The organism is Aliivibrio wodanis (genome assembly GCF_052920805.1).
In genome coordinates, this window is record NZ_JBREXA010000002.1 from 115,343 (window position 1) to 173,013 (window position 57,671).

Sequence of the window (57,671 nt, forward strand, 5' to 3'; positions counted from 1 at the left end):
ATGGTTGATATATTAACTCAGCTCTCAGAGCTATTTTCTGCCATTGCAATAATCTCAGTACTTGTGATTTTTGTGTTGTTTAATCGTAAGAATATACAGTTAATGAAACAATTAACTGAGGTTCAAGCAGAATATAAACAGCTTCAAAATGAACAGATAAAGTTGAAGAAGCAGTTTGTAGAATTTCGCACTGGCTCTATTAATATAGGGCAAAAAGTGTCAGAAATAACTCAGCTAAGCCAGCATTTTGATGAACGCTTAAATGAATTAGAAAATACAGATTCTGATGGTCGTTTGTATTCAAGAGCGAATAAGCTAGTTCAATTAGGCGCTGGTATTAATGAACTAATGGAAGAGTGTGAGCTGCCAAAAGCAGAAGCAGAGTTAATGATGTCTTTACAAGCTAAAATTGCAGCAGGTAAAGGCTCTATCCCACCGTTACGATTAGAAGATGATGATTAATGTCATACTAATATAGAACTAATAAAGCTTCTCATTGCTGAGGAGCTTTTTTTTGTCTATAAAACCGTACTCTCACCCTTCTAATCGTATGGTAGGTTGTAAGTTTTTAATGGAAATACCCATTAAGGGTTACTCTTTTCTATTGAGCAAGCACTTGATACCCATATGAAATATAAGGTATTTTAAAAGTGAAACGAACAGACATACTTATTTACTTATCTATCTAAATAGATTTGTTTTATATCTAAGTTTCACCGTTTTTGCTGTGCTAGAATGCCTCTAATATTTTTCAACAATAGATACTTATGCTAGAAATTCGTAACGTTACCTGTATTCGAGATGAACGCGTTTTATTTGAACAATTGAGTTTTACCATCTCTGATGGTGAGCTTATTCAAATCGAAGGGCAAAATGGAGCAGGTAAAACCACATTACTGCGTATTATTGCAGGGTTAGGTTATGCGGATGAAGGCGATATTTATTGGAATGGCGAATCCATAAAGAAAAATCGCGAAGAATTTCATAACGATTTACTTTTCCTAGGTCATCATACAGGTGTTAAGCGTGAGTTAACGGCATTTGAGAATCTTGCATTTTATCAATCGATGCACAGCAATTATAACGAAGAAGCCATTTGGGATGCATTAGCTCGTGTGGGTTTAGCTGGACGAGAAGATGTGGCGGCAGGGCAATTATCGGCAGGTCAGCAACGTCGAGTCGCTTTAGCTCGTCTTTGGTTGAGTAACCATAAGTTATGGGTGTTAGATGAACCTTTAACGGCGATTGATAAACAAGGCGTTAAAGTGCTTGAGCAGTTGTTTATGAGCCATGCCAAACAAGGTGGGATTGTATTGCTGACTACGCATCAGGATTTGTTTACTGACAGTAATGAGCTTAAAAAAATCAGGTTAGGTGAATAGATGTTTGCTTCAATGACAACCATTATTCGACGTGAGTTATTAATCGCGTTTCGTCGTAAAGCCGATATTCTTAATCCACTTTGGTTTTTTATTATCGTGATTACGTTATTTCCATTAAGTATCGGACCTGAGCCAAATTTATTGGCACGTATTGCTGCGGGTATTGTTTGGGTTGCTGCATTATTATCGGCTTTGCTTTCTTTAGAGCGTCTTTTCCGAGATGACTTTGCTGACGGTTCTTTAGAGCAAATGATGTTAATGCCAAGTCCATTATCGGTTCTTGTTTTGGCTAAAGTGGTCGCTCATTGGCTATTAACGGGATTGCCATTGATCATTATTAGTCCGTTATTAGCGGTTCTACTATCATTAGATTTTAATACATGGTTGGCGATTGTTCTGACATTACTACTAGGTACGCCAACCTTGAGCTTTCTTGGTGCGGTTGGGGTAGCGTTAACCGTTGGTCTGCAAAAAGGAGGTGTATTATTGAGTCTTCTTATTCTTCCGTTATATATTCCAGTTCTAATCTTTGCGACATCTGCAATTGATGCTGCAAGCTTAGGTATGGCTTATAATGGTCAATTAGCGATTTTAGGGGCTCTTTTAATGGGCTCCGCAACATTGACTCCATTTGCCATTAGTTCGGCACTGCGAGTGAGTGTTCAGTAAATATAATTATAATTTTAATATTTAAGTAAGTGAGATAAACCAATGTGGAAATGGCTACATCCTTACGCTAAACCAGAAAAAGCGTATCAATTAAGTACAACACTGCTGCCATGGTTTGCGGTGATCTCTATTCTCAGTTTAACGGTTGGTACGATTTGGGGTCTTGCATTTGCCCCTTCTGATTACCAGCAAGGCGACAGTTTTAGAATTATCTATATCCATGTCCCTTCTGCTATTTTGTCGATGGGCGCTTATATGTCGATGGCGATAGCGGCATTTATTGGTTTGGTGTGGCAGTTAAAGCTTTCTGACATGGCAGCTGCTGCAATGGCTCCTGTTGGTGCAGTATTTACATTCATTGCCTTATTAACGGGTGCCGTTTGGGGCAAACCAATGTGGGGTGCATGGTGGGTATGGGATGCACGTTTAACCTCTGAGCTTATTCTTCTTTTCTTATACCTAGGTGTAATGGCGCTGTATAACGCATTTGATGATCAACGCACAGCGGCTCGTGCGGCGGGTATTCTTGCTATTGTTGGTGTGATTAACCTACCAATCATTCACTTCTCAGTAGAGTGGTGGAATACGCTTCATCAAGGTGCAAGCATCACAAAGTTTGATAAACCTTCTATTTCTGCCGATATGTTGTGGCCTCTGTTATTAAATATCATTGGTTTTGCAACTTTCTTTGGTTCAGTGACTCTTATTCGTTTTAGGAATGAAATTTTAGCTAAAGAGAGCCACCGTCCTTGGGTTAGAGCATTAGTTGAGAAAAGAGGATTATTGTAATGCATTTTGAGACATTCAGTGATTTTTTAGCCATGGGTGGATACGCTACTTATGTGTGGGGCGCATTCGGTGCCACGTTTCTTTCATTATTTTGGATTCTATTCTCTAGCTTAGGCAGACGTCGTCAATTGTTAAAAGAGATCGAACAAAAAATGGCACGAGAAGAACGAATTAAAAAAGCAAAAACTATGGAGAACACATTATGAATCCAAGACGTAAAAAACGCCTAGGATTGATCCTCGCGCTATTTTTTGGGGTCAGTGCAACAGTTGGTTTAATGATCTATGCATTGAATCAAAATATGGATTTATTCTATACCCCAACGGAACTCGTTAATGGTAAACCTGATGGTACTAAACCTGAGGTTGGTCAGCGTCTTCGTATTGGTGGCATGGTTGTCGCTGGTACAGTAAAGCGTGACAGTGAATCTTTAGAAGTTTCATTTAAAGTTGCCGATGTAGGCCCTGAAGTAACGGTTACTTATAACGGTATTCTTCCTGATTTATTCCGTGAAGGCCAAGGTATTGTAGCGCAAGGTGTTCTTGTCGATGCAACCACAGTAAAGGCTCACGAAGTATTGGCAAAACACGATGAAGAATACATGCCACCTGAAATTGCAGAAGCAATGAAGAAAACGCATGAACCACTTCAATACACTGAACAACAAAAACAAGGAACAGGTCAATGATCGCAGAACTTGGTCATTTTGCCTTAATTGCTTCTTTAGGACTTTCGATCCTATTGAGTATATTGCCTATATACGGTGTAAGCCGTGGCAATAAAGCATTAATGCAAAGTGCAAGACCACTGTCGTGGGGGATGTTTTTACTCCTAGGCTTATCATTTGGTGTCTTAATGTGGGCTTTCTACATTAATGATTTCACACTGCAATATGTCGCAAGTAACTCAAACAGCTTACTTCCTTGGTACTATCGTTTAACTGCCGTTTGGGGTGCACACGAAGGTTCTTTATTGCTTTGGGTTCTTATCCAAGCAGGTTGGACTGTGGCTGTTGCAACATTCAGTCGTGGTATGCCACAAGAATCGATTGCACGTGTTTTAGCGGTAATGGGGTGGATTAATGTCGGTTTCTTACTGTTCATTATTCTTACATCAAACCCATTCTTGCGTACACTACCATTCTTCCCAATTGATGGTCGTGACTTAAATCCGCTTCTACAAGATCCGGGCCTAATCATTCATCCACCAATGTTATACATGGGTTATGTTGGTTTCTCGGTTGCTTTCTCTTTTGCAATAGCATCATTAATGGCTGGTCGTTTAGATACGGCGTGGGCTCGTTGGTCTCGTCCTTGGACAATCGCCGCATGGTCATTCCTAACAGTAGGTATCTCTCTAGGTTCATGGTGGGCATATTATGAACTTGGCTGGGGTGGCTGGTGGTTCTGGGATCCAGTAGAAAACGCATCATTTATGCCTTGGCTTGCTGGTACGGCATTAATGCACTCATTAGCAGTAACAGAGAAACGCGGTACGTTTAAAGCGTGGACTGTATTACTGGCAATTTTAGCTTTTTCATTAAGTCTATTAGGCACATTCCTTGTACGTTCAGGCATCTTGGTATCGGTTCATGCCTTTGCTTCAGATCCAGCGCGAGGCATGTTCATTCTTGGTTTCCTTGTCATGGTGATCGGTGGTTCATTACTGCTGTTTGCACTGAGAGGGGCGTCAGTACGAGTTCGTGGTAACTTCTCACTGTTTTCTCGTGAAAATGCACTATTAGCTAACAACATTCTATTAATGACGGCATTAGTTGTTGTACTTGTTGGTACATTATTACCACTTGTACATAAACAACTTGGTTTGGGTTCTGTATCTATTGGTGCACCATTCTTCGATATGCTATTTGCATGGTTAATGATCCCATTTGCTTTCTTGATGGGTATTGGTCCTCTGATCCGTTGGAAGCGTGACAACTTAAGTCACTTAGCAAAACGCATGGTGATTACTGGTGCGATTACAATCCCACTAGCGGCAATCTTCATGGTTATCTTTGCTGATAGATTTCAATTCATGCCATACCTTGGATGGATGATGTCTATCTGGATCGTAATTTTACATGGTTTTGAATTGTACGAACGTGCTACTCACCGTCACTCATTCTCTGTTGGCTTAACTAAACTTGGCCGTAGCCATTGGGCAATGATGTTTGCTCACATTGGTTTAGCAGTTAGTATTATTGGTATTGCAATGGTGCAAAACTACAGCATCGAAAAAGATGTACGTTTAGCACCTGGTGAACATATTGAAATGAATGGTTACCAGTTCTACTTTGCTGGTGTTCGTGATACTGACGGTCCTAACTACGATGGTTACACCGCTGATTTTGATATAACGCTTGATGGTAAAGAAATAAATACGCTTCATGCTGAAAAGCGTTTCTATGAAACCGCTGGTTCAATGATGACAGAGGCAGCGATTGATCGCGGCTTTACTCGTGATTTATACATCGCAATGGGCGAGCGTTTAGATGACAACCGTTCATGGGCTGTGCGTATTTACTACAAACCATTTGTACGTTGGATCTGGGCTGGTTCATTGTTTATGGGGATTGGTGGTTTGTTAGCTTTATCTGACAAGCGATATCGTTTCCGTAAAACTGCAAAAAAACAGGAAGCTTAAATTATGAATAAGAAGTTTTTATTTGCACCTCTAGCTCTGTTTTTAATTTTAGTTGCCGTATTTGCTACTCAGTTAACACGTAATTCAAACGGTGATGATCCAACTAAGTTGGAATCAGTGTTAGTAGGTAAGCACGTACCAGAGTTCCGCTTAGAAGATTTAGCGGAAGAAGGCAAGCTGTACGATCAAAGTATCTTTAAAGGTGAGCCTTTATTGCTAAACGTATGGGCGACATGGTGTCCAACTTGTTATGCTGAGCACAAATACCTAAATACCCTGGCAACTCAAGGTGTTAAAATTATAGGTATGAACTATAAAGATGATCGTGCTGGTGCAATTCAATGGTTAAGAGAGCTTGGCAACCCTTACTTGATAACTCTGTTTGATGGTGATGGCATGTTAGGCATGGATTTAGGTGTGTATGGCGCACCTGAAACCTTCTTAATCGATAGCAATGGTATCGTTCGTTATCGTCACGTTGGTGATGTAAATGATCGCAATTGGAATGAAGTATTAAAGCCAATGTATGACCAACTTGTTGCGGAGGCTAAATAATGAATAGTAGTTTACGTAAATGGGGTCTTCGTAGTTTTGCTGCTATCGCATTGAGTTTCTTTGCGGTGCAAGCAAGTTACGCAACCATTGATCTGTATAAGTTTGATTCGCCAGAACAAAGAGCAGCAATTTAAAGAATTAGGACAAACACTTCGTTGCCCTAAATGCCAGAACAACAACATTGCTGACTCAAATGCTGAGCTTGCTCAAGATATGCGTCATAAAGTGTATGAAATGACCAAAGCGGGAAAATCAGACGAACAAATTGTCGATTACATGATTGATCGTTATGGTAATTTTGTAACTTACGATCCACCATTAACGGTAGGAACACTTATTCTATGGTTAGGTCCATTGAGTGTTCTTATATTTGGTTTTGGTTTTATTGTGCTTCGTAGTCGAAAATCAAAAGTGATCACAGAAGATAATTCAGAGAAGTGGGATAACGAGCATGAAGATCGTTTGAACGCACTATTAGATGAGAATAACAATGAAGATGGGAAGGTAAACAAATGACTTTGTTTTGGATTTCGACCTTAGCCCTAATTTTTGTTGGTGTGGTATTTATCATTCTTCCTTTATGGAAGGCAAGAGAGCAAGATGATGAAGCACGCCGAGATGAATTGAATAAAGCTTTCTATAAAGATCGCTTAGCTGAACTGAAAGAAGAAGACGCTGAAGGCCTTGTGAATAACCAAGATGAGTTAATCACAGAATTAAAGCAATCTTTACTGGATGATATTCCAGCGAAAGAGAAAGCGCAGCAAGATAACTTAAATGCACGATTATTTATTCTGCCTTCTATTATTGTTTTTATTGTGATTACTTATGGTCTATATTTTAAGTTTGGTAATTTAGATAAAGTTGAAAAGTGGCAAGAAGTTAGCACACGTTTACCAGAGTTAACGAAGCAATTACTTGATCCTGAAAGTGCCGGCCTAACTGATACTGAAACCAGAGACTTAACTCTGGCTCTACGTACTAAATTACATAATGAGCCTGAAGATTCAATGGGTTGGTTGCTACTTGGTCGTATTGGTATGATGAATCGCGATATTGATACTTCAGCAGGAGCAATGAAAAAAGCGTATGCGTTAAAACCAAATGATGTTGAAATCAAATTAGGTTATGCGCAAGCATTAATGCTTTCGGGTGATGATGCAAAAGCAGAGCGAGCGAAGAAGATGCTTAAAGAAGTACTTCGTAGTGACTCATCAAATCTTAGAGCGCTCTCTTTATTGGCTTTCAATTCCTTTGAGCGTCAAGATTATCAAGGTGCAGCATCTGCATGGAAAGCAATGCAAATGTTGATTGGTCCTGATGATTCACGCTATGAAATGTTAACTCGTAGTATTGAGCGTGCCCAATCTAAGATTAACCCTGAAGCAAGCTTAGAAAAACAAGTTTCTGTTACGGTGAATTTGGGTGGTAATGTTAAATTGCCTTCTCAAGGTGTGGTGATTGTGTCGATTCATCCTGCTGATGGTTCAGCGATGCCAGTGGCTGCTGCTCGTGTTCCACTTAGCCGTTTCCCGCTAAAAATCATGATGTCAGATGACAACAATATGATTGAGCAGCGTAAATTGTCTGAGATGCCAAACTTTATTGTTCGAGCTCGTATTGACCAAGATGGTAACGTTTCAACAAAAAATGGTGATTGGTACGGTGAAAGTGCAGTCAGTAAGTTAGATGAAAAGGTAACTTTATCTATTGATAAACAATATTAATAGAAATTAAAAAGGGACATACTTTAACGGGTGGAAGTGAATTAACTTCCACCCGTTTTTAATTATCTGACAATTTATTCAGATAGAGATCATTTAAGTTAGTATTATTTCAAATTGAAATTTTTATGATAAAAATAAAGGTGTATTGTGTTTAAAAGAATATGTATCTCTTATGTCCTTATGGTAATGGTGACTGGTTGCTCCCAAACACCACAACAGGATGAAGTAGAAACGATAAATTCAGCTGATATTGAATATGATGAGACTCATAGTGATGATCATTTTGAAGATTTCAATCGAGTTATGTGGGATCTGAATTATGATCTTTTAGACCCTTATTTAGTTCGTCCTGTTTCTATGACCTATGTAGACTATACACCAACTCCAATCCGTATGGGGATAGCAAATTTTTTAGCGAATTTAGATGAACCTGCGAGCATAATTAATAATTTAATTATGGGAAATGGAGAAGTCGCATTAGTTCACTTTAATCGATTCTGGTTAAATACAACACTAGGTTTGGTTGGATTAATTGATATAGCAAGTGCTGCAGATATTGACAAGCCTGGTGGGAAGTCTTTTAGTGATGCGTTAGGCCATTATGGTGTCGGTAATGGCGCGTATTTTATGCTACCAGGTTATGGCCCTTGGACATTGCGAGAAGCGGGTGATTTTGTGGATGGTTTATATATGCCGCTGTCTTACCTTAATTTCTGGCAAGGGTTAGGTAAATGGGGCTTAGAAGGTATGGAGTCTCGTGTTGATTTAATTTCACAAGAGCCAATGCTAGAAGCCTCTCCAGATCCCTACTTATTAACGCGTGATGTTTATCTACAACGCCAAGATTTTAAAGCAGAAATAGAACCAGAAATCGACCTAGAAGCAGAAGAAGATCTTGATGATTATTTAGATGAAATCGACGAATAGAAACAAAAAGGCCTCAATAAAGAGGCCTTAGATAATTCGATTTATTTAATCAGTCTTGATTAGAAATGGTAGTTAGCTTGAACACCAATTAACCACACATTACCAGTAGTTTCGCCTTCGAAAGTACCACCATAAGGTGCTGATGCTGTATCATCTTCAAGCATTTTTGCATCTTTAGCGAAGATGTAGGTAAAGCCTGCATCTAGAGTTAGATTTTCAGACCAAGCATAGCCTGCACCCATACTCACCCATAAACGATCAGTTTCAGGAATTGTTGCTGTACGATTTTCTTCACTTACCGCAGAAGTATCATAAGCAATACCTGAGCGTAGTGTTATTTTTTGATCAAGAGTATAAGTACCACCAAATGCTAAACGGTAATTATCCTCCCAGTTCTCTTGTTTAATCTCTTGATTTGGAACACTAAGAGATGGGATATGCGCTTCTAATTTTTCAAAGCTGCTCCAATCTGTCCAGTTAAAGCTAGCGTGAATAGCGATTTTATCATTCACCTGGTGAAAACTGGCTAACTCGGCGGTTGCCGGTAATGCTAATTCCATAGAACCAAGATACTGGCTGCTTGGTTGAGGTGCATAAGCATCAAAACCTAGACCTTTAGCATGACCAGATAAATCTAATTGAACTTCTGATTTATAGCTAAAGCCAATACGGTTTGTATCATTGATTTGCCAAGCAGTACCAACTTGCCAGCCCCATGCTTCATCTGTTCCTTCCATATATTTTAATGTAGTACCTGCGATTGGTCCTAGCTGTTTAGGAGCAATCGCACCAAAGCTACCTTCAGCAATAACATAACGGACACCACCACCGACACTGAATTTCTGGTTGATTTGGTAAGCCATGTTAACGTTGAGTTCTTTAGTAATTACACTCGCTTCGTTACCATGATTCGCACCAGAAAAATCAGAACCTAGGTCAGTTTCCATGCCATAGTTAGTACCAATAGCAAATCCTATAGAGATTTGATCGTCTACTTGGTGAGAAACATAGAGATTAGGAATAATTGCATCGTGTGCAAAGTCTTCTGATTTAGTTTGGATTTCTTGGCCTAAAAATTTCGATTGCCCTTCAACATCAATATTTGGGTTTACATAAATACCACCAACAGAAACTTGAGTGCCTTCTAAGTACGTTAGCATTGCAACGTTACGCCATTGTGCATCAGCGCCATCAGCGATAGCCGCTTCACCTGCGTATGCACGGCCAAGACCAGTCGCTGAATACTCTGCCAATTGAAAGCCTGCAGCCATAGTATTTGTGCTTGTTACTGATCCTAATAAACCAAGTGCCACTGCAATAGAAAGACGATTTTTATTGTTATTCATTGTTAATTCCAAAATCAAATTCAAGTGTTCGCTGAATTTGTGGTGATAAGTTGAGTGGATAATACGTTTTAGAGCAAAAACTTCAAATGAAAAATTGATTTATTCGTGTTTTAGATGCTTTTTTCTGTAATTAATATCACTTTTAATGAAAATATCTGTATTTATCTGGTCGGATGTGATATTTGGGCGTACAGGTGTAGGTTTGAATTGATATTTGAGGGTATATGTGTACGCTGAATGTTAGGGGGTAAGAATTAGGAAGAGCAGGGTTCAGGAGGAGGGGGATTGTACATAATTTGTTGTAACTATTGCGATCACGATATTGCTCTTATAGAGCGAAGCGTTCTAGTTAGCGCAGCGTATAGACTCTAGTTTCCAAGATGTTGTTGCTTCTGATGTACGAAGATCAAAAAAGGCCAGCGTGTGCTGACCTTTTGTATTTACATTTTTAAGAATGAATCTTAGAAGCTGTAGCTGTACTGAACACCAGCAAGAATTGCATCTGCATGCGTTGTTGCTGTTAGAGTTTGGCCAAAATCATCGCTTTCTGTAACGGAAACATCTTTACCTAATAGGTAAGTGAAACCAAAGTCAACGGTATGTTTTTGTTCAAAGTGGTAGCTAAAGCCTGCAGAGAACCATTGACGATCTGAATCTGGTACTGAAATAGATGTCTTTTCGTCTTGAGCAGCAGTATCGTACATGTAGCCTGCACGTAGTGTCCATGCCTCGTTTAGGAAGTAAGTACCACCAATCGCGTAATGCATACCGTCTTGCCACTCATAAGTATTAAGTGTTGTACCACCAGATGTGTTTAATTCATCAAAATCACTCCAACCAATCCACTGCACTGAGTAGTGAACGGCGAATTTAGTATCTTTGATTTCATGATAACCAGAGAATTCAGCCATGCTTGGAAGAGGTATTAATAATTTATCATTAGAAATGTCAGCCCCTACGTAAGACATATCGCCTTCAGCTTCAATTTCAGGACTGTAGTGATATGCAAACCCAAAGCGATTACGTTCGTCTAACTCATAAACAGCGCCAAGGTTCCATCCAAGACCAATACCATCGGCTTCTATATTAAGGGCTTCTCCTACTAAACTACCTGTGTGGCGTTTTAATGTGCCACTACCTTGAACTATATCTAAACCACCACCAACGCTGATTTGTTCATTAATTCGATATGAAGCTGTTAGCGCGTAGTTGATGCTTTGGATCTCAGTAGTACCGCCAAATTGTTTAGCTGTAGGAGGAATTCCTATATTTGAACCACCAAAGCTATCGTCAAAGTTATTTGTTGTACCAAAGTTAGAATAGATACCAGCACCAAATGCCCATTGGTCATTTAAACGGTGAACATAATAGATATTTGGTACAGGAGTACCACTTCCATTTTCTGCACCACCAATAGATTGACCATTGTATTTTGCATCACTAACTTCAATATCAGTTTTGATATAATTAACGCCACCTGAAAATTCAGAAGAATCAAAAAGAGCCATAGCGGCAGCGTTACGAGCCATTACTGATGCGTTATCAGCGATTACTGCATCACCGGCAAATGCTCGGCCTAAACCTGTTGCTGATTGTGCGTTAAGTTGAAAACCTGCAGCAGTCGCTTGCTGTGTAGCAAGAGTAATCGTTGCAGCTAGAAGTGTTTTTGAAAACAGGCGCTTCTTGTTCATCATTATGATATTCCATGTAGTGTTATTTCCTTTCAATTTCTATGAATCAAAAAGATTTATTTAGTTGAGACTTAAATCTCGATGGCGAGATAATAACGACCACAGCATAGATGACAAATCCGACCACTGCTAAAAATTCATTAAAATTCGTGATCTGGTCGTGATTTGCACTTAAATAACGATATAACAATAAAATGTAGAGTTTTAGCTCTATATATTATTATATTTTATATTATAGCGTTAATTATTAACTTGTTGATTTTGATTAAATTTATTTCTCAATGAGCTGAATTTAGAGTCTATGCTCTACTTTTGGTTCGCAGTTAATATAAATTAATGATTAATATATGATTTTCTTCGTAAATTCGGCTCTAATGTTAATGGTGTGTAATGACTGATTCGTTTTTAGGTTGGTTTTCTACGGATATATATATTTTATGAAAAAGTAGTAAAAGAACATAAAATTGATCTATTTCAATAAATGAATTGAGAATCACGTTATAGTTGATCTCGTTATCTGGTTGAGCAATCAACCCGTTGAGCAAGATAACATTTCCTTTTGAAGGCTGACTTTACTTTCTCCTTATCAGGTGAAACTGATTTTACAATTGGCTATTCGTTAATTGTTTTTTATTCTGACCACATCGATTGATGTGGTTTTTTTTTATCAAAATTGTCAACAGGTTACATTTTCATCCTTTCTTTTACTTGTTTTTAATACTATCTTTTCTTACCACTTTCATCATTGCTTACTGCTTAGAGAATAAATTTTTATTGATTAATAATTCTCCGCTCACACTTCTACAATAACGGACTTCCTATAATTAACAAGTTAGTTACAATTCAGGTCTGACCACTTATGGTGCTAGTGTTTTACGCAAGGAGATGCGATGTCAAACGCCAAACTATCAAAGACCTATCAACCACTCACGACACGACAAGGTGATCGTATTGCGGTTGTTTCAGGCATTCGAACCCCATTTGCTAAGCAATCAACTGCCTTTATCTCTACGCCTGCGGTAGATTTAGGCAAGCTTGCTGTAAAAGCCTTGATGGATAAAACCGATATCGATCCTAAGTTGATTGACCAAGTTGTCTTTGGGCAAGTAGTGCAAATGCCAGAAGCACCAAACATTGCACGTGAAATTGTATTGGGCACCGGAATGAATATTGGTACGGACGCATATAGTGTCACTCGTGCCTGTGCAACCAGCTTTCAAACGACGGCTAATGTGGTTGAAAGTATCATGGCCGGAACGATTGATATCGGAATTGCCGGTGGGGCTGATTCTTCTTCTGTCCTTCCTATTGGTGTTTCAAAGAAAATGGCGGCAACGTTACTTGCCCTCAGTAAAACCAAAACCATGAGTCAAAAACTGTCCCTTCTTCGTACTTTATCAATGAAAGATATTGCGCCTGTTCCTCCTGCGGTAGCGGAATACTCTACAGGGATCTCAATGGGACAAACTGCAGAGCAGATGGCAAAAAGTCATGGTATTACGCGTGAAGAACAAGATGCATTAGCTCATCGCTCTCATAGTTTGGCAGCTAAAGCATGGCAAGATGGATTGATTCAAGACGAAGTGATGACCGCATTTCCAGAACCGTATAAAATGTGGATAGCGCAAGATAACAATATCCGTTATGACTCTGAGCTTGCCAGTTATGCCAAACTTAGACCTGCGTTTGATCGTAAATATGGCTCAGTGACCGCTGCTAATAGTACCCCGTTAACTGATGGAGGTGCTGCGATCTTATTAATGAGTGAAAAACGTGCCAAAGAATTAGGCTATGAACCACTAGGTTATATTCGTTCTTTTGCCTTTAGTGCAATAGATGTACATCACGACATGTTGATGGGGCCATCTTACGCAACACCAATGGCACTTGATAAAGCGGGTATTTCTCTATCAGATTTAACCTTAATTGATATGCATGAAGCTTTTGCTGCTCAAACACTATCGAATGTAAAAATGTTCGCGTCAGATAAATTTGCCAAAGAATATTTAGGGCGAGATAAAGCCATTGGCGAAATAGACATGGATAAATTTAATGTACTTGGTGGCTCACTTGCTTATGGGCATCCTTTTGCAGCTACTGGGGCAAGAATGATTATTCAAACGCTGCGAGAATTAAAACGCCGTGGTGGAGGTTTTGGATTAAATACCGCGTGTGCCGCAGGTGGATTAGGTGCAGCAATGGTCTTGGAGGCAGAATAATGACGGCAGAAATTAATAATAATCGTATTGAAGCAGTAGAAAATACCAGTGCGTTTACTTGGTATAAAGATAATGCAAACATTGCTTGGCTGACGATTGACGTACCTAATGAAAAAATGAACACCTTAAAAGCGGCGTTTGCAGAGCAGGTAACTCAAGTTCTAAATGACATTGAAGCACAGCATTCAAGTATTAAAGGTTTAGTGATCCAATCAGGTAAAACCGATAACTTTATTGCGGGTGCTGATATTAGCATGATAGCTGATTGCCAAAGTGCAGCAGAGGCCCAATCACTGGCTGAAAAAGGTCAGCAACTATTTCAACGTATTGAAGATCTGCCATTTGCTACGGTTGCCGCTATTCACGGTCCTTGTCTCGGCGGTGGATTAGAGTTGGCGTTGGCGTGTGATTATCGTATTTGTAGTGATGATAATAAAACCAAATTAGGTTTACCTGAAGTGCAATTAGGTTTGCTTCCAGGCTCTGGTGGTACACAGCGATTGCCTCGATTAATCGGTTTACTTGCAAGTTTAGATATTATTCTTACGGGTAAGCAATTACGTCCTAAAAAAGCCGAGAAACTAGGGGTAGTAAATGCCTCGGTTCCTTTGTCTATTTTATCTCGTACTGCTGCTGAATTTGCGCTAAAGAAAAAATCAAAAACAAAATTAGCCGCGAAAGAGTGGGCGATATCAAGAAACCCTATTGGCCCGTAATGTGATTTTTTCTCAGGCTGAAAAACAAGCTCAGAAAAAAGCACGTGGTAACTATCCGGCGATTGCCGCGATTTTAGATAGCATCGAACACGGTTTAGATAAAGGCATTAAAAAAGGATTACAGCGAGAAGCGGAGCAATTTGGCAAGTTAGCCATGACGCCAGAATCAGCTGCATTGCGTTCACTGTTTTTTGCAATGACAGAGATGAAGAAAGAGAAAGGCAGTGAGGCAGAGCCTAAGATTATTCATCGAGTCGGCGTGCTAGGTGGTGGATTGATGGGGGGCGGTATTGCTCATGTCTCTATTGCTAAAGCTAAAAAGAACGTCACGATAAAAGACATCAGTAATGACGGGCTACTAAATGCGTACCAATACCACTATCAGCGCTTAGAAAAATTAAGAAAGCGTCGAATAATCAGTAAAGCCAGATTACAACAACAGATGCTGCAATTAACGGGCGTGACCGATTTTAATCGCTTTAAAAAATTAGATGTTGTGATTGAGGCCGTTTTTGAAGATCTCACTTTGAAAAAAGAGATGGTGAAAGCGGTACAAGAGCAAGGAAAAGAGGACGTTATTTTTGCTACTAATACCTCTTCACTGCCAATAGGTCAAATAGCCGAAGGGGCTCAAAAGCCAGAAAACATAATCGGCTTGCACTATTTTAGTCCGGTAGAAAAAATGCCTTTAGTCGAGGTTATTCCTCACGCTACTACTAGCGATGAAGCGATTTCGACCGTGGTCTCTTTAGCTAAGCAACAGGGTAAAACGCCAATCGTAGTCAAAGATTGCGCTGGATTTTATGTCAACCGTATTTTAGCGCCCTACATGAATGAAGCCGCTCGATTACTGCTTGTCGGTGAGCCGATGGAAGTGATTGATGAAGCGTTATTAGATTTTGGTTTCCCTGTTGGGCCAATATCATTATTAGACGAAGTCGGTGTGGATATTGGTGCCAAGATCATGCCGATCCTAGAAGCTGAACTGGGTGATAGATTCCGCAGCCCTGATGTGTTTCAAACCTTAATTGATGATAAGCGTCTGGGTAAGAAAACTAAACGTGGCTTCTATATCTATAAAGGTAAGAAGAAAGAACCCGATCAAGAGGTCTACAGCTTACTTAATATCAAACCAGATTCTCAGTTAAGCAAAGATGACATTGCAATGCGCTGTGTTCTTCCAATGTTAGCGGAAGCAAAACGTTGTTTGGATGAAGGGATTATTCGTTCAAAAAGAGACGGGGATATCGGTGCTATTTTCGGTATTGGTTTTCCTCCTTTCTTAGGTGGTCCATTTACTTATATGGAAAGCCTTGGTGAAGAGAAATTAGCCGCATTGATGAAGACATATGCCGATAAGTATGGCGATAGATTTTTGTAGTATGGTAATAATCCCCCTAACGTAATTTAGGGGGATTTTTACTGGGTTATTTAAGTGTGAACTTATTTACCATTTGAGACAGCTTTTGATTTTCTTGAGTTAACAATGACGTCGATTGGCTTGATTGAGAGGCATTTGTCGTTAATTCATGAATTATCTTCTGTATTTCTATCATGTTTCTGTGAATAGATTCAGACACTTGACTCTGTTGTGTTGAAGATGAAGCAATTTCTGAACTGAACTGATTAATTTCATTTATTGAACTGCCCATTTCATCTAATCCTGAATTCACTTCAAGAGTGTTATTTACCACTGTCTCACAACTGTTTGATGTATGTTCAATGGCGGTAACAACATTCGATACCCCATTTTGTAAGCGAGAAAGCATATCATTAATTTCGGTTGTACTGTTTTGAGTTCGGGCGGCAAGAGCTCGTACCTCATCAGCAACAACAGCAAAACCTCTCCCTTGTTCTCCTGCTCGCGCTGCTTCAATGGCTGCATTTAGTGCCAATAGATTGGTTTGTTCTGCAATATCTTGAATAACACTCAATACTCTTGCTATTTTCTGTGTTTCTTCATTCATTTGAGAGACGTTTTCAGACGTAGTCTCAATTTGAGTTTTTAATATTTCGACACTGTTTGTTGCAGTTAATACTGTTTTCTTTGAGTGCTCTGCGCCTTCACTTGTTTTCTGTGTAAGCATGGCTGTATTTTGAGCGCCAGCAGCGACTTGTTCAGCATTCGAGGCCATTTCAGTGATCGCTGAAATGATCTGATTGGTTTCAGTCGCGTGATTATCGGTAATGGTTTTATTGCTTTTTGCATGGCTTTCTACATCAGTAATAATGTGCGAAATACTGTGGCTTGAAGAAGACACATCTGACACCATTCCTCTTAGATATAAGATGAAGTTATTCACTTACACGCCAATAGCACCGACTTCATCATCTCGTATGATCTTAATTTGAGTGGTTAGATCGGCATTGCCTGATGAAAGGCTGTCGATATTAGCTTTTAGGTTTACTAGGTGACGAGTAAGTTGTGTGAAACCAATAAAAATAAATCCGATGATAGCAAAAGCCATTGGTAATTGTATAAAGGCTAATGTATTTAGCGTTCGTGATGAGTTTGCTTCTAGTATTGACGTTTCTAGACTGAACGCAATATACCATGGTGTGTTATTTAACTTATTGATAAATAAAGTATATGAAACGCCGTCATCTTCATATTTGAATTCGCTTTCTTGACTGTTTCGATTTGCTTGAATATTGGCTAAAAACTCAGATTGTGAGCTTAATGACGAAATATTTTTTAAAATACTGTCTTGACTAATATCTGAGGTGTTATTTAAAATTTTTCCATCATTTTCAAAAATTAATATTTTCCCTTTTAATTCTTGTTCTTTATTTTTAGCAAAGTTATCAAAAAAACCAAGCGTGACATCAATGGTAGAAACCCCATATTTTCTATTGTCTTTATAGATAGCCATTGCACAGTTAGTTCTAGCTTCAGTGCTTGCTGAATCTTTATAAGCTGGAGCCCATGCACATTGTCCTTTGGGTGCAGCTAATCCATTCTTAAACCAAACTTGATCAAAATAATTAAGAGAGCCAGCTGAATTCCAATGGGTATTTACAATTAATTGATTACTGCTATCTCGATGATAAAAGGTACTGAATTTTTCACGACCTGCTTCTCGCGCATTAGGTAAAGGCCAAATACCTCCGCCAAAGATTTGAGAGTTCCCATATTGATCAACTAAAAAAGGTTGAATACGGTCGATCTCATCACTAGATAACTGAGGAATAGTTTGAGTAATTGAGCGTTGTTGAGCTTGAACTTGGTTGAGTTCTTTAATGATTTCATCTTGGAGTTCATCCAATGAAGCATTGACGATTTGTGTTTCTGAAGAGTAAAGGACAGGAGAGACCCATCGGTTAATTCCTGTAATGGTGAGTAGGGCGATAATACCCATGAAAGCAAGAAAATAGCTGGAATAAATGGTACGAATCGACGACATGATATAATCCTTTATATTGTTGTATGCCGTATTCTAAATTATTGCAATGAACAATTACAGTTTACCATGTTGTGGTTGGTGATTTATTGAGTGAAATGTTGATTAAATGAGAGATGTGACCTGTTTCTTGAGGGGAAGTGGGCGTTATCCCAGAGAATAGCAATACACCTCTGGGATATATAACGTAAGAATTAGCCTAATTTCACATCTTTGGCTCTAAGTTGAAATTCATCAATAGAATCAATTTCTAACCCTGCATCTAAGCGATCATATTGTTGGTGCTCTGTTCCTTGACTGTGCATAATCAGTCTATTTGCAGTTCTTGGTTTTAGGATATTAACGACAAAGCGGATCATTTCAGAACGGGTTAATGCTTTTAGGTCTTCGGCAACACGTTCTTTATGGTCAAAGTTAAGATCTTTATTACCAATACAGCTCCAAAAACGTTGTGCTCTTCCACGTAAATTGGTATCACGATCGGATATTTGATCAATCAAGCCCTGTTTACTACTCTGCCATTGAGCTTCATTTAACTCTAATAGAATCATATAGAAAGCATTTAAAAATTCATCAATAGCATCTAATAATAGGGCTGGTGGTGCCATTGGTGATTGGACATATAAGATTAATCCTGGATGTTTATTTAGTGGTAAGTTACCCGTGCCAACCATATAACCTAATTGCTGTTTGGTTCTGATTTCATTAAAGAAAGAGGCTGACATTAAATGGTTTGCTAAGGTATAAAGAGCAAAACTACGAGGGTCTTCTTGTACTGATTGATAATAAATCAATAAAGCTGAATCAGAGTGATCACAAAATAATTCACGTTGAAAAGTCCCAGAACTACCAAGCATGATAAGTGGGCGGAACGACTCTTCATAAGTTTGATTTTGCATACGAAGTGCGTTTTTCAGCGATGAGCCGAGTTCAAGAGCTTGTTCTTTTGACCAATCACCATAAACAAACATTTCAACATGCAATTCAGAAAACATAGCCTCAACAAAATTGGGTAAATCATCAGCCTCAATACTTTCTAGAGCTTCCAGAAGAACAGGGTAAGGAGGGTTATTCGGTTGTAATATTCCAGATAATGCATTAAATAGCTGAGAAATAGGTCGTTCTTTAGATGCATTGCTCCAATGGCGGATTAATTGAGTTTTAATAAATTCAAAGCGTTCAGAACTGAAATCACGAGTGGCAAAACGTTGTAAAATTAGTTCAAGTAATAATGGCTGTTTTTCGCTGAATCCAGACAAAGTGAGAGTCACACCACCTTGATGGCAATAAAGGTTATAACCCATACCTGCAATTTCAGCTTGGTAGGTTTGTTCGCTGAGAGCATCCATTAGCATTTCAACGCACAAGCGGGTTTTCACAATTTTTCTTGGATCGGAGATTGAGTGTGGGCTATCAATGGCAATGTAAACCATACCTTTAGGAACTCGAAACTCATCTTCTTGCTTATGCCATAATCGAAAACCGGGTAGATCGTCAATTAGGGTTGGAAATTCATCATTGCCATGTAACTCTTGAGGTTCAAGATTGTAGCAAATATAAGGGTTTTTTTCGGGTAAATGTAATTCAGGGTGTAGTTCTTTGGTGTTCCAAGTTGCTAGTTGTTCTTGAGTTAGGGGGCGAACAGAATAAGGAGTGTAATACCATTTATCTTCACGATCGTACTTTAGACCTTGTGCAATTAAGGTAACTCGCATCTTTTCAGGCGTAAATAGAGCCAGAAGGTCATTTATCTGATGTTCATGATAACCTTCCATCATGTAATCAGCGTACATTGTATCGTCATGGTGGTAACGCTGTAGATTCATAACCAAATGGCTGACTAAATCAAGAGGCTTACTTTTTTCTTGGAATTGAAAGGCAGATTCTAAAACAGCTTTTTTCTCACTGTAGCGCCATTCTTCAAGTCCTTTTTGCTTAATTAATTCAATATATTGGAAGGTGAGTTCTATTATCTCATCCGCTTTATTGAGGCCTTTTTCTGTTAGGTTATAAGCCAGAGTAAATTCCCTGAAGTTACTACCACTAACACCACCTCCTGCTGTTAATGAGTGAATATATCCTAATCTCTTTAGGTGTAACATTAAGCTACCGTCACCTTCATAACCTAATAAGTGACCAAGGTAATTTAAAGGCTTAGTTTTGTAGAAGCGGTCTTGGTTTGGTAGGTGGAAGGCTAAGCTTAATTTCCGGACTTCTTTTAATGGCTCTATATTAATCCAACAGGCTTGCTCTTTCTCTGTAACATAAGGAACATCGATACTTTTATGACCAAAATTTTGATTTGGAATAGCCCCAAAAGATTGAGTTGCTAACAGCTCCAACTCGCATAAGGGGCGATCGCCTAATACGACAGCTGTCATTAAATCAGCAGAATAATGTTGTTGATAAAAAGCCAACATTTCATCGCGGATTGAAGAGTCTTCAGCGTCGGCTAAAGTATCAATACTTCCAACTGAAAACTTTGAGAACGGATGTGCTTGATTAACGGTTTCTTTATGAACTTGATAAACTCGACGAACATCATCTTTTAATTTTAATCGATATTCAGAATCGACAGCTAAACGTTCTTTATCGACAGCTTCTTCATTAAAGAGTGAGGCATAGAAAAATTGACCAAAACGGTCAAGACCTTCTTCGAAGGCATTATGGGATACTTCAAAAAAGAAAGTCGTATTTTCAGTACCAGTCCAAGCGTTATTTGAACCACCTTGTTGATTTATAAAAGAGTGAAAATCACCAACTTTTGGGTATTTTTCAGTACCAAGAAACAGCATGTGCTCTAAAAAATGAGCGAGCCCTGGTCTATGTTCAGGATCATCAAAGTGACCAACATTGACAGAAAGAGCAGCAGAAGAGCGAGGAGCCGTATCATCTTGAATGAGTAATACAGGCAATTTATTATCAAGTTCAATGAACCGATAGTGTTTTTGATCATTTGGGCTGATATGCACAGGGCGCTCCTGTTTTAAGACAAAAACGTCTTAAATTATTATATTTATTTTACAATTATGGCGCTGAACCCACAGACTAGCAAACTCTCTCTTTCCTCTTTTTTCAATTGCTTGCTACTATTGTGAGGTTAGTAATGATTTGAGAATGAATAAATGAAAGTATTCATAATGCGTCATGGTGAAGCGGAATCGTATGCGCCTTCTGATGAAGAGCGTAATTTAACCTCACGGGGCGAGAGCCAATCAGCAAAAATAGCACAATGGTTAATGAGCACACATCATACTAAGTTTGATTATGTTTTGGTTAGTCCATACATTCGAGCTCAACAAACTTGGAAAGTAATTAAACCTATATTGAGTGTTGCTGATGCGAAAGTTGAAATATCGGAAGAGATTACACCGTATGGTGACTCTGATGATGTGGTGGAATACGTAAAAGCGTTAGGTAGTGTAGAAGAGATTGAGAATGTGTTAATTGTTTCTCATCTACCTCTCGTTGGGTATTTAACGGCGGATTTTGTTCCTGGGATTATGCCACCTATGTTTCCAACCTCTGCAATTTCTTGCGTTGAGTTTTCTCATGCGACAGGTAAGAGTGAGTTTTTATGGCTGCAGCAACCATAATAAAAAAGATCCCTAAGTGTTTGTGCACCTAATTGGGATCTTTTGTTATTTTATCTATCGGGAATAGAGAGTAAGACTAAAATTGCTCCAGCACCACCAAATTCTAAAGGCGCTTGGTGAAAAGCCATAACGTCAGGGTGCTGAGCAAGCCATAATGGTACTTTCTTTTTTAGAATGTGCTTTCCAATACCGTGCATTACGCTCGCGCACGAAATATTTTCTTTTAGACAATAAGCGAGCATTGCGCCCAACTCACGCTTTGCTTCATCTTGTTTCATACCATGCATATCTAAAAAGACATCAGGTACATATACACCGCGTCTTAAGCGTTTCACTTCGTATTTTGATACGCCATCACGGGCATAACGGACTGGGCCTTCTTCATCTAAGAGAGGCACAAATTCATCAGAAAAGAAAAACTCTTCATTTTTCCCTTCTTTTAATGATTTTCTTTGCTTTTGTTGTTCGCTAAAGTTCTTACTCGGTTGATGGATTATGGTATCCTGTCGCAACTTTTTAGAGCCTTGTACTGCTTCACGGAACAGAGAAAGATCGTCATCTAATAGGTGGTCGTTTTTACTCATTTTAAAATTCCAATAATTAACAGCAGTATTGTACTTGTTTTGGGGGCAATTTTGGATAAGATTTTTGTAGAAGAGGCTGTTTCTGAGCTTCATACGTTACAAGATATGTTGCGTTGGACGGTAAGTCGCTTTAACGCTGCTGGCCTTTTTTATGGCCATGGTACAGATAACGCATGGGATGAAGCCGTTCAATTAGTGCTTCCGACTCTGTATTTACCTATTGATGTACCTGCACATGTACGCGAATCTCGTTTAACGTCAACAGAGCGTTTACGTATTGTTGAACGTGTGGTTCGTCGTATTAATGAACGTATACCAACGGCTTATTTAACCAATAAAGCCTGGTTTTGTGGTCTAGAGTTTTTCGTTGATGAGCGCGTACTTGTGCCTCGTTCACCAATCGCTGAATTGATTGAAACACAATTTGAACCATGGTTGAAAGAAGAGCCAACTCGCATTATGGATCTTTGTACAGGCAGTGGTTGTATCGCTATCGCGTGTGCTCATGCATTCCCAGATGCAGAAGTAGATGCGATTGATATTTCAACTGACGCACTAATGGTTGCAGAGCAAAACGTTCAAGATCACGGCATGGAGCAACAAGTGTTCCCAATGCGCTCTGATCTATTACGAGATATTCCAAAAGATCAGTATAACTTCATTGTTTCTAACCCACCGTATGTGGATGAAGAAGACATGAATAGCTTACCTGATGAGTTTGAGCATGAACCAGAATTAGGTCTAGCAGCAGGCACTGATGGTTTGAAATTAGTTCGCCGTATTCTAGCAAATGCACCTGATTACTTAACAGATGAAGGTTTCTTGATTTGTGAAGTGGGTAACTCTATGGTTCATATGATGGATCAGTACCCAGAAATCCCATTTACGTGGATTGAGTTTGCTGAAGGTGGACATGGTGTATTCATGTTAACTAAGCAACAGCTTCTAGATTGTGCTGATGAGTTCTCTCTTTACCGAGATTAATTTATTGCAGTAACAGACATGAAAAAGCCTAATGTTTACATTGGGCTTTTTTTATGCCTCTTTACTTTGTGACATCGCAAAATCAAGACGCTCACGTAGCTCTTGCTGTTTTTGAACGTTGTGACTTCTATTAAATACTTTCTTTACCAATTGAAATAGTTTCATAAATGAGACCTTTTAAATAAATGACAATTTACTAATAGCAATATCAATGCCAAGTTGAGATTGTTTAGCATTTGTCTATATTTTGTTTTATTTCTTGATATTTATATCGACAACGTCGATGAAAGCTTTAAAGGTAAATTAAATGATCTCCATTTGTTAAGTATATGCTTCAATTTTTCATTCTGCTAGTTTTCTTGAAAGTATTAAGCTGAATTTATAGAAATAGGTTTGGAAGCATGGTCACATTTTGCCGCTTTTGATTTATTTCATAACGTATTTGCCGCATGTATTGGATAAGTGTTTTTTATTCTATTAAGTAAAAACTATGTTCGTAATAAACAGCATATAGGGGTTTACTCTTTACTAGATTCAAGCCAATATGGATTTATTATGACGAATCAATAATATTTACAGAGGAAGTAATGGCTGGAAACTCTATTGGACAACATTTTCGAGTAACGACATTTGGTGAAAGCCATGGATTAGCATTAGGTTGCATTGTTGATGGATGCCCTCCTGGTTTAGCATTGACTGAGTCAGATTTACAGATTGATTTAGATCGTCGTAAACCAGGTACATCGAAATACACCACACAACGTCGTGAAGCGGACGAGGTGAAAATTTTATCGGGTGTATTTGAAGGAAAAACCACGGGAACATCAATTGGCTTATTGATTGAAAACACCGATCAACGCTCTAAAGATTATTCAGAAATCAAAGATAAGTTCCGTCCGGGACATGCAGATTACACTTACCATCAGAAATATGGACAACGTGATTACCGTGGCGGTGGTCGTTCATCTGCTCGTGAAACGGCGATGCGTGTAGCGGCTGGTGCTGTAGCAAAGAAATACTTAAAACAAGAGTTTGGTATTGAGATCCGCGCTTACTTATCACAAATGGGTAATGTTGCCATTGATTCTGTTGATTGGAATGAAATCGAAAATAATGCGTTTTTCTGCCCTGATGCAAGCAAAGTAGAAGCCTTTGATGAGCTTATTCGTAGGCTAAAGAAAGAGGGTGACTCTATTGGCGCTAAAATCACCGTGGTTGCACAAGGTGTACCGGTTGGTTTAGGCGAACCTGTTTTTGATCGTTTAGATGCAGATGTTGCTCACGCTTTGATGGGAATTAACGCGGTTAAAGGCGTTGAAATCGGCGATGGTTTTGAAGTAGTGCAACAACGTGGTTCAGAGCACCGTGATCCATTAACACCAGAAGGATTTAGTTCAAACCATGCTGGCGGTATTTTAGGTGGTATTTCATCTGGCCAAGATATTGTGGCTCATATTGCATTGAAACCAACTTCCAGTATTACTGTTCCGGGTGAAACGATTACTCGTAGCGGTGAGAAAACAGAGCTGATCACTAAAGGTCGTCATGATCCTTGTGTTGGTATCCGTGCCGTTCCTATTGCAGAAGCGATGTTAGCGATTGTGGTTATGGATCATTTAGTTCGTCACCGTGGACAAAACTTCGGTGTGCAAACGGAAACACCTAAGATTTAGGTGAGAACGACCTTGTAATCCTATCTAAAATTAGAAATAGAAAGAGCCAGATTGAAGTTATATCCGATCTGGCTCTTTTTGATCTTAGCAGTCACTAATTTTTTAAATTTATCTCTTCTCAACTGTTTCTGGTTGTTCTTCTGTAATATCCAAATGAAATACAGGTAAACACCAACCAAACTTCACTGCTGCCATACGAGCGGAGAAGCCAATAACAATAGTGACAACGGTGGTTATTAACTCATCAACCCCAAAGTGCAATAAACCTATGTATAACACAGCAGATAGGAGTGAAATTGATGCATACAGCTCTTTATGTAACACCATAGGCATTTGACGACAGAAAAGATCACGTAATAAACCACCAAATACGCCAGTGACAATGGCAGAAACAATACAGATCAGTGGGTGAAGCCCCATATCTAATGCGACTTGTGAGCCGATAATGCTAAACACAATTAAACCAATAGCATCTAAAAAGACAAAAAATCGATGGTTTTTAGCAACCCATGGGCCAATCCATGTCGTCAATACACCAGCAATGCAGGTAATAACTAAGAACTGTGGATTTTTCACCCAACCAATAGGGTAGTGACCTAATAAAATATCACGTACTGTACCACCACCAATAGCAGTTGCACTTGCTACTAGCATTACACCAAACCAATCCATTTTTTTCTTGCCTGCCGCCAATGCGCCAGTCATGGCTTCAGCGGTGATCCCTATAATATAAAGAATTGTTAATAACATTTACTAATACCAAAAAATGCCATGTAGGCGAAAATTAGAGAAGGATTTTATGAAATGTTAACGCCTATTACGAATGAAAAAAACTATTCTGAAAATCTTTTCATTAGATAAACTTATCCGAAGTATCGATAAATTAGAAGAGAAAGACAAAATAGAGAACAAAGGGTAGAATAGCCATCAATTTTATATGGTTATACGGCACAGCATCTATGAATCATCAGTACCAAGATTTAATTTCTGTCTTTAATTCAACATTTTCTCATTCGTTTAATACTAGGCTTGAATTAGGTGGGGATGAACCAATTTATTTACCTGCAGATGATAAGGTTAATTACCATAGAATTGTTTTTGCTCGTGGCTTTTATCAATCAGGCATGCATGAGATTGCCCATTGGTGCGTCGCTGGCCCTGAACGTCGTCTATTGGAAGATTTTGGCTATTGGTATGAACCAGATGGTAGAACAGAGCAAGTTCAATCTGAGTTCGAAAAAGTAGAGATTCGCCCCTCAAGCGTATGAATGGATCCTTTCACTAAGTGCAGGATTAAAATTTAACGTGAGTTGTGACAACTTAAATGGCGATTTTGAACCAGATCGTTTAGCATTCATGGCTACAGTACATAATGAAGTGATGGGAATTTTAGATGATGGATTACCTCCGCGTGTAGAAGCTTTATCAAATGCGTTGCGTAAGTTTTATCAAGTCACTCCACTAACTAAAAAACAATTTATTGTCCAATAGGAAAAAGATGATCATTGAATTTGAAGAAAAAATGCTTGAACTGATTGATGCTCGAATTGAAACAGCATCGGATGATGAGTTATTTGCAGGTGGCTATTTACGTGGACATATTTCGCTATCAGTTGCTAAATGTGAAGAGCAAGGCGTAAGTGATACTGAAGTATTAAAAGCACACATCAATGACAGTCTTGACGCTGCAAAATCAGAATTAGCACCCGCTGATCGCATTATTGTTGCCGATCTATGGGATGAGCTTCAAAGCGTATAATCGTGTACATAAATTAAAATAAAAAGAAAGGCAGATCTAAATAGGTCTGCCTTTTTATTATCTCATTCTTTATTATTGTTTAAACCCTAGTAGCGTACTTAATTTTTCACGAAGCTTTTCAATTAAATAAAGTAAATCTGATTGCTCTCTTATCACTCCATTAGTGTTGCCCCATACCGGTCCTGGCCACGCACAATCAGTTGTAAAGCGTGCAATATGATGAATATGAAGTTGAGGAACTAAGTTACCTAAAGCACCGATGTTGATCTTATCTGGCGTAAAATTATCTTCTAATAACTGTGCAACAGCGCTCGATTCTTTAATAAATTGAACTTGTTGTTCATCAGTCATATGATGAATTTCTTTCAAATCTGCAATTCTTGGGACTAAAATTAACCAAGGTCCAATATCTTCTTTAATCATTAATACTTGGCATAAAGGAAGGTTTCCTAGAACGATACAATCTTGCTTTAGGCGTGGGTGTAACTGAAAAGTCATTCTTATTTCCTTGGTTTCTATCAGTAATGCTTTGTTATATCATACGGCTCTCCAAGTTACTTGGGTATACAATTCATAATAACGAATTAAGTGAATCTATTAATGAGTGAAACTGTCGATAAAAATATTTATAACCCAACTTTTCAATGGGTGTTTCTTCATCCTAAATACTGGCCAACTTGGTTAGGGATTGGTTTTGCTATTATTTTGGCTTATATTCCTTTTAGATTAAGGGATAAATTGGCAGCGAAAATTGTTAAGTTAATACTTAAAAGGCCAAGTGGTGCTATTAATCGTGCAAAGTTAAATATTTCACTTTGTTTTCCTGAAAAATCAGAGCAAGAACAGCAGAAATTATTAGAAAAAACCTATGTGACAGCTGCTCAAGTTATGTTGGGTTTTTCTGAATTATTAGTACGTAGCCGTCGTTATAATGAAGGTAGAGGTGTGTTTGTTGGAGGGGATAATTTATTTCCTCTTCTTGAGCAGAAAGAAAATGTTATTGCGTTGGTTCCTCATGCTTGGGCTGTTGATTTTCCCGCTATTTTATTAGCATCGCGTGGTCATCGTGTGACTAATATGATGAAGCCCCAAAAAAATCCGATTACAGATTGGTTAATGCACGTTCAGCGTATGCAGTATGGTGGTAAGATTTACCCTCGTAGTGCTGGTATTAAACCATTAATTAAGGCAATTAAAGCAGGTTATTTAGGGTACTACTTACCCGATGAAGATCATGGCGCGAAGAATAGTGTTTTTGTGCCTTTTTTTGAAACTGAAAAAGCTACCCTTAAAGGGGTTGGTAAATTAGCTCGTATATCAAAAGCGAAAGTAGTTCCAATGCTTCCATCTTATAATGCTGAAATAGGAAAATTTGAGATTATTGTCTTACCTGTTATTGAAAATTTCCCCTCAGGTGATGATGAGACTGATGCTCGAGCAATGAATCATGCAATAGAGCAATTGATAGCAGATCGACCCGAGCAATATATGTGGGTATTGAATTTATTGCGTACTCGCTCCGATGGAAGTCGCCGCTACTAGAATGCTATATTTATAAACCTATTTAATGTTTTGATTAAATAGGTTTTTTTTCGACTGTCATTTATCCCGTTATACCAATCACAGTAAGTAAGTGAGCAAAAATCGCGAAGGAAAAATGCTTGAGAACAAGGTGAATTTTTTTGATAAGTAGTTATTCTACAATCAAAAATTTCAACGCAGTCATCGAGTATTTTAACTAGCTAGGATGATCAGTTATTTACTACGATTGGTATTAGATGTTCGGAAAGTCGATCTTGGTCATTTAATCAATCTAAGTTTGTACAAATGGTTAGGGTCTATCTGAAGCTCAAGCGTATAATTATTTGTGATCTTTATTCCGATAACGTTAATCATGCTATTTAGTGCTAAGTTGATCCAATAAATGCCAAAATCACCCAATTTTCGTTTTTTCCAAGGTGGGATGCTAAAACATCGTACTACACCTAAGTTCTTAACATCACAAGCTGATTACTATGCTTTATTATTCTTATCTGCTTTAGTCGGAGGGATTGCAGGCTCTGTCGTTGCTTTATTTGAAGCGTCGATTCGATTAATTACTGAGCAGCGCTTGCATTTCATTAACTCTCTTCCTTATTCTGAATATTTAGCACCGATTGGTGCTGTATTTGCTGGTGCGGCAATGGCAGCATTCGGTTTTTGGCTGACGTTTAGATTTGCCCCTGAAGTTGCAGGTAGCGGTATTCCTCATATTGAAGGTGCACTTGATGGTACGCATGATATTCGTTGGGCTCGTGTGTTACCTGTTAAGTTTATTGCAGGAACATTAACCATTGGTTCTGGCATGGTGCTTGGACGTGAGGGACCATCAATACAAATTGGCGGTGCAGTAGGTCGAATGGTTGCAAGTAAAGGAAAACGTTTTAATCATGCCTCTCACATCTTAACTGCAGCGGGTGCAGCTGCGGGTCTTGCTGCCGCATTTAATGCTCCTTTAGCGGGTATTCTTTTTGTTATTGAAGAAATGCGGCCTCAGTTTCGGTATAACATAACTTCAATTAAATGTGTAACGTTGGCGACAGCTGTCGCTACTATCGTTATGCGATCATTGCATGGTCAAGAAGCTTTTTTAACTATTCCGAGCTTTGATGTTCCACCACTTCGTTCATTGTTTTTATTTGCGCTCCTAGGTATTTTATTTGGCATTATTGGTGTTAATTTCAATAAGTGGATTTTAAAAGGTACTAGCAAAGTAAAACAAATACATCAAAATAAATTATCTCGCCTTGTTATGCTAGGTGCCGTATTTGGGGGAACATTTGCTTTATTGCACTTGGTGATCCCTAAATTATCAGGCAGTGGTATGGAAATTATCACAGAGATGTTTTATAGCCCGATGGCATGGATGGTCATGGTTGGTTTCTTTATTTTGCGAGTTATTGTTACCATTGCTTGTTTTTCTTCTGGTGCTCCCGGTGGGGTATTTGCCCCTATGCTCGCATTAGGTACATTATTAGGCCTATCTTTTGGTGTTGTAATGGCTGCTTGGTTCCCTGATTGGGTTTCTGAGCCAGGTGTGTATGCTATCGCAGGAATGGGAGCGTTATTTGCCGCGACAGTTCGAGCACCAGTTACTGGGATTATTCTTGTAGTAGAAATGACTAATAATTATCAGCTTATTCTTCCATTATTAGTGACTTGTTTAGGGGCAACATTTATTGCTCAGGCATTAGGTGGGCAGCCTTTATATGCGGCGTTGCTAAAACAATCACTACTTAAAGATAAAGAACTCAGAGCAGGAGATAGTGGGCTACAAAAGGTTGATCAAAATATCGCAAATGCCAATGCTCATTCTGAAAAGTAAATGATAAAATGACCACCATCTGAAGATATTATTTAAGATCTTTGATGGTGGTAATAGTAGGTATAGTTATATGAATATTAAGATTTTTTATAAACTCTAATCATAAAGTCGGCTTTACAATCAAATGCAGTTTTCTCTTTCAATTCGCCCTTAAATTCTGCTGTCGCTTTCCATGCAAAAGGCGTCATATCCAATAAATGCAGAGCTTCTAGACCATTTAGGTGCATATCGTAAGTTAATTTTTTCTCTTCAATAAGATCAAATCCGGCAATCTCTTCCGCTTCTTCATCATGTAGACGAACATCACCATAAACACCTTCACGAAGTTCATATAGATGATGACTTGCAGGCGTTACGGTAATTAGGTATCCGTTATCTTTAATTGTACGGTGCAGTTCTTCTGCTTTGCATGGTGCATAAATACGTACAATGCCATCTAAACTTAGATCAGAAAAAGGCAAACGGTGGCTTGAAGCAACGCTAAATTGGCAATTTAGATAACGTTTTGCAGCATACTTAATAGCAACTTTTGAAATATCGAGTCCAAAGACATTTGTATTTTCACCATCAAGCTGCTCAGCAATTTTTGAAGTGTAATAGCCTTCACCACAACCAATATCAAGCAGGCTTGCAGAATCATCCGTTATATATTGCTGACATAAATTAGCAACGTGTTGCTGCATCGGTTGATAATGTCCCGCCTCTAGAAAAGCACGCCTTGCTTGCATCATCTCTTTATTATCACCAGGATTCTTAGAGCGCTTATGATGAGCAGGCATTAGGTTAACGTAACCTTCTTTTGCATTGTCAAATTGGTGGTTGTTTTCACAACGGTATTGATTGTTGGCAAAATGCAATGCGTGTTGGCATAAAGGGCATTGATAAGACATGGTTACACCTAAAGTTAGATTAAGGCAGCAGTTTACTTCTTCATTTCTAGAATAAAAAGACCCCCTAATAAAAAATATCTACGTCTATTTAATTTTAGCCTCAAAATTAATAATGTGACTTACTTCAAATACAGCCCCTAATAGAAGCTAACAAGACCTTTTTTGTTCTCAAAATAGAGAGATCGTGATCACTCTAACTGTTAATTATCGCTATGAAAAATGTGATCTTACCATTGGTATTTGACATTTAATCTAAATTATAAAACCAATATTTCAATATATCTACTTGTTTAATATCGTTTTATATATTTTTACGTAGACTATTTTTGAAGTGGATCAAACAATGAATAGGATTAATTTTGCATCGCGAATTAATAGGGCATTATTGATCTCAATGGATTCAGAGCAACACGAATGGACAACGAAATTTTAGAGTTTGATTTTAATATATTGATGGTTTCAATTAGAAGAATCAAACCAGTAGTTTATATAGGGTATATCACATGAAAAAATCAACATTAGCACTTATCGTTCCTGCGATTCTTCTTTCTAGTGCAGCAATGGCTGACTCAACTTATGTAACAGGTAACGTACAAGCACATGATAGTGATCTTCATGGTTCAAGCATGACATCGACGCTAGAAGCGGGTCATACGTTTGATAATGCATTTGGTGGTCTAACACTATTAACAGAGTTCGATGGTATTCAACTAGGCACACTAAAAAATGATGATGGTGTTAAATCAAACTCTCCAGCATACGTAACATTAGGTGCAGAGCAATCATTCTCTATTAACGAAAATTTATGGATGGCTGTAGGTTACCATCACCTAATGGCGAACGGTAAAGAAGTGCAATATCGCCCATTAGTGAAAATTGGCTACAACTTCGATAATGGTATCTCTATCTCTAACCGTACTCGTGCTCACATTGATGCAACTGATGGCGATGCTAAAACAGATTACCGCATGGATAACCGCGTAGCATATACACTGCTTGAATCTGAACTAACGTTAAGCTACAACAATGTATATATGATTGAAGGTGAATCTATGGACCACGAGCTTCGTGCAACATGGAATAAGAAAGAAGGTGTTCAACCATACGTTGAGTACCGTAACCAAGCTGACAACTACAACAACGCATTCGTAGTTGGTGCTTCTTATAGTTGGTAAACCTAGTTTCTAAATGATGATTATGCTGATGATCCTATTTAAGGGGGGGTTGTTAATTATAATCAGGTTAGAAAGTCTAAATTCTCACTGATCCGTCAGTGAGGATTTTTTCGTTTCAGTGATAACAATAAATGATAGGCATAAAAAATCCCCGCCAGTGCGAGGATTTTAATCGGTTACTTATGCTTACTCTTATTTATATAGAAATTAAGCGTTAAAGATTTGCGCCATTTCTGTTGAACATAAGTGGTATTGACGTGGGCAGTTGCGCCATGTTGTTAGCATACGACGATATTTATCAGTCATTGTCATTTGGCTATTGAAGTGGTGATCCGCTTTATCAAACTGAGGGTATAAACCTTCAGAAGTTGTTAGGAAACGAACGTAGTTCACTTGCTGTGCTTCTGTTGCAATATCAAAGCCTAAAAATTGAAGACGACGCGCGTCTACTTTTGCTTGGCACTCAGGAACCAACATATTGTAAGACTCTTGCATTGCATGGTACATCTCCATGAAGTCGATGATCTCACGACATTCTGCTTCTGTAATGCAACCAAAGTCTTTATCTAATTCACGGATTTGCAGTTCATAACCACGTTCAACGATCAGCTGTTGGCGTTGGTATTTTTCTGCATTTGCAGGATCCATCTGTGACATCAAATAATACTGGTTTGAAAGAATTAAGCGTTGAGCATTTGTCATATCCATCAGGATAACCTCAAAAATTATAAGTAAATTTGTATAAAAAGTTGAAGCTAGATTAACAGTAAATGTAGCACATAGAATATGATCTATATTAAGTTATGTGATCTTAGCTAAGTCCAGTTATGTTTCCATCTGTATCAATATCTAAATTCATAAATGCTGGCTTTTCTGGTAAACCCGGCATGGTCATGACATTGCCGCACAGTGCATAAATAAAGCCTGCACCTGCACACAGTTTTAATTCACGAATAGGGACAATGAAATCTGTTGGTGCACCTTTGATATTACCATCTGTTGAAATAGAGGCTGGTGTCTTTGCCATACAGACAGAGAGAGATTGGTAACCTAATTTTTCAAACTGTTTCTAGCTGTTGCTGTGCTTTTTCTGATAGCTCAATACGCTCAGCACCATAACCTTTAATTGCAACCGCATTTAGCTTATCAAATAAACTCATATCACTGGTGTATAACGGCGTGAATTGAGTCGTTTTTTTACAAGCGGTAACCACTTTTGAAGCCAGTTCTTTTGCGCCTTCACCACCTTTTACGAATGCTTCACTGATAGAAACATCGACATTCGTTTCAGAGGATAATGCAGAAACCCACTGTTGTAAGAAATCCAACTCCTCTTGAGTATCTTCAGGGAAACGGTTAATAGCCACAACAACAGGTAAACCATATTTAGCACAGTTATTAATGTGCCACTGTAAGTTATCTAAACCTGCATCTAAGGCTTCTTGATTTGGAGTGAAGATTTCTTTTGGTAAGGCTTGACCTGGAGATAGTGGGAATAAACCAGAGTTTGCTTTAATACCACGTAAAGTTGCAACAAGTACTGCACAATCTGGCGCTTTACCTGATAATGTGGCCTTAATATTACACGCTTTTTCTAACCCCATATCAGAGCCAAAACCGCCTTCTGTTACCGTATAATCAGTCAGTTTTAACGCGATATTGTCTGCAATAATAGAAGAGTTACCATGAGCGATATTGGCAAAAGGACCGGAGTGAACAAAAGTCGGTACGCCTTCTAGCGTTTGCATCAAGGTTGGGTTGATAGCAAATTTCATTGTTACCGTCATTGCACCAGCAACTTGAAGATCTTCAGTGGTTACGGGCTCGCCATCAAGATTATAAGCAACCACAATACGACCAATGCGTTGGCGTAAATCTTGAAGATCGGTCGCCAGTGCCAGAATTGCCATCAATTCAGAAGCGGCGGTAATATCAAAACCATCTTCACGTTGATAACCGTTAATGGTTTTTCCCTCTTCGTTTTTACCAATAGTGACCATGCGAAGGGCACGATCGTTATGGTCCATTACTCGTTTCCAAACCACTCGGTTAGAATCAATTCGTAATGCGGGAAGATCGTTCTTTTCAGAGAACAGTTCATAACCTAGACGTTGCTCATGATAAATACGAGCATCAATGGCCGCTGAGGCTAAGTTATGTGCCGCGGTAATAGCATGAATATCGCCTGTTAAATGAAGATTTAGTTCTTCCATCGGAGCTACTTGGCTATAACCACCACCTGCAGCACCGCCTTTTACCCCAAACACAGGTCCCATTGAAGGTTGGCGAATACAAGCACTAACGGATTCACCTAATTTTGCTAGACCTTGAGCTAGGCCAATTGTCGTTACTGTTTTACCTTCACCGAGTGGCGTTGGTGTGATAGCGCTGACTAAAATTAACTTACCATTTGGTTTATCTTCAAGGTGTTTTAAGGCGTCAATATTGACCTTTGCTTTATAGCGACCTTGTGGCGTAATGTCATCATCATGCAGCCCTAAGTTTGACGCAATCGTTTTCATTCTTGTAAGTGTCGCAGTTTGGCAGATCTCAATATCGCTTTTCATAGTAACGGAAACCTTTTAGGAAAGAGTTAAAAATGCTGAAAAGAAGCGCGCTTTTTATACCACATAAGTAGGGTGATACTGAATTAATTCCCTGACTTTACTATGGAATTGATGAAAATATTTATAAGGTGTGATCAAGAGTATGAACAAGGTTTAAGAATAGGTTAATGGGTTGTGATATTCTTTGTTTTGGCATAGTTAAAAGAGAAGAATGAATGTCTTGGCGTGATTTGAATTTTAGACGTCGATTATTAACAGTAATGACCATTTCAGGTGTAGGTAAGCTGTTAATTTTATCTGTGTGTGCATTCTTATATATCAAGCATTGGGAATCGCAAGACAGTGGAGATAAAGCGTTAGGCATCGCTCGATTTCTTGCTCAGTCGCCATTAGTGATGATGGCGATTGAGAAAAATGCTCCCTCGTTAATTGAAGAAAAAATAGAACGATTACGCTCATCTATCGGCGCTGCTTTTATTGTGGTTGGTAATAAAGAAGGGATCCGAATAGCCCATCCGATTAAAGAACGTATTGGAAAGCCGATGCAGGGGGGAGATAACCAACAAGCACTAGATTTAGGGCAGTCCTATATATCATACGCCAAAGGCTCATTAGGTCACTCTGTACGTGGTAAAACGCCAATAATTAATGAGTATGGTGAGATTGTTGGAGTGGTCTCTGTCGGTTATTTATTAACAACCATCGACAGTAAAGTCTCTCACTTCCTCAGTTTTTTCCTTGGAATGGCCGTTTTAGTTATTTTAGCGAATACACTTATTGCTAACTTTGTCGCTAGGCGTTTTCAAAAAGCTATTTTTGGTTTTGAACCAGAAGCATTTGGGCGTTTATATAAAGAACAACAAGTCACACTCTCAACGCTGCGTGAAGGGGTGTTAAGTATTGACGCTAATGGCAAGCTTAGATCTATTAATAAAAGTGCCTGTGACATATTAGGTATAGACCCTAAGCAAGCCTTGAATCGATTATTTATTGAAGTGTTACCTGATAGTGATTTGACGAAGCTTTTGGTTACACAACAATCAGAGCATGATATTGAGTTACTACTGAATGGCCAAGCCGTTATTGCTAACCGAGAATTGATTAAAATGGACGGAGAAGTGATTGGAGCCGTATCCAGTTTTCGACGTAAAGATGAAATCAGTGAATTGACGACTCAACTTTCTCAAGTCAAACAATATGCTGATTTATTACGCTCCCAAACTCATGAGCATCGTAACAAATTAAATACCATTAGTGGCTTGATTCAATTAGGTAAGATTGAAGAAGTACAGCAGATCATTGGACAAGAAAGTCTGCGCTATCAAAAGTTAATTGAATTTTTAAGAGAAAGCATATCTGAGCCGATGATAGCTGGTGTATTGCTTGGTAAAAGCGAGAGAGCCAGAGAGCTAGGTTTAGTTTTGGAGATTGAAGAAGGAACGCAATTAACGCATCTACCTGAGCATATTCGTGCTGAAGATATGGTGACGATTATCGGAAACTTAGTCGACAATGCGTTTGATGCAACCTTAAGTCAATTAAAAGGCAATGTTGAGCCAATAGTTGTCAGTGTGACTGATTTCGGTCAAGAAGTGATTATCGAAGTAGAAGACAGAGGATGTGGCCTACCGCAGGCGTTTAGCTTTAAACAGCTAACCCAAAGAGGAATATCTACAAAATCGGAACAAGGGCGTGGCGTTGGTTTACATCTTATTCAGCAATTAGTAGACCATTATCGTGGAGAGTTTACGGTCAGAAGTGAAGCGGGAAAAGGAACGTTAATGACCATTTATTTACCAAAAGAGTTGCATTCATAAAGCAACCAATTTTATAAAGAATAAACAAAAGGATATTGTGTGAGCAGTAAAATCAAGATCGTTATCGTAGAAGATGATATTGGCATAGCAGAGATACATCGTCGCAATCTGGATAAAATAGATTATGTCGAAGTTATAGGAATTGCAGCCAGCAAGGAAGAAGCGACGACGTTACTGGATGTGTTGAACCCAGACTTAGTGCTATTGGATATTTATCTTCCTGACGGTAATGGACTTGATATCTTGCGGGAGTTGCGCCAAAAAGAGTTATCGCCTGATGTCATATTAATTACAGCCGACAGAGATGTGAATACACTGCAAGAAGCGATGCGTGGTGGTGTGGTAGATTATCTGCTAAAGCCTGTTATATTTAGTCGGTTAGAAGAAGCAATTAATAAATACCTGAGCCAAAAGCAGCAATTTACTAATCGAGTTGATATTGATCAAACCATGGTTGACGCCATGCTGCATTCTAGCACGACAACGCCCGTGGCAAGATTACCCAAAGGTATTGATGGCGTAACATTAGAAAAAGTACGCCAACTGTTTGTTAATGAAAAACAATTAACAGCAGATCAAGCCGGAGAGTTAATTGGCGCGAGCCGAACGACAGCGCGTCGTTATTTAGAATATCTCATTAGCTCTGGAGAATTGAGTGCCGACCTCTCTTATGGCAGTGTTGGGCGACCAGAGCGAACGTACTTTAAGGCGTAACCCTATTTTTAAGGTATTAATAGCCATGACACCAGCAACGAAATTATTAAAGAAAGCAAAAATTGAACATCAAGTGCTTGAGTATCATCATGATCCAAAAGCTCAAGCGTATGGATTAGAAGCTGCCGAAAAACTGGGTTTACCTGATGAAGAAGTTTTTAAAACCTTAGTAGTTCAAGTGGATGAGAAAGAGCTCGTGGTTGGTATTATTCCTGTTGCTGCTCATTTAAGTATGAAATTAATTGCTAAAGCTGCTGGTGGAAAAAAAGCAAAAATGGCCGATCCTGCTTTGGTTCAAAAATCGACAGGATACGTCATGGGAGGCGTTAGTCCTCTTGGTCAAAAGAAACGATTGAAAACAGTGATTGATAATACGGCTGAACAGTTTGAAACCATCTATGTCAGTGGTGGTAAAAGAGGACTAGATATTGGGTTAGCCCCTAACGCTTTACAGCAAGTGTTAAACGCACAATTTATGGATATTAAAGCAGAGTGAGCATGGAAGGGAGAAAACCCATGAAGAAGAAAACAGTATCACTTGTTCTTGGAAGTGGTGGAGCGAGAGGTCTTGCTCATATCGGCGTGATCCGCTGGTTAGAAGAACATGATTTTGAGATTGTATCTGTCTCTGGTTGCTCTATTGGTACTGTTGTCGGAGGGGTATATGCTGCCGGAAAGCTGGATGAGTTTGAAGCTTGGATGAGGACAATTACTAAGTTTGATATTGTCTCTCTAATGGATTTTAACTGGGGTAAAGGTGGCTTAATTAAAGGGGATAAAGTGATGAATCGCCTTAGCCATATTTTGGGGGATTTACATATTGAAGATCTTTCAATTCCTTATACCGCAGTGGCCGCTGATATCAGTAATGAAAAAGAGGTGTGGTTACAAAAAGGATCACTTTTACAAGCTATTCGTGCTTCTATCTCTTTACCACTTTACTTAATGCCAATTGAGTTTAATGGTAAAACATTAATTGATGGTGGGGTGTTAAATCCAGTACCTATTGCTCCAACTTTTGCTGATCATTCTGATATCACGCTTGCTGTTAATTTAGCAGGGGAGCTTAGCCATAAGATTGATGATTTTGAAATCAATCAAGTAGATATTTCTGCAAAAGAACCAGACGAAGATATGCCGTTTCATCGAAAAGTGAGTGATTACTTTGGCTCTTTAACAGAGAAAGCATCAAGAATAGATTTAGGTATGTATGATATAGCAAACCAAGCGTTCGATGCGATGCAAAGTACCATTGCGAGACAAAAGCTTGCGGCTTACCCACCAGATATTACAGTTGAAATTGCAAGAGATGCGTGTGGTACGTTTGAGTTTGAGCGCACAGCTGAAATGATAGATTTAGGGTATGAAAGAGCAGAGCATGCTTTGAAACACCTTCTATAAATACTCTTAATTAACTCGATATAAAAACGCCCATGCTTTTCACTTCTCTTTCGAGTAAAAAGTATGGGCGTTTTTCATTAATAGTATTTTAGTAACTATTAGAATTTAGGTGCAGGTTTTCTTGTTGGCTTAAAGTTCAAAATTGAAACTGGCACGTCTTTCTTTGGTTCAAACCCTAGAATTTCTTTACGCACAATTAAGTGACCAAGACGTTTTTCAATCATGCACAAGTTTTTAAAATCATCTCGAGAAACAAATGAGATCGCCTCACCTTTAGCGCCTGCACGGCCAGTACGACCAATACGGTGAACATAATCATCAGCAGGGAAAGGTAAATCGTAGTTAACAACTCGTGTTAGTTCATCGATATCGATACCACGAGCAGCAATACCTGTAGCAACTAGGTATTGTAATTTACCTTCTTTAAAATCATTCAGTACTTTTGCACGAGCATCTTGGCTTCGGCCACTGTGGAATGCTTCTGCTCTAATACCGCGTTTTTCTAATTGGCTTACTAATTTAGCTGCACCGTGCTTAGTTTCAATAAAGATAAGCGCTTGGTCCCACTCATTTTCTTTGATTAAGTGACTAAGCAGTGCTGATTTTTTATCTTTATCTACCGTAATTAACCATTGATCAATTTGCGGTGCCGATGTTGTTTTTGGTGAAATAGTAATTTCAATTGGATTATTTACTGCTGTTTTAGCTAAAAAACGCACTTGATCAGAGAGTGTTGCAGAGAACAGCATGTTTTGACGATCTAACGGTAAACGCTCAATGATTTTATTGATATCTTCAATAAAGCCCATATCTAGCATACGGTCGGCTTCATCAAGAACTAAAATCTCAATTTCATCAAAGTGAATAGCACGTTGTGTGTACATATCAAGAAGACGACCAGGAGTGGCAACCAATACATCAACCCCTTCAATTAGGCGTTCTTTTTGGTTTTTATAGTCAACACCGCCGTACATAGCTAGTGATGAAATATCGATATGTTTGCTGTATTTTTGAATATTGTCTTCAACTTGAATCGCAAGCTCACGTGTCGGTGTCAAAATTAATGCACGAATACGTTTAGCTCGAACCTTAGTTGGATCTTCGCTGAGGATTTCTAAAATTGGTAATACAAAACTGGCTGTTTTACCTGTACCTGTTTGCGCGGCTGCAATTAGGTTTTTTCCAGTAAGCGCAACGGGAATGGCTTTTTCTTGAATTGGAGTTGGGGCTTTATAACCCAGTTCGTCGATGGCTTTTAAAATTGGATCGCTTAACCCAAGTTTGGAAAATGGCATGTGAAATCTCAGATATATGAATAGAAGGGGATTGTAGCATGAAAAAAAGAAATGGCAGCAGGGGAAATAGACACCAATACTATCCTTAGTATTGGTGTCTATATTTAGACTATTAGGTCAGACGATTATGACTTTACTGTAAACTTAGGTCGGATAACGTTATTGATAAACGTTAGTGCCATCGGAAGAATAAGTACAATTGCAGCAATCGCGGTAAAACTAAAGGTAATTGGGCGCTCCCATAAGAAACTTAACTCACCATCACTGATCATTAATGCTCGACGTAAATTCTCTTCCATCATGCCACCCAATATGAATCCGAGCAGTAAGGGGGCGAGTGGGAAATTGGCAAGCCGCAGAGCTATTGCCACCATCGCAATAAAGATCATGATGAATACATCAACGGTATTAAATGAGACTAAGTAAACCCCTGTAATTGAGAAGAATAAAACCATTGGCATCAATACCGTTCTTGGTACGGCAAGTAATTTAGAGATGTATGGAATTAAGGGTAAATTTAGGATCACTAATACGATATTACCAAAGTACATAGAGATAATAACTGACCAGAAGATATCTGGGTGGTCAACAAACAGTCTTGGACCTGGTTGAATGCCATAAGCGATTAAGGCACCAAGCATGATAGCGGTTGTTCCAGATCCAGGAATACCTAATGTAAGTAGAGGAACAAATGACCCGCTTGATGCGGCATTATTTGCAGATTCAGGAGCAACTAACCCACGAATACTTCCTTTACCAAACTCTTCTTTTTGTATCTTTTGGTGCTAGATTTCGTTCCATTCCATAACTTAAGAATGCTGCGATGGTTGCGCCAGCACCGGGTAATACGCCAGTAAAGAAACCAAGGATAGATGAACGAACAGCAACAGGGGCAACTTCTTTAAATTCTTCTTTGGTGATTTTCATGCTGCCTAGGTCAGACATTTTATTTTGTTCATCATCCCGTGTGTCTTGCTCAGGTTTTAATATACCCATCAAGGTTTCCCCTAATGCGAAGGTTGCCATTGCAAGCAGTAAGAAGCTGAATCCATCCATTAAATCAGTTAAGCCAAAGGTAAAGCGTTCAACACCAATGCCTTTATCAATGCCGACGGTTGAAAGCATTAAACCAAGAATAGTCATCATCCATGCTTTAATCACTTGCCCCTTACCTGCGAATGCAGCAACAGCAGATAAACCGACTAGCATTAGTGCGAAATAATCAGATGATTGAAAACTCAAAGACACTTTAGCAAGCGCTGGAGCTGCAATCAGTAGCATAATGGCTGAAAGCGTGCCACCAGTAAAAGAGGAGTAGGCAGCAAGAGCAAGAGCTTTACCTGCTTGACCTTTTTGTGCCATTGGGTAGCCATCAAATGCGGTTACCACGGTTGATGAACAGCCGGGGGCATTGATAAGGATTGATGAGGTAGAACCACCAAAAACGGCGCCATAATAAACACCTGCCATTAAGATCATGCCTGATGCAGGATCAAGTCCGTAGCTAATTGGGATCATTAAGGCAATGGCAGAAATAGGCCCAAGCCCCGGTAACATACCGATAAATGTACCGACAAAACAGCCGATCATTACCATCATCAAGTTGGTTGGCATAATCGCTGTTGATAAGCCTGCTAAAATTCCATCTAACATAATTAAGTCCTAGGGGTTACCAAGCAAGAAAAAGATAACCAGGTTCTAGATAGATATCCAAACCTTTGGTAAGAAGTAGCCAGAATCCTGTAACGAAAGGAAATGAAGCTCCGAATAACACCGGTTTTCTACGTTCTCCTAGTAGATAGAATCCTGCTAATAGAAATAAACTTGTTGCTAATACAAAACCAAGCCAAGTTAAGCCAATGCCATACAGCACCATTAAAACTAGAAAACCAATAAGCAATTTCCAGTTAAAGTCTAATGTTGCACCGCTTTTTTCATCGGGTTGTGCTGAGACAATAAGAAGTAATGAAAGAAAAATACCAGCAAAGGTCAGCATGTAAGGTAGAGTTCGAGCAGTGAAGGGTTCGTATTCATCACCAGGAAATAAAGGAATTAAACTGGTTTGATAGCCATAACATAAGCAAACCAGTAAAAAAATGATAGCGCCAACGCGATCTCGGCATAGTAGAGAAGAGCTAGAGTACGACATGAGTTCTCTCCATTCATCCATTTAAAAGAGTAAGAAAAAGGCTGCCTTGAACAGGTAAAGTGCAAGGAGAAATAATAGGAATATTAATGAACCATATCCGAGGGAATCATTAATTATTCAAGGCAGCTGAAATGGTAGTATTATTTTAAGAAGCCAAGTTCACGCATTAGGTTACCCATTAGCAGCTCTTGTTCTTCAAGGAAAACATAAAAGTCTTTGTCCGCTTTGTAGTTATCAATCCAACCATTACGATCTCGTACTACTGCCCATTGATCCGTTTCATACATCTTATCGAAGGCTTCTCTATACTCATCGATTTTCGCCTGCGGTGTACCTGGAGCTGCGAAGAAACCACGCCAGTTAGCAAAAACGGTTTCATTGCCATATTCAGTTAGTGTTGGGATTTCTGGCGCACTTTCTAAACGTTTTGGTGCTGTGATAGCAAGAATACGTACTTGACCACTTTTCGACATTTCAAGAACTTCACCTAACCCTGTTGAAAGTAGAGGTGTTTCACCAGAAAGAAGTGCTGCCATTGCCTTCCCGCCAGCGTCATACGCAATGTAACGTACTTTTCTTGCATCAAAGCCTTCACCTTTAAATGCTGCCGCTACCACTAGGTGATCCATACTGCCTCGAGCTGAACCGCCAGCAATTTTTACTGAGCGAGGATCTTTTTCAAAATCAGCAACCACTTGCTCCCAACTTGTATATTTAGAGTCTTTATTTACTACAATCGCACCATAATCGGCGATAGTCGCTGCAATAGGGGTTAAGTCGCGGAACGATTGTGGAAAAATCCCACTTAACGATCGGATCACGATAGGTGTTGAGTTCACCATTAAGGTATCTGGTTGGCGCTCTGCCGTTTCAATTAAATGAGCAATAGCTTTACCGCCGCCGCCACCTGAAAGGTTTTGATATGACGCTTGTTCAATGATGTCTGATTTAAGTAATACATCACCAGTACCACGAGCGGTCATATCCCAACCGCCACCAGCACCACCAGGGATAATGAAGTGAATTTTTTCAAGATCTGCTGCGATAGCTGAGCCTGAAAGAGCAAAGGTTGCTGCAATCATTGACGCGGTGACTTGTTTTTTAAATGAAGTAAGCATGAATAACATTTCCTTATGTGTCCAAGTTTCTCTGTAGTTATGGTGTGAAACTTGAGAGTAGGGGGGACTGCTTTTTCTTAGTTGTTGCGTAAATGTTATGTGCTTGAGGGGGTTTTGGCTAGATAGAAATGATAATGGCTATTTAGAACATTAAACGAATTTTGTTCATAAAGTTCATGCGGATTTGGATAAATAAAAAAGCCATGCAATAAAAATAAAGCATGGCTTAATTAAATTAGATTCTAGTTTTCAAAATCTATTGAGTTTTAAATTCACTTAATTTCTGAGTTAGTGAATGACTTTCTTTTGTTAGCTCAGCAGTGTCATTTAACGAAGTTTGCATATCAGAAAGAACTTCATCAGCGGCTTCGTTAATACTTGTGACATTGCGATTTATCTCTTCAGAGACAGAGCTTTGCTCTTCTGCGGCTGAAGCAATTTGGTTATTCATGTCATTGGCTACAAGAATTGCAGCATTAATTTCTTGTAGGTTTTTCTGTGCAATTAAGGTCTCTTCTTTAGTTTCTAATGCCTGCTTTTGACTACTTTCCATTACCGTCACAATACCTTGAGTATTTTGTTGTAATATCGCAAGCATACTATTAATTTCTTGTGTTGAGCTTTGTGTACGACTTGCTAGGTTACGAACTTCATCGGCAACAACAGCAAATCCACGTCCTTGTTCGCCAGCTCTAGCTGCTTCAATCGCAGCATTTAATGCCAATAAGTTTGTTTGTTCTGCAATACCACCGATTTCAATAAGAATTTTTTGAATATCATTGCTTGATGAAGCTAAATTAATCACTTGCTCTTGGGCTTCATTAATGAAGCGTGCCAACTCTTCAACAGAAGCTGCGGCATTATTCATTATTTTCTGTCCATCTTCACTACTTGCTTGAATTTGGCTTGCTGCTGTTGCAGCTTGTAATGCAGAAGAAGCAACTTCTTGTGCTGTTGCGCTCATTTCATTAATAGCGGTTGCTAATTGAGTAACTTCATTTACTTGATTTTGAAGTTTCAATTGTGATTTTTCAGTTTCGGCCATGGTATTCATTGAGGATTGAGAGACTAATTCTGCCGTATTTTTTGCGTTATGAAGTGTATGTTGAACTTTTTCTATAAAAGTATTGAACCAGAAAGCCAATTGACCAATTTCATCTTTAGAGTCAATACTAATGCGTTGAGTTAAATCACCATCACCTTGTGCTATGTTTTCAAAGCGAGAAGTGAGCTCAAGTAAAGACGCACCAATGCTTTTAGCTAAAATGAAAATAATAGCAATCCCAATAATTGATGAGATAAAACCACTTAATAAGCCATTTAATAATGCACCCTGACTAAGTTCAGTACTCAGCTGATTAAAATCAGTGATCTCTTTTTCAAGCACTGTTTTAGGAACTGAAACCATAACAACCCATGGTTTAGCACCTGTTTCTATTGATGAAACAGCAACTTTGTAATCACCCATATCACTTAAGAACGTAGATGTGCTTTTTAGTTTTTGTTGAATTGATGGCCAGTTTTGAGCAAATTCATCTTTGATTTTTTCTCCAACTAAGTTTTTATCTTGACTAAAAGAGAGAAATCGCCCATCCCAAGAGACAATCGAAACGATGGCATTACTAAGCCCTGTTGACTTTGCTGCTTTTTGGCTAATAGCTTGAAAGTCTTTTACTGACCAATCAAAGCCAAGTGATCCCACAATATGATCATTGTGGCGTAGCGGTAGACTTATTGTTGTTATTAATTCTTCATTACCTCTAACATTATAATAATACGGTTCCATAACAAATTGTTCGCCAGTTTCAAATGGAGCTAAGTGCCATTCGTCAATTCGTTCCCCATTTTGATTCATTTTCCTATTTTTGAAGCTATCCATTCCAATAGCTTCAAAATCAGAACCTATCGGTGAGAAAAAAGGAGATAAGAACCCATCTTTATTCGTCGCTTTCTGAGTTAACTCCGAATTATCTTGAAGGAAGTTCTTCTCTTCCCATACCATATAACCAGCAAAGACACTTTTATTTTGAATATGTAATGAAGCCATAAATTGTTGAATAAGAATGTTAGCTTCGACTTGATTACTATTAGAGAGTTCTAATACTGACTTTAATTGCTGTAAATTACTTATAACAGGGGCAAATAAACCGTTAAGTTCGGCTCTTTGCTGGTTAGCAATTGATAATAATTTATAATCAATATTATCTGTTAACTGTAATGAAACATTTTTTGTAATTTCTTTGTTTACTTTATTATAAGAGACAGTTGTAAAAAACATGGCTGTACTAAGAGTGATAAATATAGCCAATCCGGCGCTAATGGCGATGCGTGTTTTTATTGATTTGAACATAACTCTGTAAACTCCGAGTGATTTTATATAATCAAGTATCGGCTTGAGGCTCATATACATTAGAGATTATAGACTATTAAATTAAGTAAGATGGTTCAGGTTGAGTTCATATTGGTGAGTTTATACTCTTTCATTAACACTTAGACACATGCTAATTATCTTATTTGAGTGATTTTCTGTTAGTCTGTTTTGATGGTATTTGTAATTTTATAGTGAGAAAAAATGAATAAAAAACTATTGTTACCTTTGTTATTTTCTATTGTTTTAGTAGGCTGTGAAGATGCAAACGAAGCGATTGATAAAGCACAAGACGCAGCAAATAAAGCAGTGGATATAGCTCAATCAAAATTAGAATCTGTGGATTTTAGTGAATTGAACATTGAACAGTTTGGTGATGCAGCTGTATCAGCGACTGAATTTGCAGAGTCAATCGATGAAGCGTTAAATGCGGATTACAGCAACCCTGAAGCCTTAATTGAAGTGAAAGAGCATATTGCTAATGCCTATAGCTGTTTGGTTGAAGCGTCATCAGAATCCACTGCGGAAGGTCTGGTGAATAAAGTGATGGCAACTCTCTCAAATGAGCAAGCACAAAGCTTAATTGAAAAAGGGATTGAACGCGCAAAAGATATGCAAGAGTGTGTGATGTAATTAGCATCATCTCTAATAAGAAAAAACTGAATAAAAAAGCCCTGTAACAGTACGCTTTAAAGGCGTTTGATACAGGGCTTTTTAGTGCTTGTTAATCTATCTGGTTAAAAATAACCGTAAAGATTACAGCTTATCAGTTAACTCGATAGCTTGACCGATGTAGTTTGCTGGCGTCATCTCTTTTAGACGAACTTTCTCATCTGCAGGGATTTCTAAACCGTCGATGAATGCACGCATGCCTTCGCCGTCGATACGCTTACCACGAGTCAGCTCTTTTAGTTTTTCGTATGGCTTTTCGATGCCGTAACGACGCATAACTGTTTGTACAGGTTCTGCAAGAACTTCCCAGTTTTTATCTAGTTCAGCTTCAAGTGCAGCACGGTTGATTTCTAATTTGCTAATGCCTTTTAGAGTCGACGTGTATGCAATGATAGCGTAGCCACAACCAACACCTAGGTTACGAAGAACCGTTGAGTCAGTTAGATCACGCTGCCAGCGAGATACTGGTAATTTTTGTGCTAGGTGGCTAAAGATAGCGTTAGCAAGACCTAGGTTACCTTCTGAGTTTTCAAAATCGATTGGGTTAACTTTATGCGGCATAGTTGAAGAGCCGATTTCGCCAGCAATCGTTTTTTGTTTGAAGTGACCAAGAGCAATGTAGCCCCAAACATCACGGTCAAAATCAAGAAGGATAGTGTTGAAACGTGCAATCGCATCAAATAGCTCAGCAATGTAGTCATGCGGTTCAATTTGAGTTGTGTATGGATTCCAGTTAACGCCTAGAGATTCAGTGATGAACTCTTCGCTAAATGCATGCCAATCAACATCTGGGTAAGCAGAAAGGTGAGCGTTATAGTTACCTACAGCGCCGTTGATTTTTGCTAAGATCTCAACGTTTTCGATTTGCTTATATTGACGTTCCATACGGTACGCAACGTTAGCCATTTCTTTACCCATAGTAGATGGAGAAGCTGGCTGGCCGTGTGTACGAGAAAGAAGTGGAATGTCACGGTACTCGTTAGCTAATGCTTTAATTGCATCAATAACGTTACGGATTTCAGGAAGAATCACAGTATCACGTGCTTCTTTAAGCATTAGAGCGTGAGATGTGTTGTTGATGTCTTCTGAAGTACATGCAAAGTGGATGAACTCATTGATAGCGTGAAGCTCAGGAACTTCAGCAACTTTTTCTTTAAGGAAATATTCAACAGCTTTAACATCGTGGTTAGTAGTGCGTTCAATTTCTTTGATACGCATAGCGTCTTCTTCACAGAAGTTAGCTGCGATATTATCTAAGAATTGATTCGCTTCTGCGCTTAATGTAGCCACTTCCGCAATCGATTGCGTAGCTGCTAATTTTTGAAGCCAACGAACTTCAACAACAGTGCGGTACTTTAGTAAGCCGTACTCACTAAAGATGCTGCGTAGAGAAATTGTTTTACTTCCGTAGCGACCATCTACAGGTGAAACAGCAGTTAATGCTGACAATTCCATGTGAATCTCCTAGATATCTATAAAGGTTAAAGGATAAAGCCTACCTGAGATTCAAGTAGGCTTTAATTTTTTAAATTCGAGCTAAAATAATTTTTGCTTGTTCTACCATTTTCTTACGGCCAAAAATCAAATGGCGACGCTTGCCACCTGTTTGACGCCATAATACAGCTGAACGAATACCTGAAAGTAGCAGGGAACGTACTTTATGCTGTGTCATTGATTGTTGTAAGATAGATGGTGTGCCAGTAACTTGGATGCGAGGGCCCATAGGGCTGATCACATCTAAATAAATACTGGCAATGTTACTGAGCATTTGTTCATCGTGAATATCAAAATGTTCAAGTTGACGCTCAATGGTACTAATGCGTTCACCAAGCTTGCTCATACCATCACGATGGCCTGCAAGTTTGCGCTCTAGCGCCATTAAACTGATCAAGTAGCGAGTTAATTCACTACCTGAAGGTGTATTGTCAAAATCTCGAACTAGACATTCTAAACCAATGCGCAAATTAGCTTCGTTGCCGTATACCGCAACGGTGTTATTTGGATTGGTTTCTAAAATAGATTGAATAGCAGTATCAAACGCAGCTTGATCACAGTGCCCATCTTTCGCCATTTTTTGTACTAAGCTTGCCGCTTGGCAAATGCCAGCAAATGCAATGGTTCTGTCAAATAAAGTGTTAGCCACGCTCGGAACTCCTTAAATACGCTCTTCGATGATACCGCCACCTAGGCAAATTTCACCTGAGTAGAAAACAGCAGATTGACCAGGAGTCACTGCAATTTGTGCTTCATCAAAAATCACTTTAATGTTTTCATCATCAATAGGGATGATAGTACAAGGGATATCAGTTTGACGGTAACGTGTTTTCACCGTGCAGCTCAATGGGGCTTTAATCGGAGTGCGATCAACCCAGTGCAGTTGAGAAGCTAATAGGCCTTGAGATTTTAGTAATGGGTGATCTTTACCTTGAACGGCAATTAACACATTACGTTTTAAATCTTTTTCACCAACGAACCATGGGTCTTCGTTACCGCCGCCGCCTTTAGAGCCACCGATGTGTAACCCTTTACGTTGGCCTAGAGTGTGGTACATCAAACCTTGGTGTTGACCAATGATGTTACCTTCTGGGGTTTCGATATTACCTGGTTGTGCTGGTAAGTATTTGCCTAAAAATTCAGTGAATTTACGCTCACCAATAAAGCAGATACCAGTAGAATCTTTTTTCTTCGCTGTGATCAAATCTTGCTCTTCAGCAATGCGGCGTACTTCTGGTTTTTCTAATTCACCAACAGGGAATAGGCTGCGAGATACTTGATCTGAGCTTAATGTGTATAGGAAGTAGCTTTGATCTTTGTTTGAATCTAAACCACGAAGCATTTCTGGCTTAGCGCCATTAGCGATTTCTTCTGCTGTTGGGAAAGTACGACGAACGTAGTGACCCATAGCAATGAAATCAGCATCTAGTACTTCATCAGCAAATTCTAAGAAAGCTTTAAATTTGATTTCTTTATTACATAGGATATCAGGGTTTGGCGTACGGCCCGCTTTGTATTCCTCTAAGAAATATTCAAAAACGTTATCCCAGTATTCAGATGCAAAGTTAATGGTGTGAAGGTGAATACCTAATTTGTCACACACCGCTTGTGCATCGGCTAAATCTTCGGCAGCAGTACAATATTCCTCGTTGTCATCTTCTTCCCAGTTTTTCATGAAAAGACCTTCAACTTGGTATCCTTGTTGCTGAAGTAGATAGGCTGATACTGAAGAATCTACACCACCGGACATACCGACGATGACTTTCTTTTGGCTGTTGTCTGACATTCTTTAACACCACTAATAAAACTTGAGGCAGATTCTAACAGAAAGAATATGCTCAGGACAGATCCGAGAGCAAAATCACATAATTATATCTGTGAAATAAAAAAGATTTTTTGGATTTATTCCTTAAGATTTAAGCGTTTTGCTAAACGATGTAAATTTCCCGTATCAACTTGTAATGCTCTTGCTGTTGCTGCCCAATTCTGTTGATGTTCTTGATACGTTTTTTGGATTAGTTTAGCTTGGAATTCATCCGTTGCTGAGCGTAATCCTTTACTGTATTCCAAATTCATTGTTTCTGTTGCTTGAGGTGCAAGTTCTTTACTGTTTGTTTCTTTTTGAATAAAAAAGTACGAAGTAGAGAGCGTTAAATCTGAATCAATACTTTGTGCTCTAGATAAAACAGCCGCTCGGCTTATGACGTGTTCTAATTCTCGAATATTACCAGGCCAAAGGTATGCATTAAGTAAGGTAATGGCTTCTGGTGTAATGCGAATGCTTGAGGCTCCTAGTTTAATACGACTCTTTTCGGCAAAGTAGCCAACAAGAAGAGTAATGTCACCTTCTCGGTCTCGCAGTGGTGGAACAAAAATAGGGAAGACACTTAAACGGTGGTACAAATCGGCTCTAAAATTCCCTTCTTTCACTTCTTCACTTAATGTTTTATTGGTCGCAGCAATAATACGGGTGTTTACTTTAATGTGATTATCATCCCCAATTCGTTGGATATCACCATATTGTAAAACGCGTAATAATTTGGCTTGTAGAGCTAAAGATAACTCACCAATTTCATCTAAAAATAACGTGCCATTATCGGCAGATTCAAATTTACCTTTACGGTTACTGATAGCACCAGTAAATGCCCCTTTTACATGACCAAACAGTTCACTTTCTGCGACCGATTCGGGTAAAGCGGCACAGTTTAAGTAGACTAAATTTTGATTCGCTCTTGAAGATTGTTCATGTAAAGCACTCGCTACTAACTCTTTACCTACCCCTGTTTCTCCTGTGATTAAGACTGATAATTCCGTATTTGCGACCGCTTTTATATTGGCTTTTAATTCTTTCATCGCTTTTGATTCACCAATCATCTCAACATTGTTCTGCTGTGCGCTTTCAAATGATGATCCTGTTGAGCTGACAGAAGATTGATTCTCTAATTTTTCCATCAGTAATGCAGTGTTCAGACTGGTTGCTGCCAATGCACTGATGATCCTCAATTCTTTATTGGTAAAACTATTAAATTGAGCAGGATCGAAAGCATCAATTGTTACCGCGCCAATTAATCGTTCATTAACAAGTAAAGGAAGACCAATGCAAGAGTGCACATGGAGGAGATCTTTTTTATTTTTAATTAGTCCGTCATAAGGGTCTGGTAAGTCACTGTCTGGGGGGAAGCGAACAATATCACCAGCTCGTGCTATGGCCTCTAAACGAGGGTGTTGTGAAATAGCAAAACGACGGCCAATAACATCACTGTCTAATCCGTTGGTTGCAAGCGGTGAGAAGTATTGGTTTTTAAATAAGAGTAAAGCTGAAGCATCGCATTTTAACGCATTTCGAATGGTTGATAATAAGCGTTCAAAGCGGTCTTTATTTGATAATCCAGAGGTTAAATCCAGTGCGATTTGAACCCATTCATCTTTGATGTTTTTCATGACAACTCCATAGCGCTTAATACTGTTAATTTGACAATTGTACTGTCATTTTAACAAAAGTAAACAATTGTCATTATGACATTGATTGTTTGTTTTTTATTTAAATTGCTTAAAAATCAACATGATAAAATCTGGCACGCTCAATGCAATATGTGTTGTAACGCTAATAATTAAATGAGAAAAAACAATGACTATTCATATTAAAAACAATGTTAACTGGGTTGGCCAACGTGATTGGGAAGTATCTGATTTCCATGGTACTGAATTTAAAATGACCAAAGGCACAAGCTATAACAGTTATCTTATTCAAGAAGAAAAAACAGTATTAATCGATACGGTTGATCATCGTTTTAGTCATCAATTCATTCAAAATTTAGAAATGGAAATTGATCTTGCGAGCATTGATTACATCGTAATTAACCATGCAGAAGAAGACCATGCAGGTGCGCTTGCTGCATTACTGGAAAAAATTCCAGGAACTCCGATTTATTGTACTGAAAACGCGATTGATTCAATTGTTGGTCACCACCATCATCCTGAATGGAATTTTAATCCAATTAAAACGGGCGATGCGTTAGATATAGGTAATGGCAAGCAATTGATTTTTGTTGAAGCGCCAATGCTGCATTGGCCAGATAGCATGATGACGTACTTAACAGGTGATGCGATTTTATTTAGTAATGATGCATTTGGTCAACACTATTGTGATGAGCGTTTGTTTAATGACGAAGTCGATCAAACAGAGTTGATGGATCAATGTTTACGTTATTACGCCAATATCCTTACGCCATTTAGTGCGTTAGTGACGGCAAAAATTAAAGAAGTATTAAGCTTTAATTTACCGGTAGACATGATTGCAACCTCTCATGGTTGTGTATGGAGAGATAACCCAACTCAAATTATCCATCAATATTTAGAGTGGGCTGATAATTATCAAGAAGATCGTATCACTATTTTCTATGATTCTATGTCAAACAACACTCGTATGATGGCAGATGCGATTGCTCAAGGTATTCATGATATTGATCCTGCTGTTGCGGTCAAAGTATTCAATGTTTCTCGCCAAGATAAGAATGACATTTTAACCAGTGTTTTCCGCTCAAAAGGGATCCTTGTTGGCTCATCAACCATGAACAATGTGATGATGCCTAAAATTGCTGGCATGTTAGAAGAAATTACAGGCCTTCGATTTAGAGCGAAAAAAGCAGGTGCATTTGGCAGTTACGGCTGGAATGGTGGTGCTGTTGATAGAATTCATTCTCGCTTAACTGATGCTGGTTTTGAAACCGCAGTGGGTCTAAAAGCGAAATGGCGTCCAGATGGTAAAGCGATGCAATTATGCCGAGAGCATGGACAATTTCTTGCAAAACAGTGGGCACTAAAACCACTAACTACAACGTTTAATACGATTAATGTAGAAAAAAAAGAACAAACAACAAAAGTCATTGAACCAACAGCGACTAAAGCAGTAAAAGTTCAAGATCCAGTTGTTGTAGTTGAACCTTCTGTAGAGTTATCTACTGAAAACAAAGAGACGTCGATAGCAGCACTAAGTGACTCCAAACAATGCATGTTATGTACTGTATGTAATTGGGTATATGACCCAGAGCTTGGTGAACCAAATCAAGGAGTCGAGCCTAATACCCCTTGGGAAGAAGTGCCTGATTATTTCTTATGTCCTGAGTGTCATCTTGGTAAAGACGTATTTGTTGAAATTAAGTAGTTGGAGGATAAATGATGAGTTTACCTATCGTTATTATTGGTAGTGGTTTTGCGTCTTACCAATTAATTAAAACCATTCGTCGAACTAACAGTGATTGTCTAATTCATGTATTTACGAATGACAGTGGTGACGACTATAACAAGCCAGACTTGAGTCATGTATTTTCAAAACAGCAGAACCCAGAAGATGTGGTTACATTATCTGGCGGGGATTTTGCTGAGCAATACAATGTTATTTTACATACGCATGCCTTCGTTGAGTCGATAGATACTGAGAGCCAAACAATTACTGTAAATGGTGAGCTGCATACTTATGGAAAGTTAGTATTAGCGACAGGCTCCCAAACATTTATCCCACCTTTTCATGGTGATGGATGTGAAGATATCCTGACGTTAAATAGCCTAAAAGAATTTTCCGGTATTCAACAAAAAGTATTGGGATCTAAAAAAGTACTTGTTGTTGGTGGTGGTTTAATTGGCACTGAACTCGCGATGGATTTAGCGAATTCAGGAAAAATGGTTACTTTGGTTGAACCAAATAGCCATTTACTCGCCAATATGATCCCTGACTTTATTTCACTGCCACTTGAAAAAGCATGCAGAGAAAAAGGGGTCACCGTCACTTTGTCGGATTGTGTGCAAGCGGTAAATAAACAAGATAACGGATATCGAGTAACGACAACGAATGGTCAATCGTACTTAGTGGATTGCGTTATATCAGCCGCTGGCCTAAAACCAAATACGAACCTAGCAAGAGAGACGAATATTATGGTTAATCGAGGGATTGTGGTTGACTCAATACTGCAAACGTCAGCGAATAATGTCTATGCATTAGGTGATTGTGCCGAAATAGAAGGCAAGGTAATGTCATACCTACAACCTATCTTATTAAGTGCGAATGCGTTAGCAAAAACCTTATTAGGAACTGAGACGATGCTTGAATTACCAAATATGATGGTGAAGGTGAAAACACCGCATTATCCAATACAACTTGCGGGTAATACATCAGTCGACATTGATCGTTGGGCTGTTGATATTGATACTAAAGGGCTATGTGCTAAAGCTTACAACGCCAATAATCAGTTAACAGGATTTGTGGTAACCAATGAATTAGTTAAGAACGCATTTCCTTTATTTAGAGAGATAAATACGACGAATTAAAGAGGTGAACTATGACAGAAATTCCTCATGGCTTAATTAAAGGTGTTGTTTTAAAGCGTCATGACTGGACAACACGCTTGTTTAGTTTGTTTGTTGAAGCGACAGAACCTGAAATAAAAGTTGTAATTAATGCAGGGCAGTTTGCTACAAGTCCACCGCAGTATTGGCACCGTATTGAGTTAAGTGATGATGCTCAATTCAATATCAATTTTTGGTCAGATCAAGATAAAACAGGCAAGAAAATGTTCAGTGCTAAATAATTTGGATAGTTCATAAAAAATGACACCTCAACAAATTGTTTTGGTGTCATTCATACTGACTTCATTTGCTATAAATACTAGCTTTACATGAATACGTTACACTTTAAATTGTTTTACAATCTTTTTAAGATTAGAAGCTAGATTTGCTACGTTTTCGCTCTCACGTGACGTTTCCTCTGCTCCTGATGCCGTTGTTTCTGCTGCATGGCTGATATTTACAATGTTGGTATTAATCTCTTCAGCCACCGCGCCTTGCTCTTCTGCCGCTGTTGCTATTTGAGTATTCATATCACTAATTTGAGTGACTGAGTCGGTAATTGCAGTTAAAGCCTCACCTGCGATACGTGCATTATCTACGCTATCATTCGCGTACGTTTGACTTTGCTGCATCACTGACACTGCCGTTTTCGTACCTTGTTGAAGTTTTTCAATCATCTGTTGAATTTCTTCGGTTGATTCTTGAGTACGACTAGCAAGAGAGCGTACTTCATCAGCAACTACGGCAAAGCCACGGCCTTGTTCACCTGCTCGTGCTGCTTCAATGGCAGCATTTAGAGCAAGTAGATTAGTTTGCTCTGCAATCCCTTTGATCACATCAAGAATAGACCCAATTTGATGACTGTCGTGTTCTAGGTTGTTAATGACACTAGATGCGCGTTCAATCTCTTGCGCTAAGGTTTCTATGGTTTTAATTGTGCTGTTGACGACTTGTTTGCCTTGTTGTGCTTCTTTATCTGTTTCTAGAGCAAAAGATTCGGCGTTATTTGCATTTTGGGCCACTTCCATCACTGTTGATGTCATTTCATTCATTGCCGTTGCAACTAAGTCTAACTCTCGTTGTTGTTCATTTACTGAATGAAAAGTACTCGTGGTAATATTTGAAACTCCATCCGCAGTTGATGCTAATTGAGTTGAGGTGCTTGATACTGTTTTTATGCTTTCTTGAAAAGTACACAGCATTTTATCGATAGAGTTAGACAATTGGCCAATTTCATCTTTCGCATCTAGGTCGATTCTTTGAGTTAAATCTGAATTTTTTTGGATCTGTTCAACTGTACTTTTCGCTTTTTCTATACTAGATAGAATGCTCTTGATGATAATCAAGATTAAAGCAAAGTTTAAAATAAGAAAAAACACAGAAACGCCAAGAAGACGATTTTTCATCTGTTGTATAGAACCTAATGCTGAGCTATGAATTGTCTTTTTAACTGTGTCTTCTAACTCAACCAATGACTTAAAGCTTACGCGAGCACTATTGGCTAACGGTGATGCTCCCGTTTTGTAGCCTTGCCAAGTGTCTTGTAAAACTTCAGGTGTACGATCTATATGTTGAATAGCTGCCATACGCTGGCGACCATCATTTAAAAATGCCATCGTATCTTTTTCTGAACGTTTTGCTAGCTGAGTTAGTTGTTTAGCTACTTTCTTATCTCTCAGCTTTGATGCTGCTTGCGTGAAATTGGCAAAATGAGAATCGATAGCATCAATGTAATTTTCAAGTTTAGTGAAATTTTTATTAAAATCATCACCAAGCATAATACTGCGAGTTAAACGAGAGGTGTAGTTCATGTCTCGATTAATCATTAAAATGTATTTTTGACTTTCAACAGCAGCTTGGTCGTACTCGTTAAAGCTCTGTTCTGTTTTTCCTGAATTGTTAAATGCGACAAAAATCAATGAGCAGCTTGAAATAATGATTAAAACAAGAATCATAATGAGTTTCTGTTTTATAGTGAAATTGTTAAGCATATTGAGACTCTATTTAATTAGAAAGTATAATTATTAATTACAACTGGTACTATTGGCATAGTGTACTATATATTTAGAGTTTATTTGGTTTTTTTATCGTTTGGTTGTGGCATAGTATGCGAAATTATAGAGTGAGAAGTAAGATGACAGATCAACAAGACGATTTCATGACTGAAGAAACATTGATTGAAACCGTAAAAAATCAAATCGAAGACGGTAACCCAGTTGCAGTTAAAGAGACATTAATGCGCTTGGTAATGACCGGTAATCCACGCGAAGATGCAATTGAAATGATGGCGTGTGCGTTAGCTGTTGAAGTGTTTGATGTGATGAAAAATGGCGCAGAGTTTAATCAAAAGCGCTATAAAGAAAATTTAGAATCATTACCAGATATGAGTTTTATGGGTGATGAATAAAATCAATATTTAAGGGCAGTAAGTTGTCTTTTTGATATTGAAACTAAGGCCTGATAGTTGTGACTCTATCAAGCCTTTTTTATTTTTTACTCCGTTACTCTAAGCTTAGCTTAACTAATCAGCACAGCCAATTTCACCTGTTAGCATACAGTTTTTTTGTTGTTTTTCTTGGTTCTTATAATGCTCGTTAGTAAGTTCTGTAGAGTTTATATCCGCTCTATCTGCGGGAGCACAGGCAGATAATAATAGTACACTAGCAATCCCTGCTACCTTAATGATTACATTCATTTTTATTCCTTATAACTTTTTATTGTCTTTTCTTGATTCTAAGTGAAAAAGTACTAAACGTGTAGCTGTTTTTTAACTTATCATTTACATGTATTATTGTTGTGACTACAGGGTGACTTCTTTCCACTCTCCGTGAGGGATATCTTTTATAGTCCAATCGCCCATTGAGTAACGAATTAAACGTAATGTTGGGAAGCCAATGTGTGCAGTCATGCGTCGAACTTGACGATTACGGCCTTCAATAATCGTTATTGCAATCCAAGTGGTTGGAATGGCAGCTCGGAATCGAACCGGAGGATTACGCTCCCATAAATCAGGTTCTGCCATCATTTCTACTTTTGCTGGCAGTGTCATGCCATCTTTCAACTCGACTCCTTGACGAAGTTTTTCTAAATCTTCTTCAGTTGGATCGCCTTCAACTTGTACCCAATAGGTTTTTGGTGATTTCGACTCAGGTTGTGTTAAACGAGCTTGCAGGACACCATCATTGGTCAAGATTAATAAACCTTCGCTATCGCGATCAAGGCGACCAGCGGCATAAACATCTTTTACTGAAATAAAATCTGCGAGCGTCTGGCGATGTTGGTCATCAGTAAATTGACTCAATACATCAAAAGGTTTATTAAAGATAAGGACTTTACGATCTTTTGGTGCAGGGCGTGGCTTTTGAGTCGCTTTTTTCTTAAAAGCTGGTTTTTTCCAATTAGGGGAACGCTTGAATGTCATGTTAACTACCTTGCAAAATTGTAAAGCTTTTGTGGCGTTTAGTTTTAAAGTTCGCCGCTTTTCGCTATAGTACGCGCGTGAAACAAGAGACTAATAAAAATAATACCAATGCAATTAATTAGATAATTACTAGAATTGGTATCTAAAGTCGGTAAATTACAAAGCCTATTATACGTTTTGTTACGGGTTTTGTAGATTAAATAGGGAAATTAAATGACAACGC

The 57,671-nt window shown here is 38.7% G+C and carries 50 protein-coding genes and 5 pseudogenes (2 of these 55 running past the window's edge); 32 read left to right on the forward strand and 23 right to left on the reverse strand.

All coding sequences use genetic code 11. The annotated features are described in order from the left end of the window. On the forward strand, position 1 holds a 1-nt sliver of the coding sequence (locus ACU5DF_RS08465; protein WP_045102607.1) for a chemotaxis protein CheW. It extends 494 nt beyond the left edge of the window; just 1 of its 495 coding nucleotides falls inside the window; its start codon lies beyond the left edge, outside the window; its stop codon straddles the left edge of the window (only 1 of its three bases is visible, at position 1). After that, on the forward strand, positions 1 to 462 hold the full coding sequence (locus tag ACU5DF_RS08470; protein ID WP_045102606.1) for a DUF2802 domain-containing protein: 462 nt from the start codon (positions 1 to 3) through the stop codon (positions 460 to 462). The genes ACU5DF_RS08465 and ACU5DF_RS08470 overlap by 1 nt, the downstream gene beginning before the upstream one ends. 305 nt (positions 463 to 767) lie before the next feature. Next, positions 768 to 1,382, forward strand: a complete 615-nt coding sequence (gene ccmA / locus ACU5DF_RS08475; RefSeq protein WP_446712554.1) for a cytochrome c biogenesis heme-transporting ATPase CcmA — start codon at positions 768 to 770, stop codon at positions 1,380 to 1,382. Further along, positions 1,383 to 2,051 carry a heme exporter protein CcmB gene (gene ccmB, locus ACU5DF_RS08480; RefSeq protein WP_274443539.1) on the forward strand — a complete coding sequence of 223 codons (669 nt, stop codon included), beginning with the start codon at positions 1,383 to 1,385 and terminating at the stop codon, positions 2,049 to 2,051. It abuts the gene before it with no gap. 42 nt (positions 2,052 to 2,093) lie between these two features. After that, positions 2,094 to 2,840, forward strand: a complete 747-nt coding sequence (locus ACU5DF_RS08485) for a heme ABC transporter permease (protein ID WP_045102603.1) — start codon at positions 2,094 to 2,096, stop codon at positions 2,838 to 2,840. Beyond that, a complete protein-coding gene (gene ccmD, locus ACU5DF_RS08490; RefSeq protein ID WP_045102602.1) occupies positions 2,840 to 3,046 on the forward strand; it encodes a heme exporter protein CcmD in 207 nt (68 codons plus the stop codon). Before ACU5DF_RS08485 ends, ccmD begins: the two co-directional genes overlap by 1 nt. After that, positions 3,043 to 3,528: a cytochrome c maturation protein CcmE gene (gene ccmE, locus ACU5DF_RS08495; protein ID WP_446704384.1), complete on the forward strand. Its 486-nt coding sequence runs from the start codon at positions 3,043 to 3,045 to the stop codon at positions 3,526 to 3,528. The genes ccmD and ccmE overlap by 4 nt, the downstream gene beginning before the upstream one ends. After that, positions 3,525 to 5,483, forward strand: a complete 1,959-nt coding sequence (locus tag ACU5DF_RS08500) for a heme lyase CcmF/NrfE family subunit (protein ID WP_045102600.1) — start codon at positions 3,525 to 3,527, stop codon at positions 5,481 to 5,483. The genes ccmE and ACU5DF_RS08500 overlap by 4 nt, the downstream gene beginning before the upstream one ends. 3 nt (positions 5,484 to 5,486) lie before the next feature. Beyond that, the gene (locus ACU5DF_RS08505) at positions 5,487 to 6,038 is read left to right on the forward strand and encodes a DsbE family thiol:disulfide interchange protein (protein WP_045102599.1); all 552 of its coding nucleotides are present in this window, start codon (positions 5,487 to 5,489) and stop codon (positions 6,036 to 6,038) included. Further along, a pseudogene (locus ACU5DF_RS08510) lies at positions 6,038 to 6,554 on the forward strand (cytochrome c-type biogenesis protein). Before ACU5DF_RS08505 ends, ACU5DF_RS08510 begins: the two are co-directional and overlap by 1 nt. Beyond that, on the forward strand, positions 6,551 to 7,765 hold the full coding sequence (ccmI, locus tag ACU5DF_RS08515) for a c-type cytochrome biogenesis protein CcmI (RefSeq protein WP_446712555.1): 1,215 nt from the start codon (positions 6,551 to 6,553) through the stop codon (positions 7,763 to 7,765). Before ACU5DF_RS08510 ends, ccmI begins: the two are co-directional and overlap by 4 nt. Positions 7,766 to 7,945: 180 nt before the next feature. After that, positions 7,946 to 8,692, forward strand: a complete 747-nt coding sequence (locus ACU5DF_RS08520) for an MlaA family lipoprotein (protein WP_446714211.1) — start codon at positions 7,946 to 7,948, stop codon at positions 8,690 to 8,692. A gap of 59 nt (positions 8,693 to 8,751) precedes the next feature. Here ACU5DF_RS08520 and ACU5DF_RS08525 read toward each other — a convergent pair whose 3' ends face one another. Next, the gene (locus ACU5DF_RS08525; RefSeq protein WP_045102595.1) at positions 8,752 to 10,038 is read right to left on the reverse strand and encodes an outer membrane protein transport protein; all 1,287 of its coding nucleotides are present in this window, start codon (positions 10,036 to 10,038) and stop codon (positions 8,752 to 8,754) included. 461 nt (positions 10,039 to 10,499) lie between these two features. After that, positions 10,500 to 11,729 carry an outer membrane protein transport protein gene (locus ACU5DF_RS08530; protein WP_045103340.1) on the reverse strand — a complete coding sequence of 410 codons (1,230 nt, stop codon included), beginning with the start codon at positions 11,727 to 11,729 and terminating at the stop codon, positions 10,500 to 10,502. A gap of 890 nt (positions 11,730 to 12,619) precedes the next feature. On the opposite strand from ACU5DF_RS08530, the gene fadI reads away from it, so the two are divergent. Next, complete coding sequence (gene fadI, locus ACU5DF_RS08535; RefSeq protein ID WP_446712556.1) at positions 12,620 to 13,948, forward strand: acetyl-CoA C-acyltransferase FadI; 1,329 nt, start codon at positions 12,620 to 12,622, stop codon at positions 13,946 to 13,948. Further along, positions 13,948 to 16,045, forward strand: a pseudogene (gene fadJ / locus ACU5DF_RS08540) (fatty acid oxidation complex subunit alpha FadJ). Before fadI ends, fadJ begins: the two are co-directional and overlap by 1 nt. Positions 16,046 to 16,091: 46 nt before the next feature. Here fadJ and ACU5DF_RS08545 read toward each other — a convergent pair. The 3 genes from ACU5DF_RS08545 to ACU5DF_RS08555 all read right to left on the reverse strand — a co-directional run bounded on the left by ACU5DF_RS08545 (position 16,092) and on the right by ACU5DF_RS08555 (position 21,037). After that, the gene (locus ACU5DF_RS08545) at positions 16,092 to 16,967 is read right to left on the reverse strand and encodes a methyl-accepting chemotaxis protein (RefSeq protein ID WP_446712557.1); all 876 of its coding nucleotides are present in this window, start codon (positions 16,965 to 16,967) and stop codon (positions 16,092 to 16,094) included. Further along, positions 16,968 to 18,068 (reverse strand): cache domain-containing protein, encoded by a 1,101-nt coding sequence (locus ACU5DF_RS08550; RefSeq protein ID WP_446712558.1) that lies wholly within the window; start codon positions 18,066 to 18,068, stop codon positions 16,968 to 16,970. It abuts the gene before it with no gap. A gap of 191 nt (positions 18,069 to 18,259) precedes the next feature. After that, a complete protein-coding gene (locus ACU5DF_RS08555) occupies positions 18,260 to 21,037 on the reverse strand; it encodes an insulinase family protein (protein WP_446712559.1) in 2,778 nt (925 codons plus the stop codon). A 153-nt stretch (positions 21,038 to 21,190) separates the two neighbouring features. Between ACU5DF_RS08555 and sixA the strand changes: the two genes are divergently transcribed. Continuing rightward, a complete protein-coding gene (gene sixA, locus ACU5DF_RS08560; protein WP_446712560.1) occupies positions 21,191 to 21,661 on the forward strand; it encodes a phosphohistidine phosphatase SixA in 471 nt (156 codons plus the stop codon). 50 nt (positions 21,662 to 21,711) lie between these two features. On the opposite strand, the gene smrB is transcribed toward sixA, so the two are convergent. Beyond that, the gene (gene smrB, locus ACU5DF_RS08565; protein WP_446712561.1) at positions 21,712 to 22,245 is read right to left on the reverse strand and encodes an endonuclease SmrB; all 534 of its coding nucleotides are present in this window, start codon (positions 22,243 to 22,245) and stop codon (positions 21,712 to 21,714) included. A gap of 51 nt (positions 22,246 to 22,296) precedes the next feature. On the opposite strand from smrB, the gene prmB reads away from it, so the two are divergent. Further along, on the forward strand, positions 22,297 to 23,229 hold the full coding sequence (gene prmB, locus ACU5DF_RS08570) for a 50S ribosomal protein L3 N(5)-glutamine methyltransferase (RefSeq protein ID WP_446712562.1): 933 nt from the start codon (positions 22,297 to 22,299) through the stop codon (positions 23,227 to 23,229). Between the two features lie 587 nt (positions 23,230 to 23,816). After that, entirely contained in the window at positions 23,817 to 24,902 is a 1,086-nt protein-coding gene (gene aroC / locus ACU5DF_RS08575) for a chorismate synthase (protein ID WP_446712563.1), read from the forward strand. Positions 24,903 to 25,010: 108 nt separating this feature from the next. Here aroC and ACU5DF_RS08580 read toward each other — a convergent pair whose 3' ends face one another. After that, positions 25,011 to 25,652, reverse strand: a complete 642-nt coding sequence (locus ACU5DF_RS08580) for a trimeric intracellular cation channel family protein (protein WP_446712564.1) — start codon at positions 25,650 to 25,652, stop codon at positions 25,011 to 25,013. Between the two features lie 209 nt (positions 25,653 to 25,861). On the opposite strand from ACU5DF_RS08580, the pseudogene ACU5DF_RS08585 reads away from it, so the two are divergent. Both ACU5DF_RS08585 and ACU5DF_RS08590 read left to right on the forward strand, forming a co-directional pair. Next, positions 25,862 to 26,393: pseudogene (locus ACU5DF_RS08585) on the forward strand (elongation factor P hydroxylase). A gap of 7 nt (positions 26,394 to 26,400) precedes the next feature. Next, entirely contained in the window at positions 26,401 to 26,661 is a 261-nt protein-coding gene (locus tag ACU5DF_RS08590) for a YfcL family protein (RefSeq protein ID WP_045102584.1), read from the forward strand. A gap of 72 nt (positions 26,662 to 26,733) precedes the next feature. Here ACU5DF_RS08590 and ACU5DF_RS08595 read toward each other — a convergent pair whose 3' ends face one another. Then, positions 26,734 to 27,159: an HIT domain-containing protein gene (locus tag ACU5DF_RS08595; RefSeq protein WP_446712565.1), complete on the reverse strand. Its 426-nt coding sequence runs from the start codon at positions 27,157 to 27,159 to the stop codon at positions 26,734 to 26,736. Between the two features lie 102 nt (positions 27,160 to 27,261). On the opposite strand from ACU5DF_RS08595, the gene lpxM reads away from it, so the two are divergent. Both lpxM and clcA read left to right on the forward strand, forming a co-directional pair. Continuing rightward, positions 27,262 to 28,203, forward strand: a complete 942-nt coding sequence (gene lpxM, locus ACU5DF_RS08600) for a lauroyl-Kdo(2)-lipid IV(A) myristoyltransferase (protein WP_446712566.1) — start codon at positions 27,262 to 27,264, stop codon at positions 28,201 to 28,203. A 382-nt stretch (positions 28,204 to 28,585) separates the two neighbouring features. After that, on the forward strand, positions 28,586 to 30,025 hold the full coding sequence (clcA, locus tag ACU5DF_RS08605) for a H(+)/Cl(-) exchange transporter ClcA (RefSeq protein ID WP_446712567.1): 1,440 nt from the start codon (positions 28,586 to 28,588) through the stop codon (positions 30,023 to 30,025). Between the two features lie 77 nt (positions 30,026 to 30,102). Here clcA and rlmA read toward each other — a convergent pair whose 3' ends face one another. Continuing rightward, a complete protein-coding gene (gene rlmA, locus ACU5DF_RS08610; RefSeq protein ID WP_446712568.1) occupies positions 30,103 to 30,915 on the reverse strand; it encodes a 23S rRNA (guanine(745)-N(1))-methyltransferase in 813 nt (270 codons plus the stop codon). 503 nt (positions 30,916 to 31,418) lie between these two features. Here rlmA and ACU5DF_RS08615 point away from each other — a divergent pair. Further along, a complete protein-coding gene (locus ACU5DF_RS08615) occupies positions 31,419 to 32,090 on the forward strand; it encodes an oligogalacturonate-specific porin KdgM family protein (RefSeq protein ID WP_045102579.1) in 672 nt (223 codons plus the stop codon). Positions 32,091 to 32,297: 207 nt separating this feature from the next. On the opposite strand, the gene ACU5DF_RS08620 is transcribed toward ACU5DF_RS08615, so the two are convergent. Continuing rightward, a complete protein-coding gene (locus ACU5DF_RS08620) occupies positions 32,298 to 32,798 on the reverse strand; it encodes a YfbU family protein (protein WP_045102578.1) in 501 nt (166 codons plus the stop codon). Between the two features lie 103 nt (positions 32,799 to 32,901). Next, positions 32,902 to 34,657, reverse strand: a pseudogene (locus ACU5DF_RS08625) (formate--tetrahydrofolate ligase). Between the two features lie 215 nt (positions 34,658 to 34,872). Here ACU5DF_RS08625 and ACU5DF_RS08630 point away from each other — a divergent pair. From ACU5DF_RS08630 to ACU5DF_RS08645, 4 genes are read left to right on the forward strand one after another with little or no spacing between them, the layout of a single operon-like run. Continuing rightward, on the forward strand, positions 34,873 to 36,474 hold the full coding sequence (locus ACU5DF_RS08630; RefSeq protein WP_446712569.1) for an ATP-binding protein: 1,602 nt from the start codon (positions 34,873 to 34,875) through the stop codon (positions 36,472 to 36,474). Between the two features lie 39 nt (positions 36,475 to 36,513). Next, positions 36,514 to 37,188: a response regulator gene (locus tag ACU5DF_RS08635; RefSeq protein WP_446712570.1), complete on the forward strand. Its 675-nt coding sequence runs from the start codon at positions 36,514 to 36,516 to the stop codon at positions 37,186 to 37,188. A 25-nt stretch (positions 37,189 to 37,213) separates the two neighbouring features. Continuing rightward, positions 37,214 to 37,684: a Cys-tRNA(Pro) deacylase gene (ybaK, locus tag ACU5DF_RS08640; RefSeq protein ID WP_446712571.1), complete on the forward strand. Its 471-nt coding sequence runs from the start codon at positions 37,214 to 37,216 to the stop codon at positions 37,682 to 37,684. 20 nt (positions 37,685 to 37,704) lie between these two features. After that, entirely contained in the window at positions 37,705 to 38,589 is an 885-nt protein-coding gene (locus ACU5DF_RS08645) for a patatin-like phospholipase family protein (protein ID WP_446712572.1), read from the forward strand. A gap of 98 nt (positions 38,590 to 38,687) precedes the next feature. On the opposite strand, the gene ACU5DF_RS08650 is transcribed toward ACU5DF_RS08645, so the two are convergent. From ACU5DF_RS08650 to ACU5DF_RS08670, 5 genes and pseudogenes are all read right to left on the reverse strand, one after another. After that, entirely contained in the window at positions 38,688 to 39,884 is a 1,197-nt protein-coding gene (locus tag ACU5DF_RS08650; RefSeq protein ID WP_446704356.1) for a DEAD/DEAH box helicase, read from the reverse strand. 125 nt (positions 39,885 to 40,009) lie between these two features. Continuing rightward, a pseudogene (locus ACU5DF_RS08655) lies at positions 40,010 to 41,537 on the reverse strand (tripartite tricarboxylate transporter permease). Positions 41,538 to 41,553: 16 nt separating this feature from the next. After that, a complete protein-coding gene (locus ACU5DF_RS08660; RefSeq protein WP_446704355.1) occupies positions 41,554 to 42,054 on the reverse strand; it encodes a tripartite tricarboxylate transporter TctB family protein in 501 nt (166 codons plus the stop codon). 119 nt (positions 42,055 to 42,173) lie between these two features. After that, complete coding sequence (locus ACU5DF_RS08665) at positions 42,174 to 43,151, reverse strand: tripartite tricarboxylate transporter substrate binding protein (RefSeq protein ID WP_446712573.1); 978 nt, start codon at positions 43,149 to 43,151, stop codon at positions 42,174 to 42,176. 256 nt (positions 43,152 to 43,407) lie between these two features. Beyond that, a complete protein-coding gene (locus ACU5DF_RS08670) occupies positions 43,408 to 45,501 on the reverse strand; it encodes a methyl-accepting chemotaxis protein (protein WP_446712574.1) in 2,094 nt (697 codons plus the stop codon). A gap of 222 nt (positions 45,502 to 45,723) precedes the next feature. Between ACU5DF_RS08670 and ACU5DF_RS08675 the strand changes: the two genes are divergently transcribed. After that, positions 45,724 to 46,152: a hypothetical protein gene (locus ACU5DF_RS08675; RefSeq protein ID WP_446712575.1), complete on the forward strand. Its 429-nt coding sequence runs from the start codon at positions 45,724 to 45,726 to the stop codon at positions 46,150 to 46,152. Between the two features lie 123 nt (positions 46,153 to 46,275). Here ACU5DF_RS08675 and purB read toward each other — a convergent pair whose 3' ends face one another. From purB to norR, 4 genes are all read right to left on the reverse strand, one after another. Beyond that, entirely contained in the window at positions 46,276 to 47,646 is a 1,371-nt protein-coding gene (purB, locus tag ACU5DF_RS08680; RefSeq protein WP_446712576.1) for an adenylosuccinate lyase, read from the reverse strand. Between the two features lie 70 nt (positions 47,647 to 47,716). After that, positions 47,717 to 48,334: a high frequency lysogenization protein HflD gene (gene hflD, locus ACU5DF_RS08685; RefSeq protein WP_446704351.1), complete on the reverse strand. Its 618-nt coding sequence runs from the start codon at positions 48,332 to 48,334 to the stop codon at positions 47,717 to 47,719. A gap of 12 nt (positions 48,335 to 48,346) precedes the next feature. Beyond that, entirely contained in the window at positions 48,347 to 49,471 is a 1,125-nt protein-coding gene (gene mnmA, locus ACU5DF_RS08690; protein WP_446712577.1) for a tRNA 2-thiouridine(34) synthase MnmA, read from the reverse strand. A 116-nt stretch (positions 49,472 to 49,587) separates the two neighbouring features. Then, on the reverse strand, positions 49,588 to 51,126 hold the full coding sequence (gene norR, locus ACU5DF_RS08695; RefSeq protein WP_446712578.1) for a nitric oxide reductase transcriptional regulator NorR: 1,539 nt from the start codon (positions 51,124 to 51,126) through the stop codon (positions 49,588 to 49,590). Between the two features lie 187 nt (positions 51,127 to 51,313). Here norR and norV point away from each other — a divergent pair, with 187 nt between their 5' ends. Genes norV through ACU5DF_RS08710 form a run of 3 tightly spaced genes read left to right on the forward strand, consistent with a single transcriptional unit; the run spans position 51,314 to position 54,269 of the window. After that, positions 51,314 to 52,849 (forward strand): anaerobic nitric oxide reductase flavorubredoxin, encoded by a 1,536-nt coding sequence (gene norV / locus ACU5DF_RS08700; RefSeq protein WP_446712579.1) that lies wholly within the window; start codon positions 51,314 to 51,316, stop codon positions 52,847 to 52,849. Positions 52,850 to 52,863: 14 nt separating this feature from the next. Further along, complete coding sequence (norW, locus tag ACU5DF_RS08705) at positions 52,864 to 54,009, forward strand: NADH:flavorubredoxin reductase NorW (RefSeq protein WP_446714212.1); 1,146 nt, start codon at positions 52,864 to 52,866, stop codon at positions 54,007 to 54,009. 11 nt (positions 54,010 to 54,020) lie between these two features. Continuing rightward, on the forward strand, positions 54,021 to 54,269 hold the full coding sequence (locus tag ACU5DF_RS08710) for a TehB-like domain-containing protein (RefSeq protein WP_446712580.1): 249 nt from the start codon (positions 54,021 to 54,023) through the stop codon (positions 54,267 to 54,269). A gap of 96 nt (positions 54,270 to 54,365) precedes the next feature. Here ACU5DF_RS08710 and ACU5DF_RS08715 read toward each other — a convergent pair whose 3' ends face one another. Next, on the reverse strand, positions 54,366 to 55,982 hold the full coding sequence (locus tag ACU5DF_RS08715) for a methyl-accepting chemotaxis protein (RefSeq protein ID WP_446712581.1): 1,617 nt from the start codon (positions 55,980 to 55,982) through the stop codon (positions 54,366 to 54,368). A 179-nt stretch (positions 55,983 to 56,161) separates the two neighbouring features. Here ACU5DF_RS08715 and ACU5DF_RS08720 point away from each other — a divergent pair, with 179 nt between their 5' ends. Further along, positions 56,162 to 56,434, forward strand: coding sequence for a hypothetical protein (locus ACU5DF_RS08720; protein ID WP_446704345.1), 273 nt, complete (start codon positions 56,162 to 56,164; stop codon positions 56,432 to 56,434). Positions 56,435 to 56,548: 114 nt separating this feature from the next. On the opposite strand, the gene ACU5DF_RS08725 is transcribed toward ACU5DF_RS08720, so the two are convergent. Then, complete coding sequence (locus ACU5DF_RS08725; RefSeq protein ID WP_446704344.1) at positions 56,549 to 56,722, reverse strand: hypothetical protein; 174 nt, start codon at positions 56,720 to 56,722, stop codon at positions 56,549 to 56,551. 105 nt (positions 56,723 to 56,827) lie between these two features. Continuing rightward, positions 56,828 to 57,448 (reverse strand): pseudouridine synthase, encoded by a 621-nt coding sequence (locus ACU5DF_RS08730; RefSeq protein ID WP_446712582.1) that lies wholly within the window; start codon positions 57,446 to 57,448, stop codon positions 56,828 to 56,830. Between the two features lie 213 nt (positions 57,449 to 57,661). Here ACU5DF_RS08730 and ACU5DF_RS08735 point away from each other — a divergent pair, with 213 nt between their 5' ends. After that, a protein-coding gene (locus tag ACU5DF_RS08735) for an NADP-dependent isocitrate dehydrogenase (protein ID WP_446712583.1) crosses the window boundary here: on the forward strand, positions 57,662 to 57,671 show its 5' end (the start). Its footprint extends 2,219 nt past the window's final position; 10 of the gene's 2,229 nt are visible here — the first part of the coding sequence; its start codon is at positions 57,662 to 57,664; the stop codon falls past the right edge of the window.

Bases quoted from the DNA above. Each gene is read 5' to 3' on its own strand.
- ACU5DF_RS08710 (WP_446712580.1), top strand. From the start codon at position 54,021: ATGACAGAAATTCCTCATGGCTTAATTAAAGGTGTTGTTTTAAAGCGT.
- ACU5DF_RS08630 (WP_446712569.1), top strand. From the start codon at position 34,873: ATGTCTTGGCGTGATTTGAATTTTAGACGTCGATTATTAACAGTAATG.
- ACU5DF_RS08590 (WP_045102584.1), top strand. From the start codon at position 26,401: ATGATCATTGAATTTGAAGAAAAAATGCTTGAACTGATTGATGCTCGA.
- ACU5DF_RS08665 (WP_446712573.1), bottom strand. From the start codon at position 43,151: ATGCTTACTTCATTTAAAAAACAAGTCACCGCGTCAATGATTGCAGCA.
- ccmI (WP_446712555.1), top strand. From the start codon at position 6,551: ATGACTTTGTTTTGGATTTCGACCTTAGCCCTAATTTTTGTTGGTGTG.
- ACU5DF_RS08530 (WP_045103340.1), bottom strand. From the start codon at position 11,729: ATGAACAAGAAGCGCCTGTTTTCAAAAACACTTCTAGCTGCAACGATT.
- ccmB (WP_274443539.1), top strand. From the start codon at position 1,383: ATGTTTGCTTCAATGACAACCATTATTCGACGTGAGTTATTAATCGCG.
- rlmA (WP_446712568.1), bottom strand. From the start codon at position 30,915: ATGTCTTATCAATGCCCTTTATGCCAACACGCATTGCATTTTGCCAAC.
- ACU5DF_RS08725 (WP_446704344.1), bottom strand. From the start codon at position 56,722: ATGAATGTAATCATTAAGGTAGCAGGGATTGCTAGTGTACTATTATTA.
- ybaK (WP_446712571.1), top strand. From the start codon at position 37,214: ATGACACCAGCAACGAAATTATTAAAGAAAGCAAAAATTGAACATCAA.
- ACU5DF_RS08645 (WP_446712572.1), top strand. From the start codon at position 37,705: ATGAAGAAGAAAACAGTATCACTTGTTCTTGGAAGTGGTGGAGCGAGA.
- norV (WP_446712579.1), top strand. From the start codon at position 51,314: ATGACTATTCATATTAAAAACAATGTTAACTGGGTTGGCCAACGTGAT.
- ACU5DF_RS08505 (WP_045102599.1), top strand. From the start codon at position 5,487: ATGAATAAGAAGTTTTTATTTGCACCTCTAGCTCTGTTTTTAATTTTA.
- ACU5DF_RS08595 (WP_446712565.1), bottom strand. From the start codon at position 27,159: ATGACTTTTCAGTTACACCCACGCCTAAAGCAAGATTGTATCGTTCTA.
- smrB (WP_446712561.1), bottom strand. From the start codon at position 22,245: ATGAGTAAAAACGACCACCTATTAGATGACGATCTTTCTCTGTTCCGT.
- mnmA (WP_446712577.1), bottom strand. From the start codon at position 49,471: ATGTCAGACAACAGCCAAAAGAAAGTCATCGTCGGTATGTCCGGTGGT.
- ACU5DF_RS08660 (WP_446704355.1), bottom strand. From the start codon at position 42,054: ATGGATGAATGGAGAGAACTCATGTCGTACTCTAGCTCTTCTCTACTA.
- sixA (WP_446712560.1), top strand. From the start codon at position 21,191: ATGAAAGTATTCATAATGCGTCATGGTGAAGCGGAATCGTATGCGCCT.
- clcA (WP_446712567.1), top strand. From the start codon at position 28,586: ATGCCAAAATCACCCAATTTTCGTTTTTTCCAAGGTGGGATGCTAAAA.
- fadI (WP_446712556.1), top strand. From the start codon at position 12,620: ATGTCAAACGCCAAACTATCAAAGACCTATCAACCACTCACGACACGA.
- ACU5DF_RS08620 (WP_045102578.1), bottom strand. From the start codon at position 32,798: ATGGATATGACAAATGCTCAACGCTTAATTCTTTCAAACCAGTATTAT.
- ACU5DF_RS08715 (WP_446712581.1), bottom strand. From the start codon at position 55,982: ATGATTCTTGTTTTAATCATTATTTCAAGCTGCTCATTGATTTTTGTC.
- purB (WP_446712576.1), bottom strand. From the start codon at position 47,646: ATGGAATTGTCAGCATTAACTGCTGTTTCACCTGTAGATGGTCGCTAC.
- ACU5DF_RS08650 (WP_446704356.1), bottom strand. From the start codon at position 39,884: ATGCCATTTTCCAAACTTGGGTTAAGCGATCCAATTTTAAAAGCCATC.
- ACU5DF_RS08470 (WP_045102606.1), top strand. From the start codon at position 1: ATGGTTGATATATTAACTCAGCTCTCAGAGCTATTTTCTGCCATTGCA.
- ccmE (WP_446704384.1), top strand. From the start codon at position 3,043: ATGAATCCAAGACGTAAAAAACGCCTAGGATTGATCCTCGCGCTATTT.
- ACU5DF_RS08615 (WP_045102579.1), top strand. From the start codon at position 31,419: ATGAAAAAATCAACATTAGCACTTATCGTTCCTGCGATTCTTCTTTCT.
- ACU5DF_RS08720 (WP_446704345.1), top strand. From the start codon at position 56,162: ATGACAGATCAACAAGACGATTTCATGACTGAAGAAACATTGATTGAA.
- ACU5DF_RS08730 (WP_446712582.1), bottom strand. From the start codon at position 57,448: ATGACATTCAAGCGTTCCCCTAATTGGAAAAAACCAGCTTTTAAGAAA.
- ACU5DF_RS08550 (WP_446712558.1), bottom strand. From the start codon at position 18,068: ATGTCGTCGATTCGTACCATTTATTCCAGCTATTTTCTTGCTTTCATG.
- aroC (WP_446712563.1), top strand. From the start codon at position 23,817: ATGGCTGGAAACTCTATTGGACAACATTTTCGAGTAACGACATTTGGT.
- ccmA (WP_446712554.1), top strand. From the start codon at position 768: ATGCTAGAAATTCGTAACGTTACCTGTATTCGAGATGAACGCGTTTTA.
- norW (WP_446714212.1), top strand. From the start codon at position 52,864: ATGAGTTTACCTATCGTTATTATTGGTAGTGGTTTTGCGTCTTACCAA.
- ACU5DF_RS08670 (WP_446712574.1), bottom strand. From the start codon at position 45,501: ATGTTCAAATCAATAAAAACACGCATCGCCATTAGCGCCGGATTGGCT.
- ccmD (WP_045102602.1), top strand. From the start codon at position 2,840: ATGCATTTTGAGACATTCAGTGATTTTTTAGCCATGGGTGGATACGCT.
- norR (WP_446712578.1), bottom strand. From the start codon at position 51,126: ATGAAAAACATCAAAGATGAATGGGTTCAAATCGCACTGGATTTAACC.
- ACU5DF_RS08580 (WP_446712564.1), bottom strand. From the start codon at position 25,652: ATGTTATTAACAATTCTTTATATTATAGGGATCACCGCTGAAGCCATG.
- ACU5DF_RS08675 (WP_446712575.1), top strand. From the start codon at position 45,724: ATGAATAAAAAACTATTGTTACCTTTGTTATTTTCTATTGTTTTAGTA.
- lpxM (WP_446712566.1), top strand. From the start codon at position 27,262: ATGAGTGAAACTGTCGATAAAAATATTTATAACCCAACTTTTCAATGG.
- ACU5DF_RS08485 (WP_045102603.1), top strand. From the start codon at position 2,094: ATGTGGAAATGGCTACATCCTTACGCTAAACCAGAAAAAGCGTATCAA.
- ACU5DF_RS08525 (WP_045102595.1), bottom strand. From the start codon at position 10,038: ATGAATAACAATAAAAATCGTCTTTCTATTGCAGTGGCACTTGGTTTA.
- ACU5DF_RS08520 (WP_446714211.1), top strand. From the start codon at position 7,946: ATGGTAATGGTGACTGGTTGCTCCCAAACACCACAACAGGATGAAGTA.
- ACU5DF_RS08500 (WP_045102600.1), top strand. From the start codon at position 3,525: ATGATCGCAGAACTTGGTCATTTTGCCTTAATTGCTTCTTTAGGACTT.